A 57,303-nucleotide genomic window follows, 5' to 3' on the forward strand; every position below is an offset into this window, starting at 1 on the left:
TCCCACCCACAGCGATTCCCTTTCCTCTGGCGCGTCCATGCCGCGGCGGACGTCGCGTGGCACGGCGCTCCTGACACCGTGGCCCCACGGCCACACGGAAGCCCGGTCCACCCCTTGCACAACACCCGTCCCGTAAGCCACGGGACGCATCCCGCGGCGGGGAGCACGAGGCATGTGGACGACGAGGGTTTGGAAGGTGACGCTGCTGTGTGGCTGGCTGGCCGCGCCCGTGGCCCTGGCCGAGACGGAGGAGGCCCCCTACTCGGAGGCCGCTCCCGACGAGATGGCCGCACCGGTGGGCGCCGTGGACGAGTCCCAGTTCTTCATGGAGGACCCCGAGGCCACCGACGCCCCGCTGCTCCGCTACGCCGAGCCCCTCTCCTGCCCCGCCGTCCCCGGAGGCCGGGTCTGGGTGGCCGACACGGAGGAGTGCGGCGAGGAGGAGTGCATCCGCAAGACGACGGTGTGGATTGGCGAGTGGACTGTCGAGGACGCGGAGATGGAGGTCCGCTGCGAGACGGACCGCGTCGTCCTCTCCACCCACGACTGGCAGCTCGTCCTCTCGCCCGACGCCACGGGGAAGCTGGACGTGGCGGACGCGGCGCCGGCAGGGCCGGACACCGCTCCCGCCGCCGGGCTGACCGCGGATGCGCCCGGCGCCCCGGGCTCGGAGACCTGAGCGCCTACGTGCCGATGCGGCGCAGCATGAGGATGGGGCCGTCGTCGATGCGGCGATCCCTCAGGTCAATCTCACAGTCGAGCATCCAGTCCCCGTGTCCCTCGGGGTCCATGATGCGCTGCTGGGCCTCCCACAGCCGCGTGCCGGACTCCTTGATGAAGCTGTTGGCCGGCTTGCGGGCCTGGGGCGTGAGCACCACCATCTTGTGCTCCTCGAAGTACGGCGCAATGGCCTGCTCCAGCTTGGGCGCGGTCCACTCGCCCAGCGGGTTGTCCAGCATGGCCAACGCGTCCATGTAGCGCTTCTGCCCCAGCGCCCGGAGCAGCCGGTGCAGCTCCTCGCGCACGCGGGCGGCGAAGGCCTTCGGGTCGTCGGTGAGCTCCTTCGGCTTCAGCTCCACCACCGGCTTCGCGGCGATGGCGGCCTCCGGATTCTTCATCCGCTCCCACTCGTCCAGAAGGCTGGAGTCCACCTGCCGCAGCGTGGCGCGCAGGTGGTCGGCGAAGTCCTCCACCTCCTCGTTGCGGAAGCGCTCGGGCACCGTCTGCACCAGCGTCTTGTAGACGTCATTCACGTAGCGCAGCAGCACGCCCTCGCTGCGCTGCAGGCCGTACTCGCGCACGTAGTCGTGGAAGGACATGAAGCGCTCGAACATGTCCCGCACCACCGACTTGGGGCGGATGTTCTCCTCGCCCACCCACGGGTGCTTCGCCGCGAACTTGTTGAAGGTGCCGTAGATGAACTCGCGGTTGGGCTTGGGCCACTCCAGCTTGTCCAGCTCCTCCATCCGGTCGTCGTACTCCACGCCCTGCGCCTTCAGCTCGTTGACCTTCTCGCCCTTGAGCTGGTTGAGCTGCGCGTAGAGCACCACGTCCGGGTTCTCCAGAATCGACTCCACCAGCGACACCACGTCGAGCGCGTACGTGTCCGTGGTGGGGTCCAGCAGCTCCAGCGTCTCCAGCAGGTACAGCGACAGGGTGTGGTTGAGGCTGAAGTCGTGCTGTAGCTCGCCCGCCACCTTCACCCGGGCGCCGGAGCCGTTCTGCCCGCGCTCCACCTCGACGATGCCCGCGGCGCGCAGCGTGCGGAAGTCCCGGGCGGATTCCTTCAGGTGCCGGCGCTTCAGGTAGTCCGAGTCATGGCAGCGCTGGATGAGCTTCACCAGCCGCCGGTAGCCGCCGCGCCCCTCCGTCTCGTGGTCGCTCTGCAGGAGGTTGAGAATCATCCCGTGCGACACGGAGAAGCGCGACTCCAGCGGCTCGGGCATGCCGTTCTGGAGCCGCTCGAAGGTGGTGCGGTCGTACTGGACGAAGTTCTTCTGCGGGGGCTTGGCCTTGGGGGCCTTCTTCTTGCCGGCGGCTTCCTTCGCGGCCTGCTTGACGTTCTCGACGACGTACTCGGGGGCCTGGGCCACCACGCTGCCCTGGGTGTCGAAGCCCTTGCGGCCCGCGCGGCCGGCAATCTGCTTGAAGTCGCGCACGCTCAGCGTGGCCAGCTTCTCGCCGTTGAACTTGAAGAGCTGCGTGAAGAGCACGGTGCGGATGGGGATGTTGACGCCCACGCCCAGCGTGTCCGTGCCGCTGATGACCTTGAGGTGTCCACCCTGGGCCAGCTTCTCCACCAGCAGCCGGTACTTGGGCAGCAGGCCCGCGTGGTGCATGCCGATGCCGTGGCGGAGGAAGCGCTGGAACTCCTTGCCGTAGGGCGTGTCGAAGGGGGCGTCCATCAGCGCCTGGCGGATGGCCTCCTTCTCCTCCTTGGTGGAGAAGTCCACGCTCATGAGGTTCTGCGCCTGCTCGGCGGCGGCGCGCTGGGTGAAGTTGACCAGGTAGATGGGGTACTTCCCACGCGCGATGAGGTCCTCGATCGTCTCGTGGAGGGCGGACTCGCGGTAGTCGAAGTCCAGGGGCACCGGGCGCTGGTCGCTGCGCACGGTGGCCACCTCGCGGCCGGTGAGTTTCTGGATGCTCTCCTCGATGACGTGGGTGGGGCCCAGCGTGGCGGACATGAGGAGGAAGGTGGTGTCCGGCAGGGCGATGAGGGGCAGCTGCCACGCCACGCCGCGCTCCTTGTCGGAGTAGTAGTGGAACTCGTCCATGACGACGTAGTCCACGCGGGCGCCCGCGTCGCGCAGGGCGAGGTTGGCGAGGATTTCGGCGGTGCAGCAGAGAATCTTCGCGTTGCGGTTGATGCTCGCGTCGCCGGTGAGCATGCCCACGTTCTCGGCGCCGAAGGCGTCGCAGAGGGCGAAGAACTTCTCGTTGACCAGGGCCTTGATGGGACAGGTGTAGAAGGAGACCTTGCCCTCGGCCATGGCCTTGAAGTGGAGCGCCGTGGCGACCAGCGACTTGCCGGAGCCGGTGGGCGTCTTGAGGAACAGGTGCTTGCCCCCCAGCAGCTCGAGGATGGCCTCTTCCTGGGCCGGGTAGAGGCTCAGCCCGTTCGTCGCTACGTAGCCGACGAAGCGGTTGAGGATTTCGTCCGCGTCCAGGGGTGGCTCTCCCGGCTTGGGCAGCAGGGCGGCGAGCGGCGCTTGAGTCTCTGAGGTAGCCATCACCCGTAGGACTCTAGGCGGCGGGCGAGTCCCTCACCGTGAAAAATCGCCTGCTGGCGCACGGTGCGTGAAGGAGAACGGTGTCCTGCCCGGCAGGGGGCCACTTGCGACACCGGGGCCGTCGCACCTGCGTCCAGTGGGCACTTCCCGGGAGAAGGCCCAGTCTTGGTTTCAGCCCCGGCGCGGAAGTCCATGTCGCCACGTGACGGGGCCGCTGAAGTGTCCCCTGGCCGGGATGGGTGCTCCCCTTTCCCTCACCCTTCCCGGCCTTTCTTCCACTGGCCCCCGCTCCCCCGGCGAGCAGCCGCGCGGCCGGCTCCTTCGTCACGCGTGCCGTGTGCTCCGACAGTGGGCGCAGGAGGCGCAGTCCACCCGGCGTGATGAGGCGGGTCAGGACTCGCCCGGAATGGCCCGTCGGGGGAGGAGTCGACGCCCCTCGAAAAGGGTCAGCACTTCCAATGTCCGGCTCCGGACGCGATAGACGATTCGATAGCTGCGGCGGACGACCTCACGGATGTCTTCACGCCCCAGCTCGGGCACCACGCGTCCAGAGCGTGGCAGCTCCGCGAGGGCTTCGACGGCCTGAACCAGCTCGCCGACCCAGGACTCCGCGGCTTCGGGATTGTCCCGGGCGATGAAGTCACCGATATCGCGCAGGTCTCTCAGCGCCCGGCTCGTCCAGACGATTCTGAGCGCACGTGGCGCCGGGCCGCGGCGCTTCACTTCGAGCGAGACCTCGCCGGCTTCTGGTAGCGCTTCTTCATCTCCGCCACCACCTCCGAATGCCGGTGCACCCGCCCTGCCTTCGCATCGTCGAGCCCTTCTTCGACGGACGCGATGAAACGAATCTTCTCTGTCAGCTCGTCGAAGGACTCGGGGGACAGCAGCACGCCAGCGGGCTTGCCATTCTGGGTGATGACCAGCGGCTGGCCGGACTCGCCCAGCTTCCTCAGCCATTCCGACGCCTGGGCCTTGAAGTCGCTGATGGGGACGATGTCTTCGGAAACTCGCAGGGACCGCATCGGGCACCTCCAGCCGTGCCAACCAAATGTAGTCCGTTAAAAGTCCGCCAGCCAGTCAGACTTCCGCCGCGTCCTCCAGCTTCAGAGCACCTTCACCGCCTTCACCATGTCCGGCGCCAGCTCCTCATGCGGGAGGATGGTGAAGCCCAGCTTCCGGCTGATGGTCTGCATGGCCCGGTTCCCCGCGAGGATGTCCGCGACGATTCGCTGCATCCCCCAGTCGCGCCCCACCTCCACCAGCCGGCGCAGCAGCTCCGTGCCCAACCCCTGCTTCTGCGCCGCGTCGCTGATGAGGATGGCGAACTCCGCGTCCTGCGTCCCCCGAAGCCGCGTCAGCCGCCCCACCCCGAGCAGCGAGCCGTCCCTCCGCTCCGCCACCAGCGCCAGCTCCCGCGCGTAGTCGTTGAAGCAGATGCGCGCCAGCCGCTCGTGCGCCACCCGCGTGTTGACGTGCAGCAGTCCCGCGTAGCGCAGGAACACCGTGTGCTCGGACAGCGTCCGGTGGAACTCCTCCATCCGCGGCTCGTCCTCCGGACGGATGGGCCGCAGCAGCACCTCCTCGCCGCTCGTCATCCGGTAGGGCACCACGTACTGCTGCGGGTACGGCTCAATCGCCAGCTTCGGCAGGTCCGCTTCCGCCATCGTCGGCGGGTGCAGCACTACGCGCGCGTCCAGCGCCAGCAATCGCTCCGGCGAGGCCAGCAGCGGGTTGATGTCGATTTCCTTCACGAAGCGCTGCTCCACCACCAGCCGGCTGAAGCGCACCATCAACCGCTCCAGCGCCGCCAGGTCCACCGGTGGCCGCCCGCGCACTCCACGCAGCGCCTGGTGGATGCGCGTCTGCTCCATCATCCGCCGCGCCAGCGTGGTGTTGAGCGGCGGCAACCCCAGCGCCCGGTCCTTGAACACCTCCACCAGGATGCCACCCGCGCCGAACAGCAGCACCGGGCCGAACTGCGCGTCCAGTCCGCTACCGAGGATGAGCTCGTACCCGTCCAGCTTCACCATCGGCTGCACCGTCACGCCCTCGAACGCCTCCACCTGTCCCAACTCCGCCAGTCGCTCGCGGATGCCCCGGAACGCCGCGCGCACCGCGTCCGCGTCCGGCAGGTTCAGCCGCACGCCCCCCACGTCCGTCTTGTGCGTCACCGTGCGCGAGTGCAACTTCACCACCACCGGGTAGCCCAGAGACGCGGCCTCCGTCACCGCCGCGTCTTCCGAGAGCGCCAGGCGCGTCTCCACCGTGGGGATGTCATACGCGGCCAGCAACTGCTTCGACTCGTACTCCGTCAGCAACGTGCGGCCGGCCGCGCGGGCCTCGTCAAGCTGCCGGCGCGCCTCGTCGCGAGCGGCGGCGTGCTCCTCCGCCAGGGTCGGCGTCTCGTACAGGGCGGCGAGGTTGTACGTGTACCGCCACATGTAATTGAAGATGCGCGCCGCCGTGTCCGGATAGCCGAAGGTGGGGATGCCCGCGTCGTTGAGGATGCGCTCCCCTGCCGCCACCTCCGAGCCTCCCATCCAACTCGCCAGCACCGGCTTTCCGTGCAGCTTCGCGTAGGGCTTGAGCCGGTCCGCCGTCTGCGTGGGCTCGGTCATGTCCTGCGGCGTGAGGATGACCAGCAGGCCGTCGCTGTTCGGGTCCTTCCCCGTCACCTCCAGCGCCTTCGCATAGCGCTCCGGGTCCGCGTCCCCCAGGATGTCCACCGGGTTGCCATGGCTCCACTGCGGCGGCAGGAGCCCGTCGAGCGCCCTGCGCGTGTCCTCCGTCAGCGCGGCCACCTCGCCGCCCCCGGCCACCAGCGCGTCGGTGGCAAGCACACCAGGGCCGCCCGCGTTGGTGAGGATGGTGAGGCGGCGCCCAGCGGGACGGGGCTGCCGGGCCAGCGTCTCCGCCATGTAGAAGAGGTCTGCAATCGAGTCCACGCGCAGCACGCCGGTGCGGCGGAACGCGGCGCTGAGCACCTCGTCGCTGCCCGTCAGCGTGCCCGTATGGGACGCGGCGGCCTGCGCGGCCTGCGCGGTGCGTCCGGCCTTGATGACGATGATGGGCTTGGTGAGCGCCACCTCGCGCGCGGCGGAGAGGAACGCGCGCGCGTCGCCGATGGACTCCATGTAGAGGAGGATGGAGCGAGTCCTCGGGTCATCAGCCAGGTAGTCGATGAGGTCTCCCCAGCCCACGTCCAGCATGGAGCCCACCGAGACGAAGGCGCTGAAGCCCACCGCCTCGCGCAGGCTCCAGTCGAGGATGGCGGTGAGCAGCGCGCCGCTCTGGCTGATGAAGGCCACGTTGCCCGGCCGGGCCATGGCTCCGGCGAACGTCGCGTTGAAGCCGCTCGTCGGCCGCATCACGCCCAGGCAGTTGGGGCCGATGATGCGGATGCGGGCCGCCTGTGCCACCTCGAGGATTTCGCGCTCCAGCCGCGCGCCCTCCGGCCCCGTCTCCTTGAAGCCCGCGGAGATGATGATGGCGCCACGGACACCCAGCTCCGCGCACTCGCGGATGATGCCCGGCACCACCGCGGCGGGCGTGACGATGACGGCCAGGTCCACCGGCTCCGGCAGCGAGCGAAGGGACGGCCAGGCCTTGATGCCCAGCACGTTGGGCCGCTGCGGGTTGATGGGATAGACGGTGCCGCCGAACGGATTGCTGATGAGGTTCCAGAGGACGGTGCGCCCCACGCTCCCCGGGCGCTCGCTGGCCCCCACCACCGCCACGCTGCGCGGCGAGAAGATGACATCCAGCGGCAGCCGCGTGTGCTGCTGGTGGAGCACGTTGTGGGACGGGTCCGTCTTCGGAGGGCGCGGGTCCATGGACACCGTCTTTGAAGCGGCGCCCGTGCGCGCGCAATGGCTTCGTCGTGCCGTCCGTGTGGCAGCTGTCAGTGGCCCCATCTGGATGCGCCGAGCGCTCGGGCAGCGGGACTCCGGGAAGAGGCGTGCTGCTACCGTCGGGTTCACCAGGGCCGTCAACCGGCTCTCGTGAATCGGACCGTGCAATGCCAGGAGGGATGCCACCCTCACAAGGCCCACTGGAGTTGTCCACCGCCGTCTGTGGCTCGGGCTGAGCGGCACCAGGAGGAGTGCCGCCCCCGCGGGAGCCACCGGAGTCTTCCGCCTTCGCCAGCGCACGCCAGAGGGCCTCCGCCGATTCGAGGAGTTCCTCCCGGTACACCTCCTCGTTTCTCTCCGTCAGCGTGCGCACCCACTCCGCCAGCGTGCCCCACACCAGGGCTTCCCCCACCCTGGCGCAGCCGGGCACCAGCGCCCCGTCCTGCTCTCCCTTCAAGAGCACCTCGCGCACCAGGGCCCTCGCGGCACTGCCGGGCGCCGGCTGCCCTTCGACGTCCGGATGCCGGTGCAGGAAGGCGAAGGCGAAAGGGCCGGGCAGGCCCAGCGCCCAGTGCGTCAGCGCATTCCAGAAGGTGAAGAAGGCCTCGCGGAAGGTGACGCCGTCCGCCCCGTGCTTGCAGAAGAAGGCCCAGTCCACCTCCCGGCAGAAGGTGTCCTCGTGGAAGGTCCGCACCCCGTCCGGGCGAAGTGCTGCTTGCTTCCGTAGCGCCGGTACAGACTGCCCACCGACATCCCCACGGACCGGGCCAGTTCCTCGGCCTTCACGTGCTCGTAGCCATGCCGGCCCAGCACCTCCGCCGAGCTCTGCATCATCCCCGCGAGGTAATGCTCCGCGAACCCCATCCCCTACCCCTCCTGCCCCCCTTCCGGGGCGGCCGTCTCGTGGAAGGAATATTACTTCCACCATTCCCTTCTACCGGAGGGGGCTGACATGGCGGGTAGGCAGGGGACGCTCCTCCCTGGAGGTAGTCCCTCGTGGCCAGGCCCAGCCTCGCCGCTTCACCGATTCGGCTTGGACCACGGCTGGCGATGCACGGGACCGCTGACTCCCGCTTCGCCACGCACAGGGCGGGCCGAACCGTGGGTTCCACTTGCTTTGCACGTGTTGCCGTCGTTGCCCCAACCCATGCAACTACGTCCTGGCGCGCGGCTCGCGCAGTGCCTGGCGGAACCGCCCCGCGGCTGAGACCACGAATGTGCCGCCAACAATCGAGCCGGTGGCATCAGAGGGAGAGTCGGCCGCTAGACGTGGGGTGGAGGGGTCAGTCCGCCGCCCCTGCGCAGGCGCGCCCCCGACATCGCAGAGCCATCCGCGACTTGAATCAGTCCTCCAGGAAGGCGGAGATGATTCCGTTGATCTCCCGCTTCTGCGCGTCGGTCGCCCCGTCCCACATGTCGTCGTGGCGGGTGCCGGGCAGCGGGATGACCTTCATGCCCAGGGCGCGTTGCTCTGCCACGTCGGGCAATACCCCTTCATCCGCCACCTGGTCGCTGGAGCGGAGGGAGAGGACCCGTGGCGTCCGCGTGCGCGGGAGCGGCATGCGCCGGTTGTCGAGCGAGATGACCTTCTCGACCAGCGCCGCGTGCTCGTGAGCGAACAGCATGGCGATGTCGCCGCCGTTGCTATGGCCCACCAGCAGCAGGTGCTCCATGTCCAGCTCCGGGCGCATTCGCCGCAGCGCGTGACGCACGAAGAGCAGGTCCTGCACACCCTGCTCCCAGTTCGGGCGGCGGGCTTCGCGAAGGTTGCCGCTCGTGGCCAGGGGCGGGTCGCCGGGCAGCTCGTACTGGACGCTGGCCACGAAGTAGCCATGCGCCACCAGGTTGCGGGCGATGAAGGAGTAGTCAGTGTGCTGGCCGCCGTGGCCATGACTGAGCAGCGCGAGCTTGGGGCTCGGACCCGGGACATCCCGGTAGTACAGGGCCAGGGGAACGGAGCGGCTCCGCGCCGGGTCGAACAGCACGACCTGCTCGGTTCGGAGGTCTGCGTCGGGCGTTGTCGCGACCTGGGTCGTGACGGCGCGGCCGGCCGGAGCACAACCGGCAGCCAGCTCGAGCACACCCAGCGCAAGTGCAAGAGGGACTCGCATCGAGCGAGTGTCTCATGATTCCAACGGTCATCCCCATGCATCAGTCGAGTCCGCGCCCCCCCAGCGGATATACGCTCGCGAGACGAACGGCATGGCCTTCAGCAGCTTCGGATGACGGTGGAGACCCACAGCTTGAAGAATGCATTCCGCGGTGTCGTGCACAGTGGCTGCTTCATCGACGAGCGCAATCTGGCGCTGGTCGTCAGCCACCCGCATCCCGACAATGACCACGGAGGCGGGCCGGGTCCCGTCAAGGAGTGGAGCGAGCCCTACGACCTGGACGCGCTCCAGCAACTCATCGACTCCGACTTCGACCCCGACGACGTCCGCTTCGAGGTGGATGGGTTCCGGCACGTGGCGGTGTGCACGGAAGGCCGCTGGACGCTGGAAGAACTACCGGGCGCGGGAACCATCGAAGCGCTGTGCCGCCAGGGCGCCAACAGCCTGGGCGCGCTGCTCTCGTACGGCGGCTCGGCGTTCCATGCCGCCATTCGCGAGCACAGCAGAGGACGATGGGAAGCCCTCGAGTACAAGGGCCTGCCGGCGGGGCTCGTCGAGACGCGTGCGTGCTTCAGTGGTGCGGACCTCGTGCTCGCCGGGAGTGCTTCGTACGCGCTCGACGCTCCGTCCGAAGTGGGCCTGCTCGTGCGCGGTGACGGGGGCATGACCTGGACGCACTCGCTGGGGCAGGTCCCGGGGCGGGTGCTCGCGCTGGACAGCTGCCCCGGCGAGGACGGGACGAGAGTCCTCTATGCCGGAGGCCAGGGACTCTGGATGCACGCAGCGGGCGGCTGGCGGGAGGTGCATTCATTCCTGAGCAGCGAAGTGGCGTACCTCCGCTGCTTCCCCTCGGGCGACGTCGTCGCGGGCACGACTCGCGGCGATGTCATCGCCGGGAAGGGAGCGGACTGCCGCGTCATCGGACGGGTGGGTCCCATCCATTCCGCAGAGCGGTGGGGTGACAGCCTCTACGTCGCGGACCCGGACCGGGTCTACCGCCTGGGCCCGTCCGGCTTCGAGCGTTGCGCCATTCCCCTGGTGGATTCCGTCGGCCGGCTGCCCACCGTGGGCAGGTTGTCCACGGGCGGCGGCCGCCTCTGGCTGGCGGGGAGCCACGTGCTCGCTTCGAGCGTCGACGGCATGACCTGGACGACGCACCCGGTGCGCTGAATCCGCCCACGGGGAGGCCGCTTCAGTCGAGGCCGCGCTTCCCCTCGGACCAGTACGCCTTCACCTTCTGCGCCGCGCCCACCCCATCCGAGCGGAGCCGCGAGCGCAGCGCCTGGATGGCCTGCGCCCGGCCCGTCATGACGAGGCTCGCGCCCGGCCGCTGCTCCAGCACCGTGCGCAGGCGCTCCGCCACCGCGGGCAGGTGCGCCTCATCGGATGTCCGCTCAATCACGGCGCTGCCCGACAGGTGGAACTCCCGCAGCACCGACTCGGACTCCTCGCGGGAGGAGACCTCGAACACCTGCTCGACGCCGCCCACGCCGGCCCGCAGGTTCCGCAGCGCGTGGGCCACGGCGAAGGACGTCTCGTCGCCGAAGAGCACCACGGGCCCCTGGAGTCCCGTGAGCGGCAGCGAGCCCCGCGGGCCCATGAACTGGCAGCGGTCCCCCACGCGCACGTTGCGGCCCCACTCCGCGCCGGGGCTGTTGCCGTGGAGATACACCAGCAACTGCGTCGTCCCTCGCACCGAGTCCCACGCCAGGGGCGTGTACGTCCGCATCCCCACGCGCGGGAAGTACACCTGCACCTTGTCGCCCGCGCTCCAGGAGACGTCGCGCAGCCCTGCTCCCGCCAGCTCCAGCCAGCGGAAGTGCGGAGAGAGGTCTCGCACCTGCTCCACCGTCGCATCGCGGAACAGGAACCGCCCCAGCATGCCTCCGAGAATCGCCTTCCCTGACGCCATCCGAGTCACTCCCGGGGGCGCGCTGCCCCCATTCACGCGGGCCATCCTGGCACCGGCGCACCGGCGCGGAAATGAACCCGTGTGACGGAAGCATGAAGAAGCGTGAAGTCCCCTGGTATGGGCTCAGGCCGCGGCCGCGGCCGCCTGGTCCACCGCGGGCTTGAGCACCTCGCGCGCCCACTTCGCCAGGGTGGTGGGCGTGGTGGTCTGCGGGGAGCGCGGCTCGGCGGGGTCCATGCGGCCGTCGATGATGGCGCCGTACAGCTCCGCGTAGAGGTCCACCATCCACGCCGGCATGCCCGCGCCGGCCATGCCCTTGCGCGCGTCGTCCAGCGCCACCTGCACGTAGCGCACGGGCCGGCCGAGCGCCTCCGAGAAGATGGGCTCCAGCTCCGCGTAGGTGATGTGCGCCGGGCCGTGGATGCCCACGTAGCGGTGCCCCTTCCAACCGGCGTCGAGCAGCACCTCGGCCGACTTCACGGCGATGTCCGCCACCGCCACCATGGGCACGGCCTTCGTGCGGGGCATGGGCATGAACAGCGAGCTCGTCTTCGCCAGCGTCGGCAGGTCGCGCAGGAAGTTCTCCATGAAGAAGCCCGGCCGGAGGATGGTGACGTCCGGGCAGACGGCCTTGAACGCCTCCTCCACGGCGAGCAGCGCGCCCACCGGACCGGTCCCCAGGCCGTTCTGCGCGCCCACGCTGGACAGCACCACCACGCGCTTCACGCCGTGCTTCTTCACCGCCTGCGCCGCGGTGCGCGCCGCATCCCCCGCCCAGGACACGAAGTCCGGACGGATGGCCGGCGGCGTCAGCCAGAACAGCGCCTCGGCGCCCGCCAGCGCGCGGTCCAGCACCGCGGCGTCGTCGGTGGAGCCCTCCACCAGCTTCGCGCCGCGCTTCACCAGCTCCGCCACCTTGTCCGCGCTCCGGCTGATGACGGTGAGCGAGCGGCCCGCCGCCAGCAGGCTCAGCGCCAGGGGACGGCCGATGTTTCCGTTGGGGGTATTGATGACGATGCTCATGGGGTGTCTCCGGGGAACGTCGAGATGGGCCCAAGGTGCTCGCGTTGCCCTCATGAGGCCACCGCATGTTACTCATATGCACATGAGCGCCCCTCATGTTCGCCGTCCCCCTGCTTCCGCGACGTCCGAGCCCACGCCGGTCGCCACGGACCTGTCCGGCATCAACCTCAACCTCGTGGTGGCGCTGGATGCGCTGCTGACGGAGGCCAACGTCACCAAGGCCGCCGCGCGGGTGGGCGTCACCCAGTCCGCCATGAGCCACTCGCTGCGGCAGCTCCGCGAGCAATTGGGAGACGCGCTGCTCATCCGAGGACGGGGCGGCATGGTGCGCACGCCGCGCGCGGAGCAGCTCGCCGCGCCCCTGCACCGCGGGCTGCTGGAATTGCAGCGGGCCCTGCGCAACGAGCCCGTCTTCGAGCCCCGCACCGCCAGGCGCCGCTTCACCCTGGCCACGGGGGACTACTTCGCCGCCACGCTGCTGCCGGAATTGCTCGTGGTGCTCAGCACCGAGGCCCCGCACGTGGACCTCGTCTTCCGCCACCTCATCCCGGACCAGGCCACCTCCCTCATGGAGAGCGGTGACGTGGACCTGTGCGTGGCCGCCTTCCCCGACTCCTCGCTCTCGCTGCGGCAGCAGAAGCTCTACACGGAGGACTTCGTCTGCGTGGTGCGCGAGGGCCACCCCGCTGTCCGGAAGGGGCTGGATTTGGAGACGTACCTGCGCCTGCCCCACGTCCTCATCAGCCCCCGGGGCGAGGGGGCCGGGGCGGTGGACACCGCGCTGGCGGCGATGGGGCGCTCGCGGCGCATCGCCCTGCGCCTGCCCTACTTCCTCACCGCGCCCCTGGCGGTGGTCCACTCGGACCATGTGCTTACCGCACCGCGTCGACTGGTGGAGACCTTCACCGGCAACGGCGCCTGGCCCCTCCGGGTCCTCTCCCCGCCCCTCGCGCTCAGGTCCTTTGACGTCCTTCAAATCTGGCACGAGCGGTTCGACGGCGACCCGGCCCACCGCTGGCTGCGCAGTGCAGTCGCACGCGCCGCCGGAGTCACTGGCGACCTACCCTCCAGGTCTTCACGGCGGGTGCGCAGGACGCAACCTTCCTGACACTCCCGGACAGGGACACTGAACGTAGATTCAATGGTGGGCGAGCATCCCACGGCCCTGGCGTTGTAGGGTGGTCGTCTATGACTTCTTCCGAGAAGCTGGTTTTCACTCAAACGGTCGAAGCGCTCTTCGTGCGCGCTCTGGAGAACCGACTGACGCCAGCGTGCCGTGAGCACCTGCGTCGGGCGGGGCTGGACCTGGAGCAGAAGCTGGAGCGGACCTACACCTTGGAGCAGTGGAAGGAGTTCCTCCGCATCGCCGCGGGCCACGTCTATGGAGGCGTCCCCGCCGAGGCGGCGTATTACTCGCTGGGCGAGCGCTTCATGGACGCCTACTTCGGGACCTTCTTTGGCCGGGCGTTGCTGGGCGTCGTCCGGCTGGCGGGCCCCCGGCGCATGCTGTTGCGGGCGGCCATGGGCTTCCGAGCGGGCAACAACTTCAGCGACGTGGACATCGTCGAGCGAAACCCCACGTCCATGGAATTCCGGATGAATGACGTGCTGGCGGACCTGCCCACCTTCGCCTCGGGGCTGCTGGCCCGCGCGGTGGAGCTGTGCGGCGGGTGGCGCGTGGTGGCGGTGCCCGAGGAGTTCGACGGCACGTCGGCCACGTTCCACATCCGCTGGTCGGAAGTGCCCGTCGAGGCCGCCCTCAGCGCCACCGGTGACGGCGGCGTGTCGCGGCCCCGGGCGTAGGCGACCCACCCACGGGCTCCCGGTGCTGGCGCGCCGGGGAGCCGGACGTGGGCTACAGGCCCGGGAGCGGCTGTCCCTCGTCCAGGATGTTCGGAGGGACGCCCCCGGGCCCGGCTTCCGGCGGCGCCGCGCCTGCCCACGTCTCCGCCACGGTCTCCACGAGGCTGTCGATGTCGATGGGCTTGGCCAGGTGCCGCTGGAACCCGGCCTTGAGCGCGTCCCGGCGGTCCGCGTCGCTGACCAGTGCCGTGAGGGCTATCGCCGTGACGGCTCCCCCCCGCGCGGGGCCGAGGGCCCTTACCTTGCGGATGAGGGAGTAGCCGTCCTCGCCGGGCATGGCGATGTCGCACAGGAGGACCTCGGGCCGGAAGTCCTCGATGAGCGCCAGCGCCGCCGCCGCGGATTCCGCCGCCAGCACCTCCGCGCCGGCCTGTCTGAGCAGCTCGGTCGCGGCCTCGCGTGCTCCCGGGTCGTCATCCACCACGAGGATTCGCAGGCCTCGGAGCCGCGAGGCGGCTCCCGCGTTCCGGGGCAAGGGGTCGGCCCGGGCGTGCTCCAGCCTGGCGGTGAGCGCCGCGCCGGCCGGTTCCTCGCGGACGGGCAGGAGCGGCAGGAGGACCGTGAAGGTGGCGCCCCGGCCCTTGCCCGGACTCTCCGCCTGCACCGTCCCCCCGTGGAGCTCCACCAGGTGGCGCACGATGGCCAGCCCCAGGCCGAGCCCACCGAACACCCGGGTCGTCGAGCTGTCCTCCTGCATGAACCGGTCGAAGATGCGCTGCAGGGCCTCGGTCTCGATTCCGGCCCCGCCGTCGCTCACCCGGAGCCGGGCATGACCATTCACGGGCTCGAGCGTGACTGTCACCCGCTGGCCGTCGGCTGAGAACTTGATGGCATTGCTGAGCAGGTTCCACACGACCTGCTGCAGCCGCGTCGGGTCTCCCGAGATGGGCCCGAGCGACTCATCCAGGGAGACGTCGAGCTGGATGGACTTCCGTTCGGCCTGCGCGGCCACGCTCTCGAGCGCGGCCTGGACCACCGCGGGCAGGTGGAGCGTCTGGAGCCGCACCCGGAGCTTGCCGGTGACGATGCTCGAGACATCCAGCAGGTCATCGATGAGCTGCACCTGCAGCTTCGTGCCCCGCTCGATGGCCTCGCCCGCGCGCCGGAGCCTGGTGTTGTCCAGGTCGCCGCGGCGCAAGAGCTGCGCCTGCATCAGCATGGTGGAGAGCGGCGTGCGCAGCTCGTGGGACAAGGTGGCCAGGAACTGGTCCTTCGCGCGGTTCGCCTTCTCGGCATCCTCCTGGGCCCGCTGCGCACGGGCGAGCAGCTCCGCGCGCTCGGTGATGTCCTCGATGGCGAGCAGGAGCATGGGGACTCCGGTGCGTGAGTGGACGGGGCGCGCGGAGAGCGACATCTTCCGGCTCCCCAGGTGGGGGAAGGCGTGCTCGACCTCCAGGCCCCGCAGGAGCGTGTTCTTGGCGAGCATCTCCCCCAGCGAGGTCCGCAGCGCCCGCACGTCCCACGCGCCTCCGCTCAGCTCGAAGAGGCTCTTGCGCTCGACCTCCGCCGCCGAGCTCCGGAAGGCCTGGTAGAAGGCCCCATTCGCCGACAGCACGCGCAGCTCCTCGTCGAGGACCAGGAGCGGCACCTGCACGGCCTCCACGATGCCCGCGGCGTAGTCACGCGCCCACTCCACCTGGCGGACCTGGTGCTTGAGCGCGTCGATGTCGATGAGCGACACCATGGCGCCGTCGATGGTGTCCTCGGTCGTCCTGTAGGGACGGATCTGCATCCGGTGCCAGCGGCCAGCCCTGTCCTGGACCTCGGACTCCCGCATCACGGCCGTCTCGATGACCTCGGCAATCTGCGCGTCCAGGTCCGCCACGCTGATGTTCAGCGTGATGTCGCTGATGGGCCGCCCCACATCGGACGGGAGGATGTTCATGACACTGCGTGTCTTCGGCGTGAAGCGCCGGATGCGCCGTTCGAGGTCCAGGATGAGGACCGGGATGTCGACGACGTTGACGAGGTTGACGAGGTCTCCGTTGACCAGGTGCAACTCATGGTTGCGGCTGTGGAGCTCGTCGTTGACGGTGGTCAGCTCCTCGTTGGTGGACTGGAGCTCCTCCTTGGCCGTCTCCAGCTCCTCGTTGAGGCTCTGGAGCTCCTCATTGCCCGAGACGAGCTCCTCGTTGGCGGAGGCGAGCGCGTCATTGGTACGGCCATGCTCCTCGAGCAGGGACTGGAGGTAGTCCTTCGTGGCGGCCAGCTCGAGCTTCAGCGCGGGCGCAGGGTGGCCCCCCTTCTGCTTCGCCGCGGAGGCGGTCTGCTTCCGGACGGGCCTGAGCCCCCGCTTCTCGGGCAGGGCCACCTCTTCGAACAGCACCACATAGAGGAACTCCTGCCCCGCGGGCGGCCCCGTGGCGGGTGAGGGAATGACGACGATGTTACAGAGCAGCGGGGAGCCAGTCTGGGCGACCTGCACTCCCTCCACCCGGACGGGGGCGAGCTTCTTCCTCGCCTGGGCCAGCGCCACGCGCAGCGGGGAGAGCAGCCCTTCACGCGCCATCTTGAGGATGTTGAACTGGGGCTCTCCCGGCGCGGGCTCGAGGTAGGGACCGGTGTGGCCACGAAACTGGACGATCTCCAGCTTGTCGTTGAGGACGACTCCCGGCGGCGCGTACCGACTCAAGAGAAGGCGGTCAATCCGTCTCGCCGAGTCGGGAGGGGACGTGACGGGCGCCACGGCGGCACGGCCGTGCACGTGCTTCTCGGCCGGCAACAGCTCGGGGCCTCGCGAGAACCGGAGCTTGCTGGGCCCCGCCACCCGCGCCAGGAGCTTGTCGGCCTTGCTCACGGACGAGAAGAGCTGGCTGGACCCCGTGATGCTCTCCGTGTGCCCGAGCAGGAGGAAGCCCGGGGTGTTCAGGCAATAGTGGAAGGTGGCCAGCACCCGCTTCTGGAGCGCGGGGTTGAAGTAGATGAGGACGTTGCGGCAGGTCACCAGGTCCAGCCTGGAGAAGGGCGGGTCTCGGGCGAGGTCATGCCGGACGAAGACGCACAGCTCGCGCACGGCCTTGGCGATGCGATAGCCCCCATCGACCTGCGTGAAATAGCGCGTCCTCCGCTCCTTGCTCAGGTCGCCCAGGGCGCTGTCCGGGTAGAGCCCGGCGCGGGCCTTGTTGACGGCCTGCGCGCTGACGTCCGAGCCGAAGATCTGGATGGGGTGTTGGCCCTGGCGCTCGCCCAGGAACTCCAGGAGGCTGATGGCCAGCGAGTACACCTCCTCGCCGGTGGAGCACCCCGCCACCCACAGCCGGAGGGGCGCTCCCGCGGGCTTGTGCTCGAGGAGCACGGGGAACACGTACTTCTTCAGCGCCTCGAAGGCCTCGGGCTCCCGGAAGAAGGAGGTGACGTGGATGAGGACGTCCTCGTAGAGGGCCCGAGCCTCCTCGGGGGCCCCCTCGACGAGCTTCACGTAGTCCGACAGGCGGTCCACCCGGCGCAGCGCCATCCGGCGGGCGAGCCGCCGCTCGAAGGTGGCCGACTTGTATTCGCTGAAGTCGATGCCAACGACGCCGCGCACCAGGGAGAAGAGCCGCGCGAGCGTCTCGTCACCCTGGGCGTGCCGGGGCCGGTCCGACACACGCTCGGTGGTATAGGCGTGGCGGCTCAGCCGCATGAGCTCCTGGGCGAGCAGCGGCAGCGGCAGGCAGGAGTCCACGACCCCGGCCTGGACCGCGCTCTGGGGCATCCCTCCGAACTTCGCTGACCGTGGATCCTGCGCCAGCGTGATGCCGCTCGCCTCCTTGATGGCCCTGAGCCCTTCGGTGCCATCCGAGGCGGTCCCCGAGAGAATCACGCCGATGGCGTGGCTTCCACGAGCGACGGCGAGCGAGCGCAGGAAGAGGTCGATGGGCAGATGCGGCTTGCGCGGCGCGTCCATTCGCGCCCGCAGGCTGAGCACGTCATCCGCGAGCGCCATGTCCGCGCCCGGCGGGATGACGTAGATGCGGTTGGGCTCCACGCGCATCCCATCCGCGACCTGGAGGACCGGCATCTGGGTCGCCGTGGACAGGGCTTCGCTCAGGAAGCTGGGGTGCGTGGGGGACAGGTGCTGGATGAGGACGAAGGCCATCCCGGTGTCGGGAGGAAGCTCCGCGAGGAGCTGGGTGAACGCCTCGAGCCCTCCCGCGGACGCGCCGATTCCCACCACGGGGAAGGACGCCCTGGACATGCACTGGGGAGGCTGGACGGTGGGACGCCTGGGCGCTGCTCTCGCGGGAGCGATGTGACGCCGGGCCTTCGTGGGGCGGGCCTTGCTCGACGGCTTCTTCACAACGGCAAACCCCTGTTCTGTGCGGAGCTTCTCGCTAACGCGGCTCCTACGTCCCAGGCGGATCCCTGACGTAATCAGGTTTTTCAGAGACTGAAGGTGTCAGCGGTATGGGCGCCATGACGAAGGGAGTCAATGGAGGCCGGGCAGAGATGAAGGTGGGTGTCCTCTTCTGCCTACGCGCAGCGGGGGCCATTCCTTCCCGCTGCCAGGCTGGCGAGTACAGGGAGGCCTTGGTGGGCGGCGGAGACGCTGCGAGGCCGTCAGTCCTCACCGCCACCGCGGAAGGCTCCGGCGCGTCGGGGCCCCGGGCCGGGCTCACGGGGAGGCGGGCTCGGTGGAAACGCTATCCGGCAGCAGCATCCGCCCCGTGCCGGGCTCCGCATCCGCTGCCAGCGTCTCCCCTGCGTCCACCAACGCCTGGTGCAGCTCCTCCGCTGCTTCCGCCTGGCCGTAGTCTTCGCGAGCGTGCAGCAGCTTTCGCATGCGGCTCTCCACCTCTGCTGCCGTGGCGTAGCGCTCCGACGGGGCGCGGCGCAGCAGCTTGGAGAAGAGGGCCCGCACGGGGGCGGACAATTCTTCCGCCGCCCGCGCGACGTCGTCCGGCGTGAAGGTGGCGGCCCTCAGGACGAGCTCCCCCATGTCCGCCTCGGACCACGCGTCCTGCGCCCGCGCGATGGCATCTCCGATGCGTCCCCGTTCATTCTCCGGAACCCTCCGCAGCAGCTCGCGCGGCAGCAGGTCCGGCGGGTTGAGCAGATGACGGCCGGTGGCGAACTCCAGCAACACCAACCCGAGAACGAACAAGTCTGAGCGGGCATCTTCACGCGCTCCCAGCAACGCTTCCGGAGACGTGTAATAGGCGTCGCCTCTGGCACGTGGCACGCGCACGCTGCGCCGGCCGGGCAGGTGCGCGGACGCGAGCCCGAAGTCCGTCAACTTCGCCTTGCCGCTGAGCTTCACGCGGATGCGGGTGGGGTCCACCGCCCGGTGGACGATGTGCAGCGGCTGGCCCGTCTCGTCGCGGCAGCCGTGCGCGTGGGCCAGGGCGCCCGCCACCTGCGCGCCGATGTGGAGCATGAAGTTCTCGGAGAAGTAGCGCTCGCGCCCCTGGGCCAGGTTGAGGAGACCTTCCAGTGAACGCCCGCTGACGGCCTCCATGATGACGTGCAAGACCTTCCTGGATTCGTGCAGCCCGTGGACGCGAGCGATGTTCCGATGGTTCAGATAGGTGGCCAACTGCGCCTCCTCGACCAGCCGCTGGCGTGCCTCTTTCGTGGCCTCTGTGAGGGTGGGCAGGGCCAGCATCTTGATGAGGACCCGGCCCAGGTCCGCCTGCCCCTTGCCGCGTTGGATGGCCAGGACGATGCGCTCGCCATGGCTGCCAGGCCCCAGGTCCCGAGCCAGCTCGTAGGCAATGCCATCGAGGCGAAAGAGGATGTTTCCCGGCGGGTACGCCGGGGGGCGGGAGAACACCATGCGGGAAGCCTCCTGAAGCCCGCGCCGAAGAGCGCACCGGGCGAGAGCGCCCGAAGGAGCACGACACGGCGAACCGGCTGCCCACCCTGGAAGCCTTGCGCAGCGAGCTGGAGGCCTTGGCCGACGCGGGCGGCGCGGAGTGGGAGGCGCCGGTCTTCGAGCCCGCCGCGCCCACCTCGAGCGCGCCGCCTGAAGGCACCGCCGCGCGAGGACGGGCCCACCGCAAGGTGGCCGTCGCAGGGACGGTGGTGGTGGCCGTGGCGGCAGTCCTCGCGCTGCTGCGCCAATCGCCACCCCCGCCCGACGCGCCCGGTCTCCCGGCGCCCGTCGGCATCCCGTATGCGCGCGTGCCTGACGTGGCACCTCCTTCCACCGCCCCGCCGCCCGTTGCTGAGGTACCGTCATCCGCCCCCGTTGCCCCTGCACAGAAGGAAGCTCCCACCGTGAGTGCCCCCAAGCCTCCCCCACGTCAGCCCCCCCCGAAGCAGCCCAGGCTCACCGCCCGCCCCGTCTTCACGCCGGAGTTCCTGGCCAGGTGCGCGGGGCTGACGCTCGCCGCCGCGGCGGAGCTGGGTTGCCCGGCGTCCCAGGTGCGCCCGGAGCGCGAGCGGTGTCCGGAGGAAGCTGTCGATTTCATGGACCGGATGCGGGCGGGCCATGAAGAGGAGTTCAGCCTCACGCTCGACGTGATGAATCAGCCTGGCGGCAGCAGCCAACTGGGCGTGTACCGCACCGGGAAATACGTGGGGGCATTCAACGGCGAAAAACTCGCCATCCATCGTGGTTGGCGATTCGAGGGCCAGATCTGGACGGAGGGGAAGAAAGTCGTTGGACGGTTCACGAAGATGTTTCCTCCAGCCGGAGCCGCGGACTTCTGGGGTGACCCGTTACCGCCCGAGGTGCCCGTCTGCATCGTTCTTGGGCACGAACGCGACAACGGCATCGAGAAGGACGAGGGCTCCAAGCCTGGAGCCGTCATCCTCTCTCGCGCCGTCACCGCCCGGTTCATCAAGGGTGAGTGGCCCCAGCCCTGACGGGCACAGTGAGGGGCGGCGCGGGTCGCGGTGCGCGCGCTGGATGGGCGCCAACCGGCACTCACTGCCCGCCAGCGGTGAGCATCTCCGCGATGGCGCGCCCCAGCCCCTCGGGGTTGTCCTCCGAGAAGCCATGTCCGGAGGCCTCGACGGTGATGACGGGGAGGCCCGCCTCGGCCACCTGTCGGGCGGTCTCCCGAGTCGTGTCGTCGCTGAGGGCCCCGAGGACATAGCCCTTCACCGGCACTTGCAGCGCGGCGAGACGCGGGATGAGCCCCTGCCCCACCCGGACCAGCGAGGACGCACTCCGGTGGAAGGCCACCGGGTCCGCACGCCGCACGCTCTCGCGATACGCGGGTGAGGACATCGACTCGACCCACCGCTGCCACTTCGCGACGAAGTCCTCCACTGGGGTCGCCGCGGCGACGGCGCTCCCGGTGGCATCCTCCAACCGGAGATTCGGCTCAGCGACGACCACGGCCACCGGGGGACGGCCCGCGCGAACCTGCTCCTCCGCGACCAGGAGGGCCAGCGTGCCCCCCATGCTGTGTCCGACGAGGGCCACCGGTTGGGACTCGCGAGCCAGGAGCGACGCCACCAGTCGCGCCTGCTCCGTCAGCTCGTAGCTGAAGTCGCGCGGGCGGTCGCTCTGGCCGAAGCCGAGCAGGTCGAACCACAGGCTGGCCCGCCCCGAGAGCGCGGCACTCCGGGCGACGGGAGGCCAGTCCTGGCTTCCCGCGCATCCCAGTCCATGCAGGTACACCAGCAAGGGCCCCGAGCCGGGCGTGCGCCCGCCCACGACATGGGCGCGCGTCCCCGGAAGCTCGATGCGCAGCGACTCCTCAGGACTCCGACGCTCGGATGAAGGGCTCACGGACTCACCCTACGGAGGCCCGAGCCCGCGCGTCCACCGTGTCGAGGAACGCGAGGATGCGCCGCCCGCACGCCTCCGGCTGCTCCAGGGGGAACAGGTGCGTGGTGCCCGGAAGCTCCTCGGTGTGGACCCGGGGCACGGTGCGACGCACGCGCGCCAGGGCCTCCGGGGTGAGCGTGTCCGTGTCACCGCCCCGCATCACCAGCGTGGGCACCGTCACCTTGCGCAGTGAGGACCACACGTTGACGGGAATCGTCTCGAAGATGCGCGCCTCCCACGCAGCGGGGATGGTCAGCCGGACGCCGCCACCGGGGGCCTCGATGAGGCCGTGGGCGAGGTAGTCCCGGAAGGACTCGGGGTCGAAGCGCTGGAAGAGGGACTTCTTCCCGTAGCTGGCCGCCACCTCCTCGCGAGAGGCCCACGCTTCGCGGCGGCGCCGCGCGCCACTGGCCAGGGGAATCCGCCCGCGCATGCCCAGCAGCGCCGCCGCGCGGAGCATCCACAGGCGCTTGCCGGTGACGAGCACGGGGTCCAGCGCCACCACGGCCCGGAACAAGCCCGGCGACTTCACGGAGGCGAGCAGCGTGGCCACGCCGCCCACGCTGTGCCCCACGCCCACCACGTTCTCCAGGCCGCGCGCCCGCAACGTGTGGGCGAGTTCGTCGGCCAGGTCCGTCCAGCTCCCCAGCGTCAGCGGGTCTTCGCCCGGCACGAGACAACGGCTGCGCAGCGTGAAGACGTGGTAGCGCGTCTTCAGCAACTCGATGAGCTTGCGATAGGCGCCCGGAGGGAAGCCGTTGGCGTGGGCCAGGTGCAGCACCGGGCCGGTACCGCCCCAATCATCCAGTTCCAGAGCGTCGCGCATCGCCTTGCGAATACTCCAGACGGCCCCGGGTGTCTTCAGCATGTGCGCGGGGAGCGCATCCAGCCCGGACACCCGGGGGTGAAAGTCGCACAGCGAGGAGCCGTGCTACTTCACCGCGTCCGTGGCCTGCGCCTCAGCCGGCGCCGCCGCCGGCGCCTCGGCCGCCTTCAGCTCCTCCTTGCAACTCGCGTTGTGTCCCACGGAGCTGCAGATGAAGCGGCGACCACGGCATTCAGCGGTCCAGGGCGTCACCTGTTCGCCAAGACCAAACGACTCCTTCTCCCCGGAGATCTGCACCTCTTCAACAGGGCAGCCAATGGCTCCCGCGGTGACGTTCGCATACTGCTGCTTGCTGATGGTCACGCAGCTGGAAGCAACCGCGAGGAGGGGGACGAGGACGAGTGCACGGAGGTAGGAATGCATGGGCGGCTTTGTACTGCATTTGCCGTCTGGATTGCAGCCCCGGGCCAGGCCGCACTCACCGCCACTGCGGGTGCGACAGTACGCGCGTCTCGACTTCAGGCGTGAGCGCCGCGCCATGCGGCGCCCGCGACGACGAGCGCTTCCACCGCTCCAGCCACCGCTCGCCCAATGGCAACTCCAATGACTCACGCCGGGTAGCACCCACCGTCGTCTCGCCCTTGGTTCCCGTGGACACACCGGCCCCCACGTAGAAACCCGCCAGCAGCAACGTCACCCGCGTCGGCGTGGCCGCGCTGTACGTCAGGAGCAGCGTCCCTTCCCCATCCTCTCGGCAATGCCTGCGCACCCGCGCCAGCACGCCTTCCGTCCACATGTCTGGATTGGACGCCGGGGAGAACGGGTCGAAGTACACGAGGTCCGCCACCGGAAGCTCACCGTCCAGATGCGGCACCGCGTCCCCGAGCAACAGTCGCCACCGCACACCCTCCCCTTCCCACACGCCGTCGCGCATCAGCGCTTCCGCCGCCTCGCGGAAGGGCTGAAGGAACGGGAAGCCCGCCGCGTCCGCCAGCGCCAACCGCAGCGGCGCCAGGTCCACCTCGAAGCTCACCACCTCCAGCGTCCGCCGCTGCTCCGCGCCCAGCGAGCGCGCACAGGTGAGCGCGGCCACCGCGTTGGTGGCGGCCCCCAGGCCCACGTCGTGGATGACCAGCGGCGGGCCCGGCTGACGCAGGCGCTCGGACAGGCGCGCCTGCTCCACGTAGAGCCGCAGCGCCTCCTGCCACGGGCCCACCGAGGGGTGCATCACCTCGCCATGGCCCAGGTGCCGCACGGCCCGCGCCCCGTTGCGCAGCGTGACGACCTCGAAGTCCCCGTCGCGCGGATTGGCGACCGTCGCCTCGCCGCTCACCCGACCTCCTTCAGCGTCACCTCGCGCGCCCCCGCCTCTTCCTTCAAGTCCTTCGGCGTGGCGATGGCGGCCTTCAGCTCCCGGGCCACCTGGTCATAGGTGCCGCCGAGGATGCCCGCGCGGATGCGGCCCATGAGCTTCTGGTAGTGCCGCACGTTGTGCACCGACAGCATCCGCGAGCCCAGGTGGTGCTTGCCGCGCATCAGGTGCTGCAGGTACCCGCGCGTGTAACGCTTGCACACGTAGCAGTCGCACTCGGCATCCAGCGGCGCGTCGTCCAGCCGGAACGCGGTGCGCGTAATCCGCACCAGTCCCTGGAAGGTATAGGCGTAGCCCTGCTGCGCCATCTTCGTGGGGATGATGCAGTCGAACATGTCCACGCCGCGCAGCACCGCCTCAATCAAGTCGGTGGGAGTCCCCACGCCCATGAGGTAGCGCGGCTTGTCCGCGGGCAGCGACGCGGTGGCGCGCGCCGTCATCGTCTCGCGCTCCGCCTTCGTCTCGCCCACCGCCAGCCCGCCGATGGCGAAGCCGTCGAAGGGCAGCTTCGTCAGGAAGTCCGAGCTCTCGTCGCGCAGGTTCGGGTACACGCCGCCCTGGACGATGCCGAACAGCGCCTGCCCCGTGTCGTGCTTCGCCTTCGCCGCGAGGCTGCGCACCGCCCAGCGGTGGGTGCGCTCCATGGCCTCGCGCGTGCCCGCCTCGTCCGTGCGCGAGTCGATGCACACGTCCAGCACCATCATGATGTCCGAGTTGATCGCCTGCTGCATGGCGATGCTCGACTCGGGGCTCAACAGCTGCCGGCTGTTGTCATGGAAGCTGCGGAAGTGGGCGCCCTTCTCCGTAATCAGCCGGTCCTCCGGCAGGGAGAAGATTTGAAACCCGCCCGAGTCGGTGAGGATGCCGCCATCCCACTGCATGAACGGGTGGATGCCCCCGAAGCGCTTGAACACCTCCGGGCCCGGCCGGAGCATCAGGTGGTAGGTGTTCGCCAGCAGGATGCTGGCCCCCGTCTCCTTCACCTCCTCGCTGCCCAGGTGCCGGAAGGCAGCATGGGTGGCCACCGGCATGAACATCGGAGTGAGGAAGGAACCCCGGCGGGTGTGCAGGATGCCCGCGCGGGCGCCGGTGGGGTCGGTGGTGACGAGCTCGAAGCGGACGGCCATTGAACGGCCCTTATACCCGCCACACCCGGCCGGCACCGCATCCATCTGCCCGGCCCGCTCCCCCACCCCCGGGCCCTGGCCCCCAGTGGCCCCCTCCCCGCCCCCAGGGCAGCCGGCCAGGGGGCGGCTCATGTGGGAGAACCCCCGAACCCCGCCCGCCCGGACGGCGGCATTTTCCGGCCCCTCCCGGCGGTTACATTGGGTCACCGCGAACGGGCCGGGACTTGAATCACCTTGCTTCTTTGGCCCACCGCGCCATTTCCGCTACAACGCCGCCGCCATGTTCAACGTCATCAACGTCTCCAAGGCCTACGGGCCCAAGAAGCTGTTCGAGGAGGTCAACGTCACCTTCTCGCCGGGCCGCCGCTACGGCCTGACCGGGCCCAACGGGGCCGGGAAGTCCACGTTCATGAAGATCCTCGCCGGGGACGAGGAAGCGGACATGGGCGACATCATCCGCCCGCGCAAGCTCGGCATCCTCCGCCAGGACCACTTCCGCTACGAGAACGAGCGCGTCCTCGACGTGGTCGTCATGGGCAACAAGGCCCTGTGGGCCGCCATGACGGAGAAGAACGCGCTGCTGGCCAAGTCGGACATCACCGAGGAGGACGGCAACCGGCTGGGCGAGCTGGAGGGCACCATCGCCGAGGAGGACGGCTACTCCGCGGAGAGTGACGCGGCCACGCTGCTCGCCGGCCTCGGCATCGAGGAGTCCTTCCACGAGGGGCCGATGCGCCAGCTCACCGGCGGCCTCAAGCTGCGCGTGCTGCTCGCGCAGGCGCTGTTCGGCAAGCCGGATGGGCTGCTGCTCGACGAGCCCACGAACAACCTCGACATCGACTCCATCCGCTGGCTGGAGACCTTCCTCCACGCGTTCGAGGGCGTGCTCATCACCATCAGCCACGACCGGCACTTCCTCAACTCCATCTGCACGCACATCGCGGACATCGATTACGAAGCCATCATCCAGTACACCGGTGGCTACGACGACATGGTGCGCCAGAAGGCGCAGCTGCGCACCCGCGTGGAGTCGGAGACGGCGGAGAAGAAGAAGAAGATCGCCCAGCTCCAGGACTTCGTCGCCCGCTTCAGCGCCGGCACGCGCGCCTCGCAGGTGCAGAGCCGCATCAAGCAGATCGACAAGCTGAAGTCGGACGACCTCAAGCGCTCCAACATCGCGCGCCCGTTCATCCGCTTCGACCAGAAGGTCGTCAGCGGCAGGCAGACGCTGATGATTGAAGGCATCCACAAGTCCTTCGACGGCCAGCAGGTCATCAAGCCGTTCAACGCCCTCGTCTGCAAGGGCGAGAAGATCTGCGTCATCGGCCGCAACGGCGTGGGCAAGTCCACGCTGGTGAGGATGATTGCCGGGCAGCTCGAGCCGGACGGCGGGAAGATTGGCTGGGGCCACCAGGCCTCGGTGGGCTACCTGCCGCAGGACCACCACGGCGTCGTCCGCAAGGGCACCACCTGCTTCGGCTGGCTGCGTGACTTGCACGACAAGCTCACCAACGAGGAGATCTCCGGCGTGCTGGGCCGGATGCTCTTCTCCGGTGAGGAGCGGATGAAGAACACGGACACCCTCTCCGGTGGCGAGACGGTGCGCCTGCTCCTGTCCAAGCTGATGATCATGCAGGACAACGTGCTGGTGCTCGACGAGCCCACGAACCACCTGGACCTCGAGTCCATCGCCGCGCTCGCCGAAGGCCTCCAGAAGTTCGAGGGCACGGTCATCGTCGTCACGCACGACCAGGAGCTCATCTCCGAGGTGGCCACCCGCGTCTGGTCGCTCCAGCAGGGCCACGAGGTGCTGGACTTCAACGGCCCCTACTCGGAGTTCGTGGAGAAGCACGCCGCCGCCGCGACGCAGCGCCGCTAGCCGCTCGAAGCGCCCAGGCGCTGAAGCACGAATCGCCGCCCGGACCGGGGAAGCACTCCCGGCACGAGGCGGCGATTCGCTTTTCCGAAGGCGCAGGGCCTACGGGTTGAGGAAGCCGAGGGTGCCCGCCCCCACCGCCCAGTCCTCCTTCACGTTGGCGTCACCGGCGCGCACCCGGCCCAGGGTGGTCGTCCTTTCACCGCTGGGGAAGGCGGCGCTCCAGTTGACGGAAACGTTCTGGGCGGTCGGGAAGCTGCTGTACGAGCAGAGCTGGCCGCCGCAGTCGGACGGCAGCCACAGGCCCTCGGCCTGGATGGCCTGGAGCTGGGGCGGGAAGAAGGACGGCGGGTTGCCGAGTGGCAGGTAGACGGGCACCGCATCCTGGGTGGTGCCAAAGGCATCGCGGATACGGAACACGCGGTTGCTGCCGGTGACGCCGTTACCGGCGCCGTGGAAGTCCCAGGCCGTGTCGTAGTTGGAGCCGTACTGCGCCTGGGACCAGAAGGACTTGCTGGTGAGCTCCGAGCCCGGGGCATCCACGCCCGGCGTGTCCCGGTCCGGATTCAGGTGGATGACGATGAGGTCTCCGGTGGCCACGTCGACATCCGGAAGGATGGCCAGCAGGGGGTTGGCCAGCGTGGCCTCCTCCAGCTTCATGCCGTTGGTATTGCCACCCTGCACGACCTGGAGCTCCACCAGGTCCCGGCCGAAGTTGACGGTGTTGGGACCGACGGCGGGCGCAATCTCGGTGATGCGCAGCTGCGCCGGCACCTGGTAGCCCTTGAAGCTGAAGGAGTTCCCCGCCGTCACCACGCCGGAGCCCGCGGTGTCTCGCACCGTGGAGGCCACCGTCACCGTGTACGACTGACGGGGCGTCTGGGTACTGGTGCCAAGCCACACCTCGCGGGAGCTGACGACGGTGGCGCTGGTGACCACCAGGCCGGGGATGGAGAACTGCTCGCCGTTGGCCTGGACGCTGGCCGCGTCGAGCCGCCGGTCGAAGTTGATGGCGACCGTCCCGGCGCCCCGGGCCAGCGCGCTCGCGACCCGGGGGCCCGGGCACGACAGCGAGGTGACCTGCTCGGGCGCCCACACGGAGGGCTGGGTGGTCGTCGCGAAGACCCACAGCGGAGAGAGGAGCCCCACCGTGCAGCCCTGCGTCACCTCGAGCTGGTCCTGCACGCTCTCCACCATGCGCAGCCGGAAGGAAGGGGCGCTCGTGGAGCCCTCGGGCACGCCCGCCGTCACCAGCAGGGCCTGCACATGGCCGGTGCCCGCCAGACTGAAGGCTCCGTTCACCGTGCCGGTGAGGGAGATGAGTTCGGCCTCGAACTGGCCCACGAACCGGGGCAGGTCCACCTGGCTCACCTCCTGGCTGAGCGTGGACATCGGGATGCCCTGGTTCACCAGGCTGAAGCTGGAGATGTTCACCCGCACCATGTTGCTCGCCAGGCGCTTGTTGCTGACGGTGACATTCACGCGCATGCCGACCTGGGGCGTGGGGGAGAGGCTCGCCGGGTCCACCTCCACGAAGAGCGCCGGGCCGGCCCGCTCCGCCTGGAGGAAGAAGCCCGCCGGGTCATTGGTGGGGTTGCCGACGCCCGGCTTGACGAAGGTGATGATGGCCCCGTCGATGGGCTGGCTCAGCGGTCCGTCCACCGCGGCGCGCACGGCCGCAATCTGCGCCGACGCGTTGCTGGTGGAGGTGGGCAGCGTGTAGACCTCCTGCCGCGCGGCCTCCGCGTTGCCTGCCTGGTCCACGGAGAAGAACCGCAGGGTGGTGGTCTCGATGAACGTGAGCGGCGCGGTGTACAGCTCGGAGGTGCCCGTCGGCGCCGTGCCGTCCACGGTGTAGCGCGTCTCCTTGCAGCCCGTGCCCGCGTCCGAGCACGCCAGCGACACGGTGACGGGGCCCTGGAACGAACCTCCGGCCGGCGTCGCCTGCGTCACCGGGGCCGTGGTGTCGATGGTGTACTGCACGGACTTCGTGGCCTCCAGGTTGCCCACGGCGTCCACGGAGCGGAAGCGCACCTGGGCGGTGGTGGAGACGGTGAAGGGCGCGGTGTAGCGCGTGCTGGCCGTCGTCGGCTCGGAGCCGTCGAGCGTGTAGAACGTCCCGTCGCAGCCGCTGCCGCCGCCGTTGTCCTCACACGTCAGCGTCACTGTCCGCGCGCTGGAGTACGTGCCGCCCTCGGGACTGATGGTCGTCACCGGCGCCGTGGTGTCCGAGATGATGGTGTACGTCTCCACCGCCACCGGGCTGGGATTGCCCGCGCCGTCCACCGCGAGGAAGGAGAGCGTGGTCTGCGTGGAGAGGGCCAGCGCCTCCGTGTAGCGAGGGGAGCTCGTGTCGGGCGTGGCGCCATTCACCGTGTAGTGGATGGCGCACCCGCTGCCCGCGTCGCTGCATGACAGCGTCACCGTCTGCGGCACGAAGAACGTCCCGCCCTTCGGGCTGGCGGAGACCGTGGGCGCGACGGTGTCGATGACGTACGTCTCCGTCACCTCGGGCCCGTCGTTGCCCGCCGCGTCCACGGAGAAGAAGCGCAGCGTGGTGTTGCCGGTGATGGCGATGGGCCCGGTAAAGCGCGCCGAGGCGTGCGTCGGCGCGGCGCCGGTGGTGGTGAAGTACGTGGCCGCGCAGCCGCTGCCCGTGCCGTCATCGCAGGCCAGGGACACGGAGACGGCCGCACGAAAGGTGCCGCCCTTCGGCGTCGCGGTGGACACGGGGCCCACGAGGTCCAGCGTGTACTGCTCCGACGCTGTCTCCGACGCGTTGCCCGCCCGGTCCAGCGCCACGAAGCGCAGCCGGGTGGTGGTCTCCACCGTGAGCGGCGCGGTGTAGACGGGGGACGCCTCCGTGGGGAGCGAGCCGTCCGTGGTGTAGTGGATGGCGGCGCAGCCGGAGCCACTCCCGTCGTCGCACGTCAGCGTCACCACACGAGAGCCGCTGAAGATGCCACCCCGAGGCGAGGCAGCCACCGTGGGCACCTCCGCGTCCACCACGTAGCGCTCGGTGCGTGCGCCCTCCACGTTGCCCGCCTTGTCCACGGAGAAGAAGCGCAGCGTCGTGCTGGCGGCGACGGCCAGCGGCGCCGTGTAGCGCGTCGAGGCCTCCGTGGGCAGGCTCCCGTCCAGCGTGTAGTACGTGGCCGCGCAGCCACTGCCCGCACCGTCGTCGCAGGCCAGCGCCACGCCGCGGGCGCTGTTGTAGAACCCGCCCGCCGGGGTGGCCGTGGTGGTGGGCGCCTGCGTGTCCGTGGTGCTGGGGAAGGTGTACTGCTCGCTCTTCGCGGCCTCGGTGTTGCCCGCCTTGTCCACGGAGAAGAAGCGCAGCGTCGCGGTGGCGGACAGCGTAAAGGGCTCGCGGTACTGCGTGGAGCCGGTGCCGGGCGTGGAGCCGTCCAGCGTGTAGTACGTGGCCGCGCAGCCGCTGCCGGCGCCGTCGTCGCAGGCCAGCGCCACGGCCACCAAGCTGGTGAAGCTGCCACCGGCCGGCGTGGCGCGCGTCGCGGGCGCCGTCGTGTCCTGCTCCGGCGTGGGATTCGGGTTGCCACCACCGCCACCACAGGCGCTCACGAGCTGCGCGGTGAGCAACGCCACGGCGCAGCGGAGCGGCCAGGAAATCTTCAGGGACATCGTAGCTCCAGGATGCAAGGCACCCGCCCCTTGCCAGGGATTGCGTTTCGGAAAGGCATGTCCGGGGGGGCGGCCGGGCAGCGGATTGAATGTTGCCCGTCTGACAAGCCGCGCAGGGTGGCACCGGGTGCGGGGCGTCCGCAAGCAGGTGCACTCCGGGCGAAGTCGCTCGCCCGGGTCTGCCCCTACCCGGCGCTTCCCTGCCCTGGCCGGCCCGCTGAACGCGACGAGGCCCCGGCCCCTCTCACGAGGAGGCCGGGGCCCGGGGCCCTTCAGGAGATGACGCCCGTGCCGCTATCGGGCGGTGTTGCGGCGTACCAGGAAGATGCCCAGGCCGAGTCCCGCAGCCCAGCGGGCGGCCGCCGCCAGCGGCGTCTGCCGCAGCTTCGGCGGGGCCGAGGTCGGCTGGCCCGTGTGCGGGTCCACCACGGGCCGGAACTCGGGGGAGCCGGGAAGCTTCGCCCCGCCCTCCTCCAGCTCCGTCTTGGTGGCCGTCACCACCTTGCCCTGCTCGGGGACCTTGTCACCCGGCGCCTTCCCGTCCGGGGAGCGGTGCTCGAGGATGGCGTTGATTTCCGCGCCCAGCAGGATGGTCTGCGCCGAGATCCACATCCACAGCAGCATGACGATGACGCCGCCGATGGCGCCGTAGTTCACGTCGTACTTGCCGAAGTTGGCCACGTACTTGGAGAAGCCCCACGAGGCCACCAACCAGATGAGCACACCCACCACGGAGCCCGGGGTGATGAACCGGAACTTCTGCTTCACGTCCGGCAGCACGTAGTACAGCACCGCCCACAGCAGCATCACCAGCAGGCCCGCGATGGGCATGCGCAGCCAGGTGAGCACCGGGCCCACTGGCCCGAGTTTGTCCGCTACGACTGGCGTGACGATGATGGCCAGCGCCGCGACGATGGCCAGCGCCGCGCCCCCAATCGTCACCCCCAGGGCGATGGGGCGCAGCTTCCAGAAGGGCCGCGACTCCTCCACCCCGTACACCTTGTTCAGCGCGTCCATCAGCGCCACCACGCCGCCGGACGCCGCCCAGATGGCGCCCACGCCGCCCACCGTCAGGAGCCCCACCGGGTTGCTCTGCGCCAGCGAGTTGATGCGCTCGCTCAGGATGTTCGTCACCTCCTGCGGCGCCACCTTCGCCAGCTCCTGGATGAGCGTCTGCGCCTGCGCGGGGTCGATGATGACGCCCGCCAGCGACACCAGGAACAGCAGGAATGGGAAGAGCGCCAGGATGGCCCGGAACGTCAGCGCCCCCGCGACGTCGCCCACGTCGTCGCGCGTCCATTCAGCCTTCAGGGCCTTGAAGAACTCCATCCAGCCCATTCCCTTGCCAGGGAGTACCATTCCGCCTCCTCAGGGGTGTTGTGACCTGGGGAACGATGCGCATTCCCCGTACCTCCCGGCGGCTCCCCACGCCGAGCCGCCGCTCGGGCGCCCCCAGGGCAGTCGAGCCCAGAGCCTCGAAAAACACCTAATTCGAGGAAAACATCCATGGGGTCACCCTGCCCCCCCTAGGCAGGGCCGCGTTCATTGGCGTACACCGTCGGGTGGGCGGCCCGTCGTGAGCGCGAGCGGCCCATCCCCGCCCGAGGAAGCCATGTTCGTCACCTGTCTGCTGACCGTCAGCCTGGCCCTGACCGCCAGCGCCGCCCCCGGAATGCCCCCTGGCACCCAGGCCGGGGCGCCCACGCAAACGCTGTGGCTCGTCCAGCCGATGTACCCAGGGCAGGACGCGCTGGTGAAGCGCACCGAGGACGGAATCGGCGCACTGCTACCGCAAGACCTGAAGGCCCAGCAGGTCATCGGCCGCGAGGCACTGGCGGGCTACCTCCAGGGTCGCGAGGGCGACCTGGGCTGCGTGACGGGCGCCACGCGCTGCCGCGAGCCGCTGGAGTCGTACCTCGCCTCGCTGGGGCTGGAGCGGGTGGTGCTGCTGCAGGCGGGCCAGGACGACGCGGGCTACCGCTTCCGCGCCGTCAGCGTGCGGCCGGACAGTGGCGCGCGCGCGCAGGCGGAGACGGCCAACCCCGCCTTCGAGAAGGCGCTGGCCGGCGTGCTGGTGAAGTTCCTCACCCTCAACGCGACGGTGGAGGCGGTGACGGAGCCCGCGGGCGCCACCGTCTTCGTGGACGGCGTGAAGGTGGGCACCACGCCCTACGCCACGGAGGTGCTGCCGGGTGAGCACACCTTCCGCTTCGAATTGGCCTCGCACCTGCCGAAGGAGGAGACGCGGGTGGTGGCCTCGCGCGAGCCGGTGAAGCTGCACGCGGCGCTGGAGAAGGTGCCCGCGCGGCTGGTGGTGAAGGTGCTGCCGGAGGGCACGCGCATCCTGGTGGACGGCAAGCAGGTGGGGACGGACGCGGTGGACCAGGGCATCCAGCCCGGCTCGCGCACCCTGTCGCTGGTGCAGGACGGCTACGAGCCGCAGGAGGTGAAGGCGGAGATTGCCCCCGGCGCGACGTACACGCTGGAGCGCGAGCTGAAGCCCACCTCCATGCAGGCCTTCAAGCTGGCCATGCGCCGCCGCCAGGCCGCCACCATGGCGCGGCAGAGCTACCTGGAGGGCTCCTACGAGATGCTGAGCCTCACCGGCACCGCCCTGGCCACGCACCCGACGGGCTCGAACCCGGGCCTGTCGGACTTCCGCACCCTGGATGTCCGCGCGCCGGGCTCCAGGCGGATGATGGGCCTGGGCGTGGAGTACGGCCGCTACGGCCAGTACTTCGGCGTGATGCTGGTGGGCGCCACGTACTACCGCACCGCGGACACGTGGACGATGGGCGTCAGCATCCCCGACGGCGCGTCGGGCGAGTGGGTGGACCGGGTGCGGGGCAACGACAACGCGCTGGACACGCAGGCGCAGATGATGTCGCTGCGCGCGCTCCAGCCGCAGCTGCGCTACGTGGTGGGCCCCTTCTCCTTCGCCATCCAGGCGGGCGTCGAGGTGCGCGGGCTGCTCCTCAAGGAGAAGAACCGCCCGGAGAGCGCCCCCTTCGAGGACGGGCTCTTCGCGGTGGACCTGCACGGCTCCGCGCAGGCCAGCGCGCGCATCTTCGTCTACGAGGGGCTCTACGCCTCCGTGGCGTACCAGTATGGAATCTCGCTGCTGAAGAACATCGCGGGGACGAGCAACCTGCGCGGAGGGTTGGGCTATGCGTTCTGAACCGCGTCGCTGGGTGGTGATGTGCGCGCTGCTGGTGAGCGGGCTGGCCGCGGCCGAGCCGCTGGTGGGCCCCGCGGTGGGCAACGCCGAGGCGCTCGTGGCCGAGGGCACCCGGCTCTACAACAAGAAGCGCTACGCGGACGCGTCCGGCCTGTTCCTCAAGGCCACCCGCGCCAACCCCACGCTGCTGCCGGCGTACCTGGGCCTGGCCCGGTCGCGCCTGGGCGCGAAGGAGATTCCCGGCGCGTGCACGGCGTACCGCGCCTACGTGCGCAGCGCCCCGGACATCCAGGACCGCACCAAGGCGCAGCGCGAGCTGGAGCTGTGCGAGCGCCAGCTCAAGGCCGCGCGCAAGAAGCAGAAGGGCGCGGCGCCCGCGGACCTGACGGCGCGCCACGTGGAGCTGAAGGCGGGCTTCTTCGCCGCGCTGGAGGACAAGAAGCTCGTGGGCCCGGACTCGGCGGCGGAGATGCTGACCACGCTGGTGTCGGAGGGCTACCTGGGCACGGACCTGGGGGAGATGGGCGCGAAGCTGAGCGCCGCCAGCCGCGGTGCCACCGAGGAGCTGCACCGCCGCGCCCTGGCCGGCGAGACGCTCCCGCCCGAGCAGCTGCGTGAGTCGCGCAAGCTGTTCGACCTGGCGGCGAACACGGGCGAGGCGTCCCCCAACGCGTCGTCGCAGGCGCCCTTCCTGGAAGGGCTGGCGGTGTTCCAGGAGGGAGACTTCGCCAAGGCGCAGGGCCTGTTCGCGCAGGCGGCCACGGCGGCTCCGGGCCGCACCGAGTACCGCGTCTGGCGCGCGGCCTCGCTGCAGCGCGCGGGAGACCTGAATGGCGCGCTGGCGGTGATGGAGGCGGACCTGCCGGATGACGCGCGCACGGACGTGCTGCGCGCGGCGGTGGCCCAGAAGAAGTCGTCCAAGGATGGGGCTCGCGAGCTGGAGCGCATCCTCTTCCAGCGCTACCCCACGGCGGCGCGCTGACCCATACCCATGTCCCTGTTCATCTGCCAGCGGTGCGAGGCGCAGTACGAGACCTGGGGCGGCGCGTGCCCCGCGTGTGGCGGCACCGAGCTGCTGAAGCTGGCGCCGCAGGTCGACAAGATGCTGGGCCGCACCATCGCCAGCAAGTACCGCATCCTCCGCCGGCTGGGTCAGGGCGGCATGGGCTCGGTGTACCTGGCGGAGCAGTTGGGCATCGGCCAGCAGGTCGCGATGAAGTTCCTCAACACCGGGCTGTCGATGGACCCGGACGTGGCGAGGCGCTTCCTCAACGAGGCCAAGAGCTACGCGCGCGTGGCGCACCCCAACGCGGTGAACCTGCACGACTTCGGGCAGGACGAGGAGGGCACGCTCTACATCTGCATGGAGTACGTGGAGGGCGATGACCTCAAGCGCCTGCTCTCCAACGCGGGGCGGCTGCCGGTGCATGAGGCCGCGGACATCATCCTCCAGGTGGCGGACGTGCTGGCCTACGCGCACGCGCGGCAGGTGGTGCACCGCGACCTCAAGCCGGAGAACGTGATGGTCCGGCAGGGCATGCGGGGCTGGCACGTGAAGGTGCTGGACTTCGGCATCGCCCGCATCAGCGACGGCGCGCCGCGCCTCACCATGCAGGGCGCGGTGGCCGGCACGCCCCGGTACATGTCGCCCGAGCAGGCCATGGGCCAGGACGTGGACTCGCGCGCGGACATCTACGCGGTGGGCGTGGTGCTCTTCGAGCTGCTCACCGGCCAGCAGCCCTTCGACGGGACGAGCGTCGCCGAAATCATGCAGAAGCAGGTGCACCAGTCCATGCCGCACCTGGCGGACGTGGTGGCGGACCTGCAGCTGCCCGCCATCGACGCGGTCATCCAGAAGGCGACGGCGAAGAAGCGCGTGGAGCGCTACGCCACCATGGAGGCGTTCGCCTCGGACCTGAGCAACGCGCTGCCCACGCTCACGGGGCGCTCGCCCATCAGCGGCGTCAACCCGGCGGTGAAGGGCGCCGCCGACAAGGAGGACAAGTCGAACACCCTCCTCTTCGGCGACGGCTCCGAGGCCACGCTGGTGCGAGGAGCCGCCGTCACGCCTCCGGTGGACAAGGGCCAGTACAACACAGGCCGGATGCCGCCGATTCAGCTGACGCAGCCCGCGCTGACGCAGGCCCCGCGCGCGGCCGCCTCCGTGTCGGACGGGTTCGACAAGACGGCGCACACGACTTCTCCCTACGCGCCGCCGAAGCGCTCCCGCACGGGCCTGGTGATGGGGCTCGGTGTGGCAGCGGTGCTGGTGGCGGGCGGCGTGGGCGTGGTGGCCATTCGCGGCTCGGGCGGTGGCGCCGCGCAGGTGGCGCCCGTGGAGCCTCCGGGTCCGCCTCCCTCGCCCCCGCCTGCTCCGCATGCGGAGGCGCCGAAGCCTCCGGAGGTGGCGCCCGCTCCCCCACCCCAGCCCGCGGCGCCCGCCCCAGACGCTGTGGCGATGATGAAGAAGATGCTCGCTTCGGGACAGGCCATCGAGATTGAAAGTGCGTTCAACTCGGGCGATCTGAGCGGTGCGATGGACCGGCTGAAGATGGCGCGCGACAAGGGGCTGGTGGACGCGGATCCCAGCCTCGTGACGCTTGGAGACAAGCTCGAGGCCGCCGCAAGGCAACTGGCCCGCGCGCGCAAGCTGGAGAATGAAGGCAACTGCGAACAGGCCATCAAGACCTACAAGGCCCTGCTCCGCAGCTACCCCAAGCTCTCCGACGCCCAGCGCGGCATCACCAGTTGCAAGAACGAGCTGCCGCCCGACATCTCCGAGTAGGCCCGCCCGCGCGCGTCCATGCCCGGCCCCCGAGAGATTCGAGCCGACCACGACCGCGCGTTCATCGTGATGTACCAGGCCTATCCGGACGCCATCGCGGACGTGGCCGTGAAGCAGCAGAAGTTCGGCCCACCCTTCTCGGTGGGCCGGATGACCTGGATAAAACCCAGCTTCCTCTGGCTGATGCACCGCTCCAACTGGGGCCGCAAGAGCGGGCAGGAGCGGACGCTCGCGGTGCGCATCAAGCGTGAAGGCTGGCACGAGGCCCTCAGCCTCGCGGTCCTCACCGCCTTCGAGCCCCGGGTGCACGGCACCCCCGAAGCCTGGCAACGGGCCTTCGAGTCCGCGCCCGTCCACGTGCAGTGGGACCCGGAGCGCTCACTGCGCGGCGCGGGCCTTCCGCATGACAGCATCCAGGTGGGCCTGGGGCGCACGGTGATTTCCCGCTACGTGGAGGCGTGGACCGTGTCCATCGAGGACCTCACGCCGCGCGTGCAGAAGATCCGCCGCCTGCTCGACGAGGGGCGCGCGGAGCAGGCCGCCCGCCTGTGCCCACCGGAGCGTGGGTACTCCGTGCCCGCGGACCTCGCGCACCGTCTGGGCATGTAGCGCACGGCTTCCGGGGGCGCTGGCGCCACTGCTATTCTTCGCGCGCCCCACCGCACGTGGCGGTGGTTGGAGGGGGAACCCGATGGCAGAGATTCAAGGCGTGGAGAACATGACGGTGGGTCAGCTCCAGGAGGAGCTGAGCCGGGGCGGCAGGTTCGTCGTGTTCGAGTACTGCGTCTCCATCCTGGTGATGACGTTCAGGCGCTCCTCGGATGTGTATTTCATCCGCGCCGGCGAGGGCACGGCGGGCAAGAGCATCGGCTACACGCTGCTGTCGCTCGTGCTCGGCTGGTGGGGTTTTCCGTGGGGCCTCATCTACACGCCGATGTGCCTTGCCACCAACCTGGGTGGCGGCAAGGACGTGACGGAGACCGTGGTGTCGTCGCTGCTCGCCACCGCCCCGCAGCATTCCAGCGTCTGAACCGGCGGCCACCCCGTCCTGCTTCAGCCCGCGTACACCGGAAGCACCGGGGCATCCTTGAGCCGCGGGGCCTTGGCGTCCTTGCCGGACAGCAGCGGCGAGGACACGGGCCACGGAATGCCCAGGTCGGGGTCATTCCACAGCACGCCGCGCTCCGTGTCCGGCGAGTACAGCGTGGTGCACTTGTAGTGGAAGTCGGCGGACTCGCTCAGCACGCAGAAGCCGTGGGCGAAGCCCGGCGGAATCCACAGCTGGCGCCGGTTGTCCGTGGACAGCTCCACCGCCACCCACCTGCCGAACGTGGGCGAGCCGCGCCGCACGTCCACCGCCACGTCGTACACGGCGCCGGCCAGCACCTGCACCAGCTTGCCCTGCGCGTTGGGCTCCTGGAAGTGCAGCCCCCGCAGGATGCCCTTCGCCGAACGCGAGTAGTTGTCCTGCACGAAGGGCCCGGTGATGCCCGCGTCCGCGTAGCGCTTCTCATGGAACGTCTCCATGAAGAAGCCGCGGTCGTCGCCGAACACCTTGGGCTCCACGATGAGGACGCCCGGCAGCTCGGTGGGAATCACCTTCATGACACGGCACCGCGGTGCGCGATGAGGTCCAGCAGGTACTGGCCGTACTCGTTCTTGCGCATCGGCTCCGCGAGCGTCGCCAGCTGCTTCTCGTCGATGTAGCCCATGCGGAAGGCAATCTCCTCCGGGCAGGCCACCTTGAGGCCCTGACGGCGCTCGATGATCTCGATGTAGTTGGACGCCTGCATCAGCGACTCGTGCGTGCCGGTGTCCAGCCACGCGTAGCCGCGGCCCATCAGCTCCACGTTGAGCTGCCCGCGGCGCAGGTACTCCGCATTCACGTCGGTGATTTCGTACTCACCGCGCTTGCCGGGCTTGAGGTTGGCGGCGATGTCCACCACCTGGTTGTCGTAGAAGTACAGCCCGGTGACGGCGTAGTGGGACTTGGGCTTCGCCGGCTTCTCTTCAATGGAGATGGCGCGCTTGTTGGCGTCCAGCTCCACCACGCCGTAGCGCTCCGGGTCCTTCACGTAGTAGCCGAAGACGGTGGCGCCCTGCTCGCGGCGCGCGGCCTGCTGGGCCAGCTCGCTCATGCCGTGGCCGTAGAAGATGTTGTCGCCGAGGATGAGCGACACCGCATCCTGGCCCACGAACTCACGGCCGATGACGAACGCCTGCGCCAGCCCTTCCGGCCGGGGCTGCTCGGCGTACTGGAAGCGCACGCCCCACTGCTCGCCGCTGCCCAGCAGCTCGCGGAAGCGCGGCAGGTCCTGGGGCGTGGAGATGATGAGCAGCTCCCGGATGCCCGCCAGCATCAGCGTCGTCACCGGGTAGTAGATCATCGGCTTGTCATAGACGGGCAGCAGCTGCTTGCTGACCACGCGCGTCAGTGGATACAGGCGCGTGCCCGAACCACCGGCGAGGACGATTCCCTTCATACGTTCACCTCATGTCCCGCGTTCCGACGGGCTCCCGGCCGTGGTCCCGGTCAGTCGCGCGGGGGATGCGCGGCCCGTAGGCCGCGCGAAAGTTGTCAGCCGCCCTGCCCGGCCTTCCAGGCCGCGTGGAAGCGCGCCAGGGACTCGGCCAGTTCCAGCGGCTTCGCGGCCAGTTGCGTGCGCACCTTGCCCGTCTTCAGGCCGCTGCGCAGCGGCCGGGGGCTGGCCAGCTTCAGGTCCGCCATGCGCGTGGGGGTGATGAGCTTCGCGTCGAAGCCGAACACCTCGCACAGCGCCCGGCCGAAGCCCACGCGGTCGATGACGGTGCCGCCGCAGGTGTTCCACACGCCGCCCAGCTTGCGCTCGCCCAATTCCACCAGCATGGCGGCCACGCTGTCCGCGAAGCTGGGGGACACAATCTGGTCCTCGAAGAGCTTCACCGGCTGGCCCTTCTCCAGCGAGCCCACCAGCCACATCCCGAAGTTGGGCCGCCCCGCCGCGGGAAAGCCGTACACCACCGCCGTGCGGGCAATGGCGCAGCCGGGGACGAAGGTGCGCGCGGCCTGCTCGCCCATGTGCTTGGTGAGGGCGTAGACGCCGCGCGGGTTGGGCAGCGCCTCCTCGTCATACGGGCCCGCGTCACCGTCGAAGACGTAGTCGGTGGACACGTGCACCAGGTGCGCCCCGGCCTTGCGCGCGCCTCTGGCCACCGCCGCGGTGGCGGTGACGTTGGCGGCGAAGGCTGCTTCGGGGTCCTTCTCGCACGCATCCACCTCCGTCATGGAGGCGGGGTGGATGACCACCTCGGGGGCGGCGGACGCGAGCGCGGCGGCCACGTCCGGCTCGCGCGTCAGGTCCACCTCCACGTAGCGGTACGTCCCGCCGGTGCGGCGCGGGCCGCGGCCCAGGCCCACCACCTCGTGCCCCTGCCGCTCCAGCAGCGCGCAGACGCGGCTGCCGACGAGCCCATTCGAACCAGTGACGAGGAAGCGCATGGCCGACCTACGCCGCCCGGCCGTGCAGGCGGGTCTTGTACTGGGTGTCGAAGTACTGGCGGTAGGCGCCGCTCATCACCCGCTCCCACCACGAGGGGTGCTCGACGTACCACTTCACCGTCTCCGCCAGACCCTGCTCGAAGGTGTGGGCGGCCTTCCAGCCCAGCTCGGCGCGAATCTTCGTCGGGTCGATGGCGTAGCGCCGGTCATGCCCCGGCCGGTCCGCCACGTACTTGATGAGCGTCTCCGGCTTGCCCAGCAGGCCGAGGATGCCCTTCACGATTTCGATGTTCCGCCGCTCCGCGCCGCCGCCGATGTTGTAGACCTCGCCGGCCTTGCCCTTCTCCAGCGCGAGCAGCAGGCCCTGGCAGTGGTCCTCCACGTGGAGCCAGTCGCGCACGTTGCCGCCGTCGCCATAGACGGGCAGCGGCTTGTCGTGCAGCGCGTTGACCACCATCAGGGGGATGAGCTTCTCCGGGAACTGGTAGCGCCCGTAGTTGTTCGAGCAGCGCGTCACCACCACGTCCAGCTTGAAGGTGTGGTGGTAGGCCAGCGCCACCAGGTCGGAGCTCGTCTTGGAGGCCGAGTACGGGCTGGAGGGCTGCAGCGGCGAGGCTTCCGTGAAGGCGCCGGTGGGGCCGAGCGAGCCGTACACCTCGTCGGTGGAGACCATCAGGAAGCGCTTGATGCCGCGGGCGCGGGAGGCCTCCAGGAGCTGCTGGGTGCCCAGCACGTTGGTGGTGACGAAGACCTCGGGCCCGAGGATGGAGCGGTCCACGTGGCTCTCGGCGGCCAGGTGCATCACCGCGTCGATGGAGTGCTGCACCATCAGGTGCTCGACGAGCTCGCGGTTGCCGATGTCGCCGCGCACGAAGACGTGCTTCGGGTCACCCTCCAGGTCGGAGAGGTTCTCGAGGTTGCCCGCGTACGTGAGCTTGTCGAGGTTGACGATCTTCCAGTCCGGTCGCTCGCGGCGAAGGTACTTCACGAGGTTGGAACCGATGAAGCCGCAGCCACCTGTCACCAGGACATTCATTGACGTACTCACCACGGGAATCAGGAGAAGTGTCCTCCGTATCGGAGCCTGGGAGGGGGCGTCAAGGTAAGGCAACAGTCGTCTGGTGACAGTCCCGCTTGTGTGCCGGTCCGCCCGGGTCTAGAGGCTACTGGTAGCGTGAACTTCCGGAAGAGCAAGCGAGGGGCCACGGCATCGCCCGCCCGAGCGGTCCACCAGCTCGTGTCGCGGCTGGCGTGGGGCGACGCCGTGGGTAACCAGGTGCGCTACCTGCGCTCGCTGCTGCGCGGGTGGGGCTACGCCTCCGAAATCTACGCGCCGCAGTGGGACGACGAGTGCCGCGACGACGTGCGCCCGGCGGACGACTATCCCCACGAGGCGGACGCGGACAGCGCGCTGCTCGTCCACCACAGCTTCGAGTCGCGGCTCGTCCCGCTGGTGGCCCGCGCGCCGGGGCGCAAGGCGCTCGTGTACCACAACGTCACTCCGGCCAGGCTCTTCGCGGGGCTGGACCGGAAGGTGGCGGCCGCGTGCGCCGCGGCGCGGGACGAGCTGCTGGCCCTGCGGCCCCTCGTCGAGCACGCCTGGGCGTACTCGCACTTCAGCGCGGAGGAGTTGTCCGCGGCGGGCTTCCCGGGCGTGGCGGTGCTGCCCTTCGCGGTGGACTGGCGCGGCTTCGACGTGCCGCCCGACGCTTCGCTGCGCGCCGAGCTGGACGACGGCTGCGCCAACATCCTCTTCGTGGGCCGCGCCGTGCCCAGCAAGCGCGTGGAGGACGTGCTGAAGGTCTTCGCGGCGTACCAGCGGCTGTACCAGCCGCGCAGCCGGCTGCTGGTGGCGGGCTACCTCAACCGCGACACGACCTACGGCGCGACGGTGATGGCGCTGCGCGAGTTGCTGGGCGCCGAGCGCGTCCTCTTCCTCGGCCGGGTGGGCGCGGCGCAGCTGTCCGCCTGCTTCGGCTCGGCGACGGCGTATCTCTCCATGAGCCGGCACGAGGGCTTCGGCGTGCCCCTGCTGGAGGCCATGTACCGGGGCGTGCCGGTGGTGGCCTACGGCGCGGCGGCGGTGCCGGAGACGATGGGCGGCGCTGGCCTCGCCACGCTGCGAGACGACCCCGTCGAGGTGGCCGGACTGCTCGCGGTGCTCGAGCGAGACACGTCCCTGCGCGCCCAGGTGGTCGCGGCGCAGCGTGAGCGACTGGCGGACCTGGGCCAGGAGGCCGTCGCCACGCGGGTGCGCGAGGCCCTCACGCCCTTCCTTGAGGGCCGGTCGCCGCCCCACCCCGCCCCTCCCAGCGACGCAGCCACCGTGGTGTGCCCCGGCTTCGACGCGGCCCCGGACGCACCCATGTCCCGGCTGGCGCGCGCCGTGGCGGAGCGGCTGCCCGGCGCGAGCCTGTGGACGGTGCGGCGCGACGTCATGCCGGTGCAGGCGGCGCCGGGCGAGGAGCGGCTCGGCGGCACGACGCTGTGGCGCTTCACCGCGGACGAGCCCTCCTTCGGCGGTGAGGCCGGCGCCCCACCCTCCTCCTCGCTGGAGATGGGCGTGCGCTGCACGCGCGGGCCCGTGCTCTTCGCGGGCGCCGCCGAGGCGGTGGCGCGCGAGGCGGTGGCGCACGTCCAGGCCCGGGCCTGGGGCGTGTGGGAGACAGGCCACACACCGGACGCGGCGGTGCGGCAGATGCTGGGCCCCCGCCTGCGGGAATTGGGAGCGGAGGCGGACGTGGCGCCGCTGGCCGGCGAGCTGGCCCGGGCCCTGGAGTCGGGAGGAGCAACGCATGCGCGCTGAGGACCTCATCACCACCCACCCCACCGCCGAGGCGGTGGCGGACGCCCTGCGCAGGCTGCCAACACCGGCGCCGGAGGCCGTGGAGGTGCTGCGCAAGAAGCTCGACACCGTGCAGGCGCCCACTCCCGGCGTGGAGTGGCCCGCCATCCTCCAGACTGCGCGCCTCAAGCGGGACACGCGCTACGCGGACGCGCCCTCGTCGCACCGGCCGGTGGTGGGGCCCGTGCTGGTGCTGGCCAAGCGCGCCTTCCGGCTCGCCTTCCAGCCCTTCATCAACGAGGCGCTGCGCCGGCAGGTGGAGTTCAACGAGGCCATCCTGGACGCACTCGCGCTCATCCATGAGCACCAGCGCGTGCAGGCCCACACCCAGGCCCGCTGGCGGCAGGAGGTGGAGGAGCGCCTGGCCCGGCTCACCGCCGAACAGGACAAGTAGCGCCCGTCTCCCCTCCAACCATGGCCTCGGGGCCCGGCCGCCGGCCTCAGGGCGCCTGCGTCGCCGTCTGGAGAGGGGCTGACGGGGGGCATTCGACTCCGGGGCCGGGTGCGGCCGCCGCATCCCCGCTGAAGCGCAGATGCATCGCATCGCCCGTGTCCTGGTCCACGGCGACCACGCAGACGCGGAGCGCCTCTGCGGGCGGGAGCGGGAGCTCCGGTGGGAGCGTGAGCCGCGCCACGAAGCCGTTATGGCTGAAGCCCTGACCGGGGTTCGCTGCCATGACGTCAGGCCGGGGCTCGGACTCGAGGCTCGCCTCCATCGCCGGGTGGGACAGATAGATTTTCAGGCCCTGGCGTCCCGTCAGTCCGACCCACGGCGCCCAGCCGCGAATGGTGAGCGCGTGGTCCTCGAGGCGCACGTCGTCGACAAAGCCCGCCTCACGCTCACCGATGGCGGGAGGAGACTGGGGCGGAGGCGCACGGGTGGAGGGTGAGAACACGATCCACCGTTCGCGCTCTCGAGGAGTCTGGAAGATGCGCACGGGGACCGCGACCGCGTCCGGCCCGATGACGTGGGGCTCCAGCGAGTTGGTGAGCGTGATGTGCGCGTAGCGGTTGAAGACCTCGTTGACGCGCGCCTCCGACAACTCCGGCATCATGCGATGGAAGTACTCGACCTGCGGCGTGGGCAGGACATGGGACGCGGAGCGGTAGCCCAGGCCATTGAGCAACGCGCCCTCGTAGCCCCCCACCACCAGGCGCTTGTCGGGGGCGAGCTCGGCGGTGATGTCGAGATTGCGCAGCCTCTCGGTCTGGGGACGGTTGAAGATGGGCCAGGCCCGTTGCAAGGGATTGAAGGAGGCGAAGGTCGCGACCGCGATGACGGCGGCGCTTCCCAGCAGCAGTGGGTGCGCATCGTGCCCACGAAAGCGTCCCATCATCGTGCCGACGAGCCCGATGGCCACCGGAATGATGATGGCGACATCCTTCCGGGACTCCCACAATCCAAGGCCGTGCAGCGACAGCTTGAAGTGGTACCAAGCCCCGAAGACGACCGCGCTGAAGACGAGCACCCGCAGCGGGCTCAACACCATCCCGGATTGCTCGGCAATCACATACCCCATCACCAGGAAGAGGAATCCGAAGGCAAACGCCATGCGGGAGGGGGGCACCTGATTCCAGAGCAGCGGCATGCCCATCCACGGGGGCACGGGCAGCCACAGCCAGGCCGCCATCATCAGGAAGGCGGGCAGCAGGAAGTAGACGGGCCGCAGCCGCCCCTGCCGCCACGCACGACCGAGCCCCGCCCAGTTCAAGAAGCAGGGAATCATGAGGAAGTAGAACGTCCCCACGACCGAGAGCTCACAGATGTTCGTCCAGGTGATGAGCGGCTCGTGGCGGTGGATGCGCGAGGTGGGAAACACCATCATCAGCAGGCGATCCATTTGGAAGTCGCCCCCTCCCACCCGGCGCAGGCCCGGATAGACGGTGTGCAGCGTCGCGCGCAGCCAGTCCTGCAGATAGAGCACCGCGGTCAAGCAGGCGAGCCCCGCCGCCACGGCAAAGCCAATCAGCGGGCGCGGGCGGCGGAGCGTGCTGGGAGCGAACGCCAGCAGCAGCACCACGGCGACGAAAGCGAGCGGAATGAGCAGGGGCGGATAGAAGCTCGACAGCATGCAGCAGGCCGCGAGCCAGTAGAACAGGGGCACCCGGACCCGCAGGGGACCTTCCCAGAGCACCGTCCACAGCAGCCAGGGGTAATAGGCCAGATTGGGCCCGATGGTCGTCCACCAGGTCTGCGTGAAGCCGGTGAAGAAGAGCAGGACGGAGAGCAGTCCCGCTGGGAGCCACCGCATGCCCAGCCGCATGAACAACAGCGCGTACCCGAACAGGAACAGGACGGTGATGGTGAAGTGGTGGAACGAGTAGGCGTATGCGGCGTTGACGAGGGGGTAGAGCCACATGGACGGCTTGAAGGCCAGTCCCCAGTCCAGGATCGGCATCGAGTACGTCGAGCGCAAATCCTCCTGGTAGTAGGACGTCGCGTTGTAGCGCTTCAGCCCGTTGTTCACCGTGGCCTGGGTCAGTGGCGTGATGACCGCCCACTCGTCCGACCGGATGGAGCGCGGAATGCCATCCACCCGCCCGTCATCCGGAGCCTCGAGCCGGCGGAGCATGATGGCGTAGGAGGACGGAGACCAGGTGTTGCCGACATAGATTGCGGCGCTGAGCACCAGGAACGCGGCAATCCAGGCGCGAGGGGGAACGCGCTTGAGAAGCTGATTCATGAGGACGTCGTACTCCGGGAGAAATGGTGGAGCGGAGCGCTCCGCGGGCCGAAGCGGCCGGCCGGTTCTTGCACCGGACGGCGGTTCACCGGCAGCGGGACGCTAGCGAGAAGAGGCGTCCTCGCGCGGGTGCTCCGCCGAAAGCAGCGCGACCTCCTGGGCGAGGCGCTTGAGTTGCTGGCGCTGCTCCGCGACGGTGAGCGTGACGCGGTAGACGAGCCACAGCAGCACGGCCAGCGCGCCGAAGAAGAGCGCGGAGGGCGGGTAGAAGATGCCCATCGCGGCGGCAATCTCGTCGATGGCATGGCGCCACACGGCCAGTGCCGCGATGACGAAGCACACCGCCAGCCACGTGAAGGTATGGCGCTCGGTGGTGCGCATGCGCCGTGCAGTCAGCAGCACCGCCAGCGCGAACACCGCGGCAAACGCGAGGACGACGAAGCTCGAACGGGACAGGTTCATGTGGTGCGCACCCGCTCCAACAGGAGCGCGAAGGAGACCTTGATCATGTAGAAGGCGGAGCGCCAGGGGGTCAGCGAGCTGGTCCCCGTGCGCCGCGGCCGCATCTGCACCGGTACCTCGTCGATGCGGAAGCCCTGGCGTGCGGCCATCAGGATGCTCTCGGGCTCGGGATAGTCGTGCGGGTGCGTCTCGCCGAAGAAGGCAATGGCGCGCGCGCTGAACCCGCGAAAGCCCGAGGTGGGGTCCGTGACCGGCCGCTTGCAGAGCGTCGTGAGCAGCCGGGCGAGGAACTGGTTGCCGAAGCGCCGCAGCCCCGTGGAGCGGAAGCTCTGCAGTCCCGCGAAGCGACTGCCGATGACCAGGTCGGCTCCGTCGTCCACCCGGGCCAGCAGGGGGGCGATGAAGGCCGGGTCGTGTTGACCATCTCCGTCGATTCGCACCAGCGCCGCATACCCGTGGCGCTCGGCGAAGAGGAGGCCGGTCGCTTCGCCCGCGGCAACCCCCAGGTTGAAGGGATGGCTCACGACGACCGCCCCCGCGCGGCGCGCCATGACGGCCGTCGCGTCCGCGGACCCGTCGTCCACGACCAGGACATCGACGCCCGGAACGACGCGGCGGACCTCGGAGATGGTCTCCGCGATACAGGCCTCTTCGTTGTAGGCGAGCAGGACGACCAGGTGTTTCGAGTGCATTGGGCTCATGGCTTCTGGAGTGGAGGTGCCGGTGGGCCGACTTCTACCGGATGTTCCGCGGTTGAAAAAGCAGGGGCTTCCATCGCCGCCGCGAAGCAGGCCAGCCACACTGTATGTGTAGCGCCCCTCGGGAGGCAGCCAGTCAGGCTCCGTGCCCCCCAACCGGTGGTGATGAGGACCCGTGGCAGAGGCCCTGGACAGGCTCCATGGGACGCTTCTGGGTTGAGCGCCGGAACCCGCTGTATAGAGTGTCCGCCATACCTTTCCATGCGCTGGCAATCCGCCACATACAGCCTCCCGCTTCGTCATGCCTGACAAGACATGTCCTACCTGTAGCTCGCCTTCGCTTCGTGCCTCGTTCCAGAGCGCCCGGCTCGCCGTCGCCACCTGCGCCCGGTGCGGGCACAGGGCCGCGTCGCACGTCGATGCCCGGAATTCGGCGGACTACCATGCCCAGTACGACAGTGGTGGCTTCATGGCCTCACTGCGTGCGACGCGTGAGCGCCAGGCGCGGCGCCTCGTGGAGCGGCTGCGCCGGCACATCCCCGAGCCTTCACGTCTGCTGGACTTTGGCGCGGGCCGCGGCTGGTTCCTGGAGAGCTGCCAGCAGGCCGGGGTGCGCGAGCTCGCGGGCGCGGACATCTCCGAGCTGTCGGTGGGCTTGATGCGCGACGCGGGCATTCCCGCGATGCGGCTGCCCCTGCCGGAAGGCGGCCACTGGCCCCTGCCGCTGGAGTCGCTGCCGTTCCGCCCCCGCATCCTCACCCTGCTGGATGTCGTGGAGCACTTCCCGGGTCCGCACCTCGCGGACATGGTCCGCCACCTCGTCACCCAGCTCGCCCCGGAACTGGAGTGGGTGGTGCTGAAGGTGCCCGTCGCGAGCGGCCTGCTGTACCGCACCTCCCGATTGATGTCGGCCCTGGGCACCTCGCAGTTGCTGGAGCAGCTCTATCAATGCGGAACGTTCCCGCCCCATGAGAGCTACTTCACCCGCGCGTCCATGGAAGCCCTGCTTCCGCGCGTGGGATTGGAGCTCGTGGATGCCTTTGGCGACCTCGACTTCGAGCCCGGCAGCCTCGCCGAGCGGGCCCATGCACTGCGGCGCGTCCCCCGCCCGCTGGTCGCGCTGGCGGGCAACAGTCTGGGTGCGGTGGCGACGACGCTGGGACTGCAGGACTCCTACATCTTCATCGCCCGTGTCGTCCGCCCGGTTCCGGGACCCTCTGCCTGAGCCCTCGTCGCGGTGGGCAGGCCCAGGCTCCGCCGCGATTTTTCCCTGCTGGGAGGGCAGCCTGGTGGGCAGGCGTCTGCATTCAGGGGCGGCCCGGGTGCCACACCGGTCCGGCGCACGGACCTGATGGCCGCCATCAGCCGCTCCTCGCCGCCCTCGCCGGGCCCGCATCCGTCCCCATGCGCCTCCTGTGCGGCCAGCCGAGCACGGCTTCCCCACCCAGCGTCGGATGATATAGAGCCGCTCCATGCGTGAGCCTTTCCAGCGCCCGACGAACGGCGCATCTTCCGGACTGACCATCATGGAAGGCGGCAGTAACGAGCGCGGGTCGCTTCCCCCTCCCAGCATCGAGTCCGCCGCGGACCTCGCGGAGCGCGTGGGAACCCAGTTCCTCCTGGTCGATGACCTTCGTCGCAGTGATGCCACGGCCGCCGAGCTGGCGGGTCCGGAGACGCTCCTGCTGGAGCTGTTGCGCGAGCTCCGCCTGCGCGCCCCCAAGGGGTCGGCGTCCTTCACCCCGGGGCCGCGCGCGCTCCCGCTCTACTCCAACATCCTTGGCGAGGTGGAGCGGCGCTTCGGCGCGCGTGACGGTTCGCCCATGCTGCGCGCGGTCCGCCCGTTCCAGCTGGAGCTGCTGCGGCCCCAGTTCAACTTCAACGAGCAGCTGAGCCGCCTGCTCACGCAGCCCGAGCTCTACGCCAGCACCACCCCGGAGGCCTCCCAAGGACGTATCCGCGAGCTGCTGGAGCCGCTCGCCGACCCCGCCTCCTGGACGCACCAGTCCCACCGCAAGGCGGCCGTGGCCAGGGCCGTGGGGCTGCTCAAGCGCTCCGGGGTGGCCGGCCTGAGCCGGATACTGCGTCCGGCGCTCGAGCGCATGCGGAATTGGAACCTCGCCGCCATCGAGATGCTGATCGCCGGCACGGGCGACTCGCTGCCCACGCGCGCCCAGGCGGCGGAGATGGTGCGCCGCCTGGAAGCGCTGACCGACCCCTGCCCGCCGGAGCTGAACCTGCCGGAGCTCTGGAGGCAGACGCTCGCGCCCCAGCGCCACTTCGCCATCGAGGCCACCCGCGCCCTGGCGCGTCACCTGGCCATCCTCCCGGCCTTCTCGGACGAGGAGTACCGCCAGTGGTGCGCCCTCTTCGAGCCCGCGCGCATCGCTTCGGCCACCCGCGCGGCCCGCCAGCTCCGAAAGCCCCCCACCTTCTCGGTGATGGTGGGCGCGCGCGAGCTCCCCCCCGCACACTGGCGGGAGTGCATCGGTTCCCTGCTGGCACAGGACTACGAGCTGTGGGAGCTGTGCATCGCGGGCTCCGCCCAGGCGCTGGAGCAGCTGCGCGGCGGCCTCCCGCCCGCGTGGACCGCGGACAGCCGGCTGCGCTTCATTCCCTCCCCGGTCATCGCCAGCCACGCAGCCGCGCTCAACGCGGCGGTCCAGGCCGCACGAGGCGAGGCCCTCGCCTTCATCCACCCGTCGGATCGGCTCGCGCCCCACGCCCTCGCGGAGATGGCGCTCGCGCTCGACGCCCGGCCCGAAGCGCAGCTGGTGTACTCGGACGAGGACCGGCTGGATGGAGGGGGCCGCCGCTGCCGCCCCTTCTTCAAGCCGGACTGGAGCCGCGACCTGCAGCGCGCGTGTGACTACGCCACGCGCCTGCTCGTCATGCGCCGCAAGGCCTTCGAAGAGCTGGGCGGCCTGCAGGAGGGCTTCGACGGCGCCGAGCTGTACGAGCTGGTCCTGCGAGCCTCGGAGTCCACCACGCCGGCGGCGCACGTGCCCACCGTGCTCTACCACCGCCGGGAGACCTCGCGCTCCGTCCACTTCGTCAACGCGGCGGCCCACGTCGCGCTCACCCAGCACCTGAAGCGCTGCGAGGAAGACGCCGAGGTCCTGCTCGCGCCCAGCGGACTGCTGCGCGTGCGCCCGAAGGTGAAGGGCAACCCGCGCGTCTCCATCATCGTCCCCTTCAAGGACAAGCCGGAGCTGCTCGAGCAGCTGTGGCGCACCTTCAGCACCCGGACGCGGTGGGAGAACTGGCAGCTCATCCTCGTCTCCAACAACTCGGTGGATCCCCGGACGCACGCGCTGCTCGACGCGCTGGATGACCCGCGCATCGTCAAGCTGACCTGGAACCACCCGTTCAACTACTCGGCCATCAACAACTTCGCGGCCCGCCATGCCAAGGGCGAGCTGCTGCTCTTCCTCAACAACGACATCGAGATCATCGAGGAGGGCTGGCTGGAGGAGCTCATCGCCCAGGCCCAGCGGCCGGACGTGGGGGTGGTGGGCGCGCTGCTGCTCTTCCCCAACCGGAGCATCCAGCACGCGGGCGTGGTGCTCGGTCCCGGAGGCTTCGCGACCCATGCCTTCTGGCGGGGCCGCCCGGACGAGGCGTGGACGCCCTTCGGCCGCGCCGACTGCATCCGCGACTACCTGGCCGTCACCGGCGCCTGCATGATGATGCGCCGCGAGGTCTTCGAGCAGGTCGGCGGCTACGAAGAGCGGATGATTGTCTCCGGCAGCGACGTGGAGCTGGCGCTGCGAGTCGTCGAGCGCGGGCTGCGGTGCGTGTACACGCCTCACGCGTGCCTGGTGCACCACGAGTCCGCCACCCGCCGCTTCCACGCCATCCCCGACCGGGATGCCTGGCTCTCGTACAGCGCGTTCCGCCCCTGGACGCGGCGAGGCGACCCCTTCTACAACCCGAACCTCACCTTCGCGACCATGGACGGCTCGCTGCGCACGGATGAGCGCAGCGCCGAGGCCCTGGCGCTCCAGATGCTCGCCTGGGAGCTCCCCTCGACGGTGGGCAGGCTCGGGCCCGGGTAGGCTCCTGCCCGGCCACGAGGCGGGGCCGCTCCCCTCCTTGTGACTCTTCTCAACCGCGTGCTATAGGCGCCGCCCTTGCCCAGGGGCCGACTGTCAAGCAGAGATCATGAAACAAGACACCCCGTTGGTGACCGTCATCATCCCCGTCAAGAACGGCGGGTCCCTGCTGCGCGAGTGTCTCGCCGCGGTCTTCCACCAGAAGACGGACTTCCCCTTCGAGGTGCTCTGCATCGACAGCGGCTCGACGGATGACTCGCTGGACATCATCCGGGACTTCCCCGCCCGCCTGATGGAGATCGACCCGAGCACCTTCGGGCATGGCCGGACGCGCAACCTGGGCATCCAGCACAGCCACAGCCCGTTCGTCGCGCTCATCACCCAGGACGCCGTCCCGGCGGACCGCTCCTGGCTGCGTGAGCTGGTCGCCCCGATGCGGGAGAACGACGAGGTGGCCGGGGTGTTCGGCCGCCACGCGCCTCACCCGGGCTGCATGCCGGCCGAGGCGTACATGCTGGAGCGGCACTTCGCCAACTTCGGCGCCGACACCACCCTGTTCCGCATCAAGACCGGGCCCGAGGGGTGGGAGCACTACCGGCTGAACAAGGCCTTCTACCGGTTCTTCTCCGACAACAACGCCGCCCTGCGGCGCTCGGTGTGGACCCGCATCCCCTACCGGGACGTGGAGTTCATGGAAGACCAGCTGTGGGCCGCGGACATCCTGGAGGCCGGCTACATCAAGGCGTACGCCCCCCGCTCGGTGGTGCGCCACAGCCACAACTACTCGCCCCTGGTGCAGGCGCGCCGCACGTTCGATGAGGCGCGCTACCACCGCGAGTACTTCGACGAGCCCGACATGCCGGGCCTCCGCCGGCTGCTGAGCAACGGCCTGCGCCAGTCGCGCCAGGACGTGCAGCAGCTGCTGGCCGACGCGAGGGAGAAGGACAAGCTCTCCAAGGCGGCGGTGGCGGTAGGCCGCAACATGGGCCAGGCCTTGGGCTGGTTCCTCGGGGACCGGCACGAGCTGCTGCCCGAGGCCGTGACTCGCCGCATCTCCCTGCACCACCAGATGAAGGGGGATGCGCACGCGCGCGTGGCCGGCTCCAGCCTGCTGGGGGACGCGCGCAAGGCGCTGCGGAGCTCCCTGGCGGCGCGCGGCCAGCTCGACACGGTCAGCCTGCTGGGCCACAAGGTGATGCACAGCTGGCGGGAGTACCGCCGGGAGGGCATCTCCCGGGCGCTGCTGACGGCGCATCGCGCCCTGAGGACGCCCGCCAAGGAGCCTCGGGGCTGGTGGGAGCTGGACCACTACCGCCTCCTGGCGCAGCCACCGAGGGCCCGCGCCGTGATGCCGCCTCCGGCCTCGCGCACGCTGGACCCGGAGCACCTGGTCATCAACTGGGTGATTCCGCCCTTCGGGCGCGGCGGAGGTGGCCACATGACCATCTTCCGCACCATCCACTTCCTGGAGCGCCTGGGCCACCGCTGCCGCGTGTACATGGTGGACAGCCACGGGCTGCCCCCCGAGCCGCTGCTGCTGCAGGCGATGGTCCACCACTGGTTCCTGCCCATCCAGGCCCCCGTCCTGCATCTGGAGGAGGACAAGGAGATGGAGCCGGCGGACATCGTCATGGCGACCGCCTGGCACACCGCCTACCGGGTGAGGGCCAGCAACTGCGCGCCGGTGAAGGCGTACTTCATCCAGGACTACGAGCCGGCCTTCTTCGGGGTGGGCGCCGAGTGGCAACTGGCCGAGGACACCTACCGCTTCGGCTTCTATGGGCTCACCGCGGGCCCGTGGCTCGAGTCCCTGATGCGCACCAAGTACGGCATGCACGCCCGGAGCTTCCAGCTCGGGGTGGACCATGACGTCTACTACCCGGATCCGGTGCTGCGTGACGGCAAGCGCAAGGTGTTTGCCTACATGCGCCCGAACACCACCCGCCGGGGCTTCGAGCTGGTGGCGCTGGCGCTGGGGCAGGTGAAGGCGCGCTTCCCGGAGGTGGAAATCCACATCGCCGGGGCGGAGCTGCCTCCCTCGGCGCTGCCCTTCCCCTTCGTCTCGCACGGGGTGCTGGACTTCGACGGACTGCGGCGGGTGTTCTCCGCCAGCGACGTGGCGCTGTGCCTCTCCTTCACCAACTACAGCCTGCTGCCCCAGGAACTGGCCGCGTGTGGCTGCCCGGTGGTGGACATCGACCTGGAGAGCACCCGCGCCGCCTACCCCGAGGGCGCCGTGGTGCTGGCTCCCCCCACGGTGTCGGGCATCGCTCAGGAAGTCTGCCGCCTGCTCGAGGATGAGTCGCTGCGCCAGCGGCTGATTGCCGCGGGCTTCCAGTACGTGCGCGGCCTCTCCTGGGAGAAGGCCGTGCTCCAGACGGCGGACGCGCTGAAGGAGTTCGCACTGCTCGGCACCGGCAGGGCGACCCAGCCGGCGCCGTTACTGGGCGTGGTGCGGTAGCAGCGGCAGGCGTCACCCGCCCGCCAGGGGAGCCCTGGCGGGGTCAGGGCTCGCGGCGCTGCTTCAGCCGCTCCGCGAGCGCCCGCACCGTGGCGTGGACCCCGGGAACGGCGCGGATGCGCGCGTTCAAATCGTCGACGAGGCGGTGGCGGAACTCACGGGCGCTCAAGCCCTCCTCGCGGGCCCGCGCCACGCGCTCCTCCCAGACGGCCACGGTGCGCAGCAGCCACGTCTCCGCCGCCGGAGGGGACGTCACCCGAACGCTCGCGGGCGCACCCTCCTGGCGCACCTCGCACGAGGCGATGCCGGCGACGAAGACCGGCTCGAAGAGCGCGCCCAGCCGCACGGGGAGGTCCGGCAGTCGCCCGCCGGCCGGGTCATCGGTGGCCAGGGGAAGGGCCCCCACGCGGGCCCGGTCGACGACCAGCGCGAGGAAGAGCGCCGGGTCCTTCAGCAGGTGCTCCAGCTCCAGCCGCTCCCCCAGGGGGAAGGGGATTTTCGCGCGCACATAGGGCAGGCCTCCCACGGTGGGCACCCATTCCGTGTGGAAGGCGCGCGCCACCGCCCAGGCCGCCGGACCTTCCTCCAGCGCGCGGACGAGCCGCGTGAAGTGGCCCGGGTACACCACGCAGCGGGCATCCAGGAAGGACAGGTACTGCCCGCGCGCCTGACGCACGGCCTCGGCCAGCACGCCCCCGGGCGCGGCATGCACGGTCCGCGCGGTGAAGGTGCCAAGCCGGGCGTAGCGCTCCAGCAGGGCCCGCGCGGCGGACAGGTCCTGCCCCTCCGGGGCGGCGAGGATGAGCTCCAGCGGGTGCTGCTCCTGGCACGCCAGCGAGAAGAGGGCCTCGTCCAACAGGCCCTGCGACGGCGCCTCGCCACACCAGAGCACCACGCTGAGCAGCCCCGGGACGAGCGCCGCCGGCGCATCCGGCACCACGGCGTAGGCGCCCTCCTCCACCTGCGTGGAGGGCGAGAGCTGGGCCAGCAGCGCGCGCAGGCTCCGCTCGGCGTCCTCGGCCAGGGCCGTGGTGCGTGGGGCACAGGGCCACACCTGGCGATGAGCGACGCGGTAGCCGGCCTCACGCAGCAGCGCCAGCAGGGCCGTCTCGGAGAGCCCGGGGCGTGCGGGCGCGGTGCCGACGAGCGTCTCCAGCAGCGCGCTGGCCGCCCCCGCGTTGCGCAGGGTGAAGAGCACCTCCGCCTCCGGCGCGCCGTGCCGCAGGGCCGCCAGCGCGGTGGCGTCCAGCCGCGCCACGCCCTCCTCGCCGAGCACCACGAAGGACGCAGAGAAGCCTGGAGGCGCCTTCCAGTCCGGCCCGGTGGCCTCGTACACCTCGCAGCCGCGCTCACGCAGCGCCCCCGCGAGGCCCCGGGCCTCGCCCACGAGGCCCACGCGAGCCCTGGCGCCCACCCGCCCGAGGACGAGTGTCTCCAGGAGCCCCCCCGCCTCACGCGCCAGGCCCGTGCTCACCAGCGCCTCCGGGCGAAGTCGAAGTGATGGCCGAAGTCCGCGACGCGCGCCAGGCGCCGCTCCGGCTTCGCGAGCTCCGGCGCGGCAAAGGGCTCACCGCCCAGCTCCGCGTACTCGCGCAGCCGCGCCCGGGTGAAGGCCGCGTCTCCGTACTTGGCCCCCAGCAGGGCCGCGCTGCGGCGCACCATCCGCTCCCGCGTCGCGCTGAGCTCGCGGGTGACGGTGTAGTGGTGCACGCGCGCCTCCGGGGCCACCCGGACGGACAGGCCCGCCGCCCGGGCGCGCCAGGACAGGTCCACGTCCTCGCAGTACATGAAGAAGCGCTCGTCGAAGCCACCCACGCGCGTGTAGGCCTCGCGGGTGACGAGCAGCACGCAGCCGCTGCACCACGGCGTCTCCCGCGTCCGCGGGTCATACGGCTTGGGATGCTCGTCCGGGAAGAGCCGTGCCTCCACCAGTCCGGTGTCCGGGCGCCGCTCCGCCTCGGCCACCAGCGCTCGCACGCAGTCCGGATGCAACACGCCATCCGGGTTGATGCAGACGTAGTGGCGCACGCCCGGCGTGCCGAAGGCCTCCGCCATGAGCCGGTTGTGCGCGGCACCGAAGCCCAGGTTGGCACCGGAGAAGCGGTAGTCCGCCCCCGGCATGCAGCGCGCCACCACCGCCCGGAGGCGCTCGTCGGGCGAGTTGTCCAGCCACTTCACCCCGAAAGCGGGTGCGCCCGGCGCCTCCCGGTTCCACGCGAGCGACGTGCACAGCCGCTCCAGTTCGCGCTCGGGGTTGCGGTACAACACGATGCCCAGCCAGACACCGGGTCCGCCCGCGGCTGTCGGGCCGGGCCCGCTCACGCGCCCACGGTCCTCACGGGGGACACACGCGCCCCGGCACCCTCCACCACCCAGCGGTGAGGCGGGCGCGTGACACCCTCGTCCGCCACGCCGGAGCGCACCTGGAAGGAACAGGTGGACTCGCTCGTCTCGAGCTTCCGCCCTTCCTTCCCGCACACCGTGACGGAGAAGGAATAGGCGCCCGCGGTGAGCCCGAGCCGGTCGATGAGCAGCCGCACCGTGCCGCTTCCCGCGGCCTCCACGTTCAGCGGCACCCCTTCCACGAAGGTGTTGGTCCGGTACGCCACGGTGCCGTCCGCGCGCTTCAGCTCCACCCCGAAGCCCAGGTCCGCCACCGCCTCGCGCGCGGTGAACGCCACGCGCAGCTCCAGGCCGTCCTCCGTGTCCACCGACTCCACCGCGGTGCCATCCCTGCGCGTCAGCAGGACCGAGTCCAGGCCGAGCGACAGGGCAGGCCGCGCGGGGGGCACCAGCGAGGGCAGCGCACCGCCGCCCGGCGCCAGCGCGGGCGCATCCATCACCATGCCCTGCTGCTCGGCCAGCGCCACCGCGCGGCGGTAGCTGCGAATGACTTCCGCGGGCGGGCCGAACTCGCGGATGCGCCCGGCGTCGATCCACGCCCCCAGGTCACACCATCTCTCCAGCGTGCCCAGGTCGTGCGTGACGATGACGATGGTCTTCCCGGCCCGCTTGAACTCCGTCATCTTCGCAAGGCTCTTCTTGCCGAAGTGCTCGTCACCCACGGCGAGAATCTCGTCGATGATGAGGATGTCCGGGTCCACGTGGGTGGCGACGGAGAACGCCAGCCGCATGTACATGCCGCTGGAGTACGTGCGGACCGGCTCGTCGATGAACTCGCCCAGCTCGCTGAAGGCGATGATTTCATCCATCCGGTCGCGGATCTCCGTACGGGACATGCCCAGGATGATGCCGTTGATGAGGATGTTCTCCCGGCCGGAGAAGTCCGGGTGGAAGCCCGCGCCCAGGTCCAGCAGCGCGGAGATGCGCCCATGGATGTCGATGGTGCCTGACGTCGGTGAGTAGATGCCGGTGATGAGCTTGAGGAGCGTGCTCTTCCCCGAGCCATTGCGGCCGATGACGCCCACGGTCTTTCCCCGCGGCACCACCAGGTCCACGCCGCGCAACGCTTCGATCATGGACTTGCCGTCCGCGTCGCGCTTGCCCCGCAGCCAGCGGACGATCTCGGACTTCAGCGTGGTGTACTCGCGCCGGATGGTGTTCTTCTTGAAGCGCTTCACCACGTTGCGGATGACGATGGCGTCCGGGGACGCAATGGCAATGGTCATACGAACTCCGCGAACTCCTCGCGCCTCCGCTCGAAGATGTTCGTGGCCACCCAGAGCAGTACGAGGGAGATGGCCATCCAGAGCGCCAGCGGCCCGGGGTCAGGCAGCCGGTGCTCGTAGAAGATGGCCTGGTAGGACGTCGTCATCACCGCCATGGGGTTGCCCAGCACGAGCAGCGTGTGGAACTCCGGCGGAATGGTGTTCGCCATGTAGAAGACGGGCGTGACGAAGAACCACATCGTCAGCAGGTTGCCGATGATCTGCTGCAGATCCCTGAACGTCACGTTGAGCGCGGACACCAGGTAGACGAGCGCCATCGTCACGCACAACTGGGTCAGCAGCACCACCGGGAACGCCACGATGTGCCACGTGGGGTAGCGCCCCTGGAACACGCCCAACAACACCATCAGCGGCAGCGACAGGAGGTAGTTGATCAGGTTGGTGGCGATGATGGTCGCCGGCAGCACCTGCGCCGGAAAGCGGACCTTCG

At 70.0% G+C, this 57,303-nt stretch carries 45 protein-coding genes (2 of these 45 only partly in view); 16 read left to right on the forward strand and 29 right to left on the reverse strand.

What is annotated here, in order from left to right:
* Window positions 1-63: the start of a hypothetical protein gene (locus G4D86_RS33905; protein WP_163998254.1), read on the reverse strand. It extends 264 nt beyond the left edge of the window; only the first 63 of its 327 coding nucleotides appear in the window; it begins with the start codon at window positions 61-63; its stop codon lies beyond the left edge, outside the window.
* Between the two features lie 109 nt (window positions 64-172).
* Between G4D86_RS33905 and G4D86_RS33910 the strand changes: the two genes are divergently transcribed.
* The gene (locus G4D86_RS33910; protein ID WP_163998255.1) at window positions 173-679 is read left to right on the forward strand and encodes a hypothetical protein; all 507 of its coding nucleotides are present in this window, start codon (window positions 173-175) and stop codon (window positions 677-679) included.
* 4 nt (window positions 680-683) lie between these two features.
* On the opposite strand, the gene G4D86_RS33915 is transcribed toward G4D86_RS33910, so the two are convergent.
* The 6 genes from G4D86_RS33915 to G4D86_RS33940 form a co-directional block, all read right to left on the reverse strand.
* Window positions 684-3,233: a DEAD/DEAH box helicase gene (locus G4D86_RS33915; RefSeq protein ID WP_163998256.1), complete on the reverse strand. Its 2,550-nt coding sequence runs from the start codon at window positions 3,231-3,233 to the stop codon at window positions 684-686.
* Between the two features lie 390 nt (window positions 3,234-3,623).
* Window positions 3,624-3,956 (reverse strand): type II toxin-antitoxin system RelE/ParE family toxin, encoded by a 333-nt coding sequence (locus G4D86_RS33920; protein WP_163998257.1) that lies wholly within the window; start codon window positions 3,954-3,956, stop codon window positions 3,624-3,626.
* Complete coding sequence (locus G4D86_RS33925; RefSeq protein WP_163998258.1) at window positions 3,953-4,255, reverse strand: type II toxin-antitoxin system Phd/YefM family antitoxin; 303 nt, start codon at window positions 4,253-4,255, stop codon at window positions 3,953-3,955. Before G4D86_RS33925 ends, G4D86_RS33920 begins: the two co-directional genes overlap by 4 nt.
* Window positions 4,256-4,336: 81 nt before the next feature.
* Window positions 4,337-7,066 (reverse strand): bifunctional acetate--CoA ligase family protein/GNAT family N-acetyltransferase, encoded by a 2,730-nt coding sequence (locus G4D86_RS33930; protein WP_163998259.1) that lies wholly within the window; start codon window positions 7,064-7,066, stop codon window positions 4,337-4,339.
* A gap of 594 nt (window positions 7,067-7,660) precedes the next feature.
* Window positions 7,661-7,948 (reverse strand): helix-turn-helix domain-containing protein, encoded by a 288-nt coding sequence (locus G4D86_RS54325; protein WP_163998260.1) that lies wholly within the window; start codon window positions 7,946-7,948, stop codon window positions 7,661-7,663.
* Window positions 7,949-8,427: 479 nt separating this feature from the next.
* Window positions 8,428-9,195, reverse strand: a complete 768-nt coding sequence (locus tag G4D86_RS33940) for a serine aminopeptidase domain-containing protein (RefSeq protein WP_163998261.1) — start codon at window positions 9,193-9,195, stop codon at window positions 8,428-8,430.
* A gap of 132 nt (window positions 9,196-9,327) precedes the next feature.
* Here G4D86_RS33940 and G4D86_RS33945 point away from each other — a divergent pair, with 132 nt between their 5' ends.
* The gene (locus tag G4D86_RS33945) at window positions 9,328-10,365 is read left to right on the forward strand and encodes a hypothetical protein (protein ID WP_163998262.1); all 1,038 of its coding nucleotides are present in this window, start codon (window positions 9,328-9,330) and stop codon (window positions 10,363-10,365) included.
* A gap of 22 nt (window positions 10,366-10,387) precedes the next feature.
* Here G4D86_RS33945 and G4D86_RS33950 read toward each other — a convergent pair whose 3' ends face one another.
* Together G4D86_RS33950 and G4D86_RS33955 are read right to left on the reverse strand one after the other, a co-directional pair.
* Window positions 10,388-11,107 (reverse strand): siderophore-interacting protein, encoded by a 720-nt coding sequence (locus G4D86_RS33950; RefSeq protein WP_163998263.1) that lies wholly within the window; start codon window positions 11,105-11,107, stop codon window positions 10,388-10,390.
* A gap of 123 nt (window positions 11,108-11,230) precedes the next feature.
* A complete protein-coding gene (locus G4D86_RS33955) occupies window positions 11,231-12,130 on the reverse strand; it encodes an NmrA family NAD(P)-binding protein (RefSeq protein WP_163998264.1) in 900 nt (299 codons plus the stop codon).
* A gap of 82 nt (window positions 12,131-12,212) precedes the next feature.
* Between G4D86_RS33955 and G4D86_RS33960 the strand changes: the two genes are divergently transcribed.
* Together G4D86_RS33960 and G4D86_RS33965 are read left to right on the forward strand one after the other, a co-directional pair.
* Window positions 12,213-13,238 (forward strand): LysR family transcriptional regulator, encoded by a 1,026-nt coding sequence (locus G4D86_RS33960; RefSeq protein ID WP_163998265.1) that lies wholly within the window; start codon window positions 12,213-12,215, stop codon window positions 13,236-13,238.
* Window positions 13,239-13,318: 80 nt separating this feature from the next.
* A complete protein-coding gene (locus G4D86_RS33965; RefSeq protein ID WP_163998266.1) occupies window positions 13,319-13,933 on the forward strand; it encodes a DUF2378 family protein in 615 nt (204 codons plus the stop codon).
* A 52-nt stretch (window positions 13,934-13,985) separates the two neighbouring features.
* Here G4D86_RS33965 and G4D86_RS33970 read toward each other — a convergent pair whose 3' ends face one another.
* Together G4D86_RS33970 and G4D86_RS33975 are read right to left on the reverse strand one after the other, a co-directional pair.
* Entirely contained in the window at window positions 13,986-18,170 is a 4,185-nt protein-coding gene (locus G4D86_RS33970; RefSeq protein WP_163998267.1) for a chemotaxis protein CheB, read from the reverse strand.
* Between the two features lie 417 nt (window positions 18,171-18,587).
* Entirely contained in the window at window positions 18,588-19,748 is a 1,161-nt protein-coding gene (locus G4D86_RS33975) for a serine/threonine protein kinase (protein ID WP_163998268.1), read from the reverse strand.
* Window positions 19,749-19,843: 95 nt separating this feature from the next.
* Between G4D86_RS33975 and G4D86_RS33980 the strand changes: the two genes are divergently transcribed.
* On the forward strand, window positions 19,844-20,782 hold the full coding sequence (locus G4D86_RS33980) for a hypothetical protein (protein WP_163998269.1): 939 nt from the start codon (window positions 19,844-19,846) through the stop codon (window positions 20,780-20,782).
* A gap of 61 nt (window positions 20,783-20,843) precedes the next feature.
* On the opposite strand, the gene G4D86_RS33985 is transcribed toward G4D86_RS33980, so the two are convergent.
* The 5 genes from G4D86_RS33985 to tgt form a co-directional block, all read right to left on the reverse strand.
* On the reverse strand, window positions 20,844-21,656 hold the full coding sequence (locus G4D86_RS33985) for an alpha/beta fold hydrolase (protein WP_163998270.1): 813 nt from the start codon (window positions 21,654-21,656) through the stop codon (window positions 20,844-20,846).
* A gap of 4 nt (window positions 21,657-21,660) precedes the next feature.
* The gene (locus tag G4D86_RS33990; protein ID WP_163998271.1) at window positions 21,661-22,521 is read right to left on the reverse strand and encodes an alpha/beta fold hydrolase; all 861 of its coding nucleotides are present in this window, start codon (window positions 22,519-22,521) and stop codon (window positions 21,661-21,663) included.
* A gap of 105 nt (window positions 22,522-22,626) precedes the next feature.
* Entirely contained in the window at window positions 22,627-22,944 is a 318-nt protein-coding gene (locus G4D86_RS33995; protein WP_163998272.1) for a hypothetical protein, read from the reverse strand.
* A gap of 55 nt (window positions 22,945-22,999) precedes the next feature.
* Window positions 23,000-23,854 carry a tRNA (5-methylaminomethyl-2-thiouridine)(34)-methyltransferase MnmD gene (locus tag G4D86_RS34000; protein WP_163998273.1) on the reverse strand — a complete coding sequence of 285 codons (855 nt, stop codon included), beginning with the start codon at window positions 23,852-23,854 and terminating at the stop codon, window positions 23,000-23,002.
* Window positions 23,851-25,020, reverse strand: coding sequence for a tRNA guanosine(34) transglycosylase Tgt (tgt, locus tag G4D86_RS34005; protein WP_163998274.1), 1,170 nt, complete (start codon window positions 25,018-25,020; stop codon window positions 23,851-23,853). Before tgt ends, G4D86_RS34000 begins: the two co-directional genes overlap by 4 nt.
* Window positions 25,021-25,300: 280 nt before the next feature.
* On the opposite strand from tgt, the gene G4D86_RS34010 reads away from it, so the two are divergent.
* Window positions 25,301-26,899, forward strand: coding sequence for an ABC-F family ATP-binding cassette domain-containing protein (locus G4D86_RS34010; protein WP_163998275.1), 1,599 nt, complete (start codon window positions 25,301-25,303; stop codon window positions 26,897-26,899).
* 99 nt (window positions 26,900-26,998) lie between these two features.
* Here G4D86_RS34010 and G4D86_RS34015 read toward each other — a convergent pair whose 3' ends face one another.
* Together G4D86_RS34015 and G4D86_RS34020 are read right to left on the reverse strand one after the other, a co-directional pair.
* The gene (locus G4D86_RS34015; protein WP_163998276.1) at window positions 26,999-30,538 is read right to left on the reverse strand and encodes a chitobiase/beta-hexosaminidase C-terminal domain-containing protein; all 3,540 of its coding nucleotides are present in this window, start codon (window positions 30,536-30,538) and stop codon (window positions 26,999-27,001) included.
* A 294-nt stretch (window positions 30,539-30,832) separates the two neighbouring features.
* Complete coding sequence (locus tag G4D86_RS34020) at window positions 30,833-31,897, reverse strand: YihY/virulence factor BrkB family protein (protein WP_163998277.1); 1,065 nt, start codon at window positions 31,895-31,897, stop codon at window positions 30,833-30,835.
* A 253-nt stretch (window positions 31,898-32,150) separates the two neighbouring features.
* Between G4D86_RS34020 and G4D86_RS34025 the strand changes: the two genes are divergently transcribed.
* The 5 genes from G4D86_RS34025 to G4D86_RS34045 all read left to right on the forward strand — a co-directional run bounded on the left by G4D86_RS34025 (window position 32,151) and on the right by G4D86_RS34045 (window position 37,531).
* Window positions 32,151-33,716, forward strand: a complete 1,566-nt coding sequence (locus tag G4D86_RS34025) for a PEGA domain-containing protein (RefSeq protein ID WP_163998278.1) — start codon at window positions 32,151-32,153, stop codon at window positions 33,714-33,716.
* Entirely contained in the window at window positions 33,706-34,698 is a 993-nt protein-coding gene (locus tag G4D86_RS34030) for a tetratricopeptide repeat protein (protein WP_163998279.1), read from the forward strand. The genes G4D86_RS34025 and G4D86_RS34030 overlap by 11 nt, the downstream gene beginning before the upstream one ends.
* A gap of 9 nt (window positions 34,699-34,707) precedes the next feature.
* Window positions 34,708-36,501, forward strand: a complete 1,794-nt coding sequence (locus G4D86_RS34035) for a serine/threonine protein kinase (protein ID WP_163998280.1) — start codon at window positions 34,708-34,710, stop codon at window positions 36,499-36,501.
* A gap of 18 nt (window positions 36,502-36,519) precedes the next feature.
* Window positions 36,520-37,110: a DUF4291 domain-containing protein gene (locus tag G4D86_RS34040; protein WP_163998281.1), complete on the forward strand. Its 591-nt coding sequence runs from the start codon at window positions 36,520-36,522 to the stop codon at window positions 37,108-37,110.
* Between the two features lie 82 nt (window positions 37,111-37,192).
* Window positions 37,193-37,531 carry a hypothetical protein gene (locus tag G4D86_RS34045; RefSeq protein ID WP_163998282.1) on the forward strand — a complete coding sequence of 113 codons (339 nt, stop codon included), beginning with the start codon at window positions 37,193-37,195 and terminating at the stop codon, window positions 37,529-37,531.
* 23 nt (window positions 37,532-37,554) lie between these two features.
* Here the strand turns inward: G4D86_RS34045 and rfbC are convergent, their stop codons facing one another.
* The 4 genes from rfbC to rfbB form a co-directional block, all read right to left on the reverse strand.
* Window positions 37,555-38,106, reverse strand: a complete 552-nt coding sequence (rfbC, locus tag G4D86_RS34050; RefSeq protein ID WP_163998283.1) for a dTDP-4-dehydrorhamnose 3,5-epimerase — start codon at window positions 38,104-38,106, stop codon at window positions 37,555-37,557.
* On the reverse strand, window positions 38,103-38,984 hold the full coding sequence (rfbA, locus tag G4D86_RS34055) for a glucose-1-phosphate thymidylyltransferase RfbA (RefSeq protein ID WP_163998284.1): 882 nt from the start codon (window positions 38,982-38,984) through the stop codon (window positions 38,103-38,105). Before rfbA ends, rfbC begins: the two co-directional genes overlap by 4 nt.
* A gap of 95 nt (window positions 38,985-39,079) precedes the next feature.
* Window positions 39,080-39,979, reverse strand: coding sequence for an SDR family oxidoreductase (locus G4D86_RS34060; protein WP_163998285.1), 900 nt, complete (start codon window positions 39,977-39,979; stop codon window positions 39,080-39,082).
* A 7-nt stretch (window positions 39,980-39,986) separates the two neighbouring features.
* Window positions 39,987-41,015, reverse strand: a complete 1,029-nt coding sequence (gene rfbB, locus G4D86_RS34065; RefSeq protein WP_163998286.1) for a dTDP-glucose 4,6-dehydratase — start codon at window positions 41,013-41,015, stop codon at window positions 39,987-39,989.
* Window positions 41,016-41,153: 138 nt separating this feature from the next.
* On the opposite strand from rfbB, the gene G4D86_RS34070 reads away from it, so the two are divergent.
* Together G4D86_RS34070 and G4D86_RS34075 are read left to right on the forward strand one after the other, a co-directional pair.
* Entirely contained in the window at window positions 41,154-42,785 is a 1,632-nt protein-coding gene (locus G4D86_RS34070) for a glycosyltransferase family 4 protein (protein WP_163998287.1), read from the forward strand.
* Window positions 42,775-43,218, forward strand: a complete 444-nt coding sequence (locus G4D86_RS34075; RefSeq protein ID WP_163998288.1) for a hypothetical protein — start codon at window positions 42,775-42,777, stop codon at window positions 43,216-43,218. The genes G4D86_RS34070 and G4D86_RS34075 overlap by 11 nt, the downstream gene beginning before the upstream one ends.
* A gap of 46 nt (window positions 43,219-43,264) precedes the next feature.
* On the opposite strand, the gene G4D86_RS34080 is transcribed toward G4D86_RS34075, so the two are convergent.
* The 3 genes from G4D86_RS34080 to G4D86_RS34090 form a co-directional block, all read right to left on the reverse strand.
* On the reverse strand, window positions 43,265-45,508 hold the full coding sequence (locus tag G4D86_RS34080) for a DUF7657 domain-containing protein (protein WP_163998289.1): 2,244 nt from the start codon (window positions 45,506-45,508) through the stop codon (window positions 43,265-43,267).
* Window positions 45,509-45,610: 102 nt separating this feature from the next.
* A complete protein-coding gene (locus G4D86_RS34085; protein WP_240360618.1) occupies window positions 45,611-45,970 on the reverse strand; it encodes a DUF2304 domain-containing protein in 360 nt (119 codons plus the stop codon).
* Window positions 45,967-46,662 carry a glycosyltransferase family 2 protein gene (locus G4D86_RS34090; protein ID WP_163998290.1) on the reverse strand — a complete coding sequence of 232 codons (696 nt, stop codon included), beginning with the start codon at window positions 46,660-46,662 and terminating at the stop codon, window positions 45,967-45,969. The genes G4D86_RS34085 and G4D86_RS34090 overlap by 4 nt, the downstream gene beginning before the upstream one ends.
* A 475-nt stretch (window positions 46,663-47,137) precedes the next feature.
* Between G4D86_RS34090 and G4D86_RS34095 the strand changes: the two genes are divergently transcribed.
* From G4D86_RS34095 to G4D86_RS34105, 3 genes are all read left to right on the forward strand, one after another.
* Window positions 47,138-47,893 (forward strand): class I SAM-dependent methyltransferase, encoded by a 756-nt coding sequence (locus G4D86_RS34095; protein WP_163998291.1) that lies wholly within the window; start codon window positions 47,138-47,140, stop codon window positions 47,891-47,893.
* 247 nt (window positions 47,894-48,140) lie between these two features.
* The gene (locus G4D86_RS34100) at window positions 48,141-50,726 is read left to right on the forward strand and encodes a glycosyltransferase family 2 protein (protein ID WP_163998292.1); all 2,586 of its coding nucleotides are present in this window, start codon (window positions 48,141-48,143) and stop codon (window positions 50,724-50,726) included.
* Between the two features lie 106 nt (window positions 50,727-50,832).
* Window positions 50,833-53,184 (forward strand): rhamnosyltransferase WsaF family glycosyltransferase, encoded by a 2,352-nt coding sequence (locus tag G4D86_RS34105; RefSeq protein WP_163998293.1) that lies wholly within the window; start codon window positions 50,833-50,835, stop codon window positions 53,182-53,184.
* Between the two features lie 43 nt (window positions 53,185-53,227).
* Here the strand turns inward: G4D86_RS34105 and G4D86_RS34110 are convergent, their stop codons facing one another.
* The 4 genes in view from G4D86_RS34110 to G4D86_RS34125 are tightly spaced (each overlapping or abutting the next) and all read right to left on the reverse strand, a layout consistent with a single transcriptional unit that may run on beyond the window.
* Window positions 53,228-54,658, reverse strand: coding sequence for a glycosyltransferase family A protein (locus G4D86_RS34110; RefSeq protein ID WP_163998294.1), 1,431 nt, complete (start codon window positions 54,656-54,658; stop codon window positions 53,228-53,230).
* Window positions 54,655-55,506 (reverse strand): glycosyltransferase family 2 protein, encoded by an 852-nt coding sequence (locus G4D86_RS34115; protein WP_163998295.1) that lies wholly within the window; start codon window positions 55,504-55,506, stop codon window positions 54,655-54,657. Before G4D86_RS34115 ends, G4D86_RS34110 begins: the two co-directional genes overlap by 4 nt.
* A complete protein-coding gene (locus G4D86_RS34120) occupies window positions 55,503-56,813 on the reverse strand; it encodes an ABC transporter ATP-binding protein (RefSeq protein WP_163998296.1) in 1,311 nt (436 codons plus the stop codon). Before G4D86_RS34120 ends, G4D86_RS34115 begins: the two co-directional genes overlap by 4 nt.
* Window positions 56,810-57,303, reverse strand: the 3' portion of a protein-coding gene (locus G4D86_RS34125; RefSeq protein WP_163998297.1) for an ABC transporter permease. Its footprint extends 286 nt past the window's final position; only the last 494 of its 780 coding nucleotides appear in the window; its start codon lies beyond the right edge, outside the window; it ends in the stop codon at window positions 56,810-56,812. Before G4D86_RS34125 ends, G4D86_RS34120 begins: the two co-directional genes overlap by 4 nt.

It is taken from the genome of Pyxidicoccus caerfyrddinensis, assembly GCF_010894405.1.
GTDB classification, from domain to species: Bacteria; Myxococcota; Myxococcia; order Myxococcales; family Myxococcaceae; genus Myxococcus; species Myxococcus caerfyrddinensis.

What these genes read in the sequence shown, in the direction of transcription:
- G4D86_RS33940 (WP_163998261.1), bottom strand. Translation starts at nt 9,195, where the DNA reads ATGCGAGTCCCTCTTGCACTTGCGCTGGGTGTGCTCGAGCTGGCTGCC.
- G4D86_RS34095 (WP_163998291.1), top strand. Translation starts at nt 47,138, where the DNA reads ATGGCCTCACTGCGTGCGACGCGTGAGCGCCAGGCGCGGCGCCTCGTG.
- G4D86_RS33995 (WP_163998272.1), bottom strand. Translation starts at nt 22,944, where the DNA reads ATGCATTCCTACCTCCGTGCACTCGTCCTCGTCCCCCTCCTCGCGGTT.
- rfbA (WP_163998284.1), bottom strand. Translation starts at nt 38,984, where the DNA reads ATGAAGGGAATCGTCCTCGCCGGTGGTTCGGGCACGCGCCTGTATCCA.
- G4D86_RS33950 (WP_163998263.1), bottom strand. Translation starts at nt 11,107, where the DNA reads ATGGCGTCAGGGAAGGCGATTCTCGGAGGCATGCTGGGGCGGTTCCTG.
- G4D86_RS34060 (WP_163998285.1), bottom strand. Translation starts at nt 39,979, where the DNA reads ATGCGCTTCCTCGTCACTGGTTCGAATGGGCTCGTCGGCAGCCGCGTC.
- G4D86_RS34090 (WP_163998290.1), bottom strand. Translation starts at nt 46,662, where the DNA reads ATGCACTCGAAACACCTGGTCGTCCTGCTCGCCTACAACGAAGAGGCC.
- G4D86_RS33990 (WP_163998271.1), bottom strand. Translation starts at nt 22,521, where the DNA reads ATGCGCGACGCTCTGGAACTGGATGATTGGGGCGGTACCGGCCCGGTG.
- G4D86_RS34015 (WP_163998276.1), bottom strand. Translation starts at nt 30,538, where the DNA reads ATGTCCCTGAAGATTTCCTGGCCGCTCCGCTGCGCCGTGGCGTTGCTC.
- G4D86_RS34010 (WP_163998275.1), top strand. Translation starts at nt 25,301, where the DNA reads ATGTTCAACGTCATCAACGTCTCCAAGGCCTACGGGCCCAAGAAGCTG.
- rfbC (WP_163998283.1), bottom strand. Translation starts at nt 38,106, where the DNA reads ATGAAGGTGATTCCCACCGAGCTGCCGGGCGTCCTCATCGTGGAGCCC.
- G4D86_RS33975 (WP_163998268.1), bottom strand. Translation starts at nt 19,748, where the DNA reads ATGGTGTTCTCCCGCCCCCCGGCGTACCCGCCGGGAAACATCCTCTTT.
- G4D86_RS34040 (WP_163998281.1), top strand. Translation starts at nt 36,520, where the DNA reads ATGCCCGGCCCCCGAGAGATTCGAGCCGACCACGACCGCGCGTTCATC.
- G4D86_RS33930 (WP_163998259.1), bottom strand. Translation starts at nt 7,066, where the DNA reads ATGGACCCGCGCCCTCCGAAGACGGACCCGTCCCACAACGTGCTCCAC.
- G4D86_RS33910 (WP_163998255.1), top strand. Translation starts at nt 173, where the DNA reads ATGTGGACGACGAGGGTTTGGAAGGTGACGCTGCTGTGTGGCTGGCTG.
- G4D86_RS34120 (WP_163998296.1), bottom strand. Translation starts at nt 56,813, where the DNA reads ATGACCATTGCCATTGCGTCCCCGGACGCCATCGTCATCCGCAACGTG.
- G4D86_RS34105 (WP_163998293.1), top strand. Translation starts at nt 50,833, where the DNA reads ATGAAACAAGACACCCCGTTGGTGACCGTCATCATCCCCGTCAAGAAC.
- G4D86_RS33960 (WP_163998265.1), top strand. Translation starts at nt 12,213, where the DNA reads ATGAGCGCCCCTCATGTTCGCCGTCCCCCTGCTTCCGCGACGTCCGAG.
- G4D86_RS34020 (WP_163998277.1), bottom strand. Translation starts at nt 31,897, where the DNA reads ATGGTACTCCCTGGCAAGGGAATGGGCTGGATGGAGTTCTTCAAGGCC.
- tgt (WP_163998274.1), bottom strand. Translation starts at nt 25,020, where the DNA reads ATGGCCGTCCGCTTCGAGCTCGTCACCACCGACCCCACCGGCGCCCGC.
- G4D86_RS33925 (WP_163998258.1), bottom strand. Translation starts at nt 4,255, where the DNA reads ATGCGGTCCCTGCGAGTTTCCGAAGACATCGTCCCCATCAGCGACTTC.
- G4D86_RS33970 (WP_163998267.1), bottom strand. Translation starts at nt 18,170, where the DNA reads ATGTCCAGGGCGTCCTTCCCCGTGGTGGGAATCGGCGCGTCCGCGGGA.
- G4D86_RS34080 (WP_163998289.1), bottom strand. Translation starts at nt 45,508, where the DNA reads ATGAATCAGCTTCTCAAGCGCGTTCCCCCTCGCGCCTGGATTGCCGCG.
- G4D86_RS34075 (WP_163998288.1), top strand. Translation starts at nt 42,775, where the DNA reads ATGCGCGCTGAGGACCTCATCACCACCCACCCCACCGCCGAGGCGGTG.
- G4D86_RS34025 (WP_163998278.1), top strand. Translation starts at nt 32,151, where the DNA reads ATGTTCGTCACCTGTCTGCTGACCGTCAGCCTGGCCCTGACCGCCAGC.
- rfbB (WP_163998286.1), bottom strand. Translation starts at nt 41,015, where the DNA reads ATGAATGTCCTGGTGACAGGTGGCTGCGGCTTCATCGGTTCCAACCTC.
- G4D86_RS34085 (WP_240360618.1), bottom strand. Translation starts at nt 45,970, where the DNA reads ATGAACCTGTCCCGTTCGAGCTTCGTCGTCCTCGCGTTTGCCGCGGTG.
- G4D86_RS54325 (WP_163998260.1), bottom strand. Translation starts at nt 7,948, where the DNA reads ATGGGGTTCGCGGAGCATTACCTCGCGGGGATGATGCAGAGCTCGGCG.
- G4D86_RS34100 (WP_163998292.1), top strand. Translation starts at nt 48,141, where the DNA reads ATGCGTGAGCCTTTCCAGCGCCCGACGAACGGCGCATCTTCCGGACTG.
- G4D86_RS34030 (WP_163998279.1), top strand. Translation starts at nt 33,706, where the DNA reads ATGCGTTCTGAACCGCGTCGCTGGGTGGTGATGTGCGCGCTGCTGGTG.
- G4D86_RS34035 (WP_163998280.1), top strand. Translation starts at nt 34,708, where the DNA reads ATGTCCCTGTTCATCTGCCAGCGGTGCGAGGCGCAGTACGAGACCTGG.
- G4D86_RS33965 (WP_163998266.1), top strand. Translation starts at nt 13,319, where the DNA reads ATGACTTCTTCCGAGAAGCTGGTTTTCACTCAAACGGTCGAAGCGCTC.
- G4D86_RS33915 (WP_163998256.1), bottom strand. Translation starts at nt 3,233, where the DNA reads ATGGCTACCTCAGAGACTCAAGCGCCGCTCGCCGCCCTGCTGCCCAAG.
- G4D86_RS34045 (WP_163998282.1), top strand. Translation starts at nt 37,193, where the DNA reads ATGGCAGAGATTCAAGGCGTGGAGAACATGACGGTGGGTCAGCTCCAG.
- G4D86_RS33955 (WP_163998264.1), bottom strand. Translation starts at nt 12,130, where the DNA reads ATGAGCATCGTCATCAATACCCCCAACGGAAACATCGGCCGTCCCCTG.